Source organism: Cyclobacterium sediminis (genome assembly GCF_054781075.1).
This window is the reverse complement of sequence record NZ_BAAGVC010000042.1, coordinates 115,343-173,013: the sequence shown is the minus strand read 5'-3', so window position 1 is coordinate 173,013 and position 57,671 is coordinate 115,343. Positions and strand designations below refer to the sequence as shown.

The window sequence follows — 57,671 nt, the reverse complement described above, 5'->3', positions numbered from 1 at the left end:
GAAGAGAACCCCACTTTAAAAAACTAAACAAAAAAGACTATGAGGATAGGTATAGAAGCACAACGTATTTTTAGAAAAAAAAAGCATGGCATGGACATGGTGGCCCTTGCCCTAATCAAAAACTTGCAGCAACTAGACACTGACAATGACTATTTTATTTTTGTAAATGATACAGAAGACCCATCAGCAATAAAGGAAACTAAAAACTTTAAAATTGTCCCCCTCACTCCCGCACCCTACCCAATCTGGGAACAAAAACACTTAGCTAAAGCAGTTAAAACTTATCAATTAGATATGCTTCACTGCACCAGTAATACGGCTCCTGTTTCATGTCCCATTCCGCTTTTAATTATCCTTCACGACATTATCTACTTAGAAAAAATCAATCTTAAAGAAGGAACTTGGTATCAAAGACTTGGAAATATCTACAGAAGGTGGAATGTACCAAAAGTGGTAAAAAAAGCAGCCATGATATTTACAGTCTCTCAATATGAGCAAAAAAGGATTGTCCAGCATTTCAATATGAAAGAGGATGCCATTCAAGTGGTCTATAATGGGGTGGCTAATCATTTTAAAGTAGAGAAACCTGAAATACAGGAGGTTATTCGAAAAAAATACCATTTACCCAAATCATTTATTCTTTTTTTAGGCAATACAGACCCAAAGAAAAACCTTAAAGGGGTGTTAAAAAGTCTAGCCATTCTTGAAAAGAACAAAGTCGAATATCCTGACATTGTAATGCCTGACTTTGGAAAAGAGGTTTTGGTGAATATGTTAAATGAAATGAAAGCACCACAATTGCTTTCAAAAATTCACCTTACAGGTTATATTCCTAACGAAGACTTGCCTGCCATATACAGTCAAGCCAAAGTTTTTTTATATCCTTCCTTAAGAGAGAGTTTTGGGCTACCGATCTTGGAAGCCATGGCATGCGGCTGCCCTGTCATCACCGCAGATACCTCCTCCATGCCTGAAGTTGCAGGTGATGCCGCCATTATCGTTGATCCTTTTGATCCTTCGGCTATTAGCGAGGGCATAAAGAATATATTGGCAGACGATACGCTCAGAGAAGAACTTATCAATAAAGGCTTTAGGAGACCTCCATTATTTGATTATAAGAAAGGAGCCTTAGACACACTCTCTGCCTACAAAAAAATTTATGCAAAACAATGACAGATAAGAAATATTGGCTAACCGGTGGTTTTTTTACCATGATGCACCGAGGGGTAGATTTTTTACTCGGTTTTATCGGTTTTATGCTACTTGTGAGGGTTTTTAGTCCTGAGGAATTTGGAATCTGGGTATTGCTTATCACCATTGTTTCCATAATTGATATGGCAAGAAATGGCTTTATCCAAAATGGAATGATCAAATTTCTGGTAGGAAAGGAAAAAGCGATTCAAGCAAAAATTCAAACCGCATCACTTTGGTTAAATACAGCCTTGACGCTAATTATGGTGCTCTTATTGTGGATATTGGCGGTACCTTTGGAAAATCTATTGAACGCCAATGGTTTGGCTGACCTCATTAAAATTCATTCTTTGGTTCTCCCTGTACTGATTTTTCATACCCACAATATGGTATTGATGCAAGCCAAATACGATTTTAAAGCTTATTTTTTGGCAGGAATCAGTAAAAGTCTACCCTTCTTTTTGGTGATTTTATCCGGTTATCTTCTGGATATTAAGCTAAGCCTGATTGAACTGGCATGGTACCAAAATCTGGCATTTTTATTGGCAACCCTTATGTCTGTATATCAAGTCAAAAACTATTTCAATATTCGTTTAAAGGCACAAAATTATTGGTTGAATAGAATTTTTCATTTTGGTAAATATGTATTCGGAACCAATTTAGTGTCTATGCTAACCAATAGTTTAGACAAATTTTTATTGGGAGCTCTTTTGTCTCCAGTTCAGGTGGCAATGGCCAATACGGCAGGTAGGGTTATGAATATGGTGGAAATACCTGTAAATTCCATTGCTTCTATTAGTTATCCTAAAGCCGCTGAAGCGCATGATAAAAAGCAAAGCAAATTGGTAGGTGAAATTTATGAAAAAACTTTGGGAATGATGCTAAGCCTAACCACTCCTTTTTGGTTATTTTGTTTGCTTTTCGCACATTATATTGTCTTGCTAATAGCGGGAGAAGCTTACTTGGAAGCAGTTCCTTTTTTAAGGGTCATGGCATTTATGGCACTGATCAAACCTTTTGATAGACAGTCCGGAGTTTTTTTAGATGCCATTGGTAAACCATTTTTTAATATGATTATGGTATTTGGCACTTTTCTCTATGGTGCCCTGTTCAGTTATCTTTTCATCCAATGGCTTGGGTTAATGGGAGCTGCCTATGGCTTAGTTCTTGCTCTTTTCACCACATCAATCATCAAATACCTTATCTTAAATAAATACATTGACATACGCATCGGCCAATGTTGGATAAAAGCTTTCGAAAATTATCCAATAATGCTCAAAACTCTTCTAGATAAAGTAAAAAAGTAAATGGAAACGCTTTTACTTCCAATCATTCTTAAGGTGTTTAAATTCATGTTTGCGTTGCTTCCATAAATCATTAATTTCTGCAATTTCATTATGGCTTGTGGCCATAAAATCTTTACTAGCTTTTCGAATATTAAGCATTCCCGAAATTTGTCCCAATACAAATAAGGGTATTTTCGGAATAGCTTGTAATACTTTCTGAGGTGTTTTATTTAAGAGCAGTAAAAGTAAAAACCCAAGTGCAAATAATATCAAACTTCCCGTCAGTAGGAAAAAATAAATCCAGTTGATCAATAAGGCAACAACAGCTAAGAGGCCACTAAGACCAACCAATACTACCATTGGAGGCATGGCAGTCATAATCGCAAAATAAATACGGTTCCAATCCATTTTGATCAGCCCTTTACCTATTAATTTTAGATTTTCCGGAAGTTGCCCAAAATAACTGTTGAGCCATCTTCCTCTTTGCCTTCCAATTTGTTCTGCCCCTGTTATTTTTTCATCAAAAATTATGGCGGCTCCTGCGTAGGCTATAATATGTCCTTGATCTACCAGTTCAGATTGCAAGGACTTATCCTCAGCCACAACCACACCATGTTTTTCCAAGGTTAATAACTCTTTGTCAATATTTTCACGATACAAATTCTTCTCGATTGACATACCGGAACCTGCTATTGTTGAGGAAGAGCCCAATTGAAAAGGAAGATTTCTGACTGCAAAGTCATAATAATACTCTCCAAGTGCATCTAATGCAGCATAGGTACCTTCTATATTTTTAGCAATTCTTTTTCCTTGCACAGCCTTGAACCCATTGGCATGAAACTTACTGATTACTCGTAAAAAATGGGAAGGCACAAGATTATCAGGATCGAAAACAACCACATGGCTATGTTTTTCTTCCATCTCTTTTAATACTAAACCTAAAGAGGCAACTTTACTATTTAAAAATGGCTTGGGTTGATAAATGGTGAGTTTCTCATGTTCCATTAAATCCATCTTTTCCTCAATTCCATCTGCCACCAAATAAATATGATAATTGGAATAATCCTGCGCAAGAAGCGCCCTTACCAAAGGCCAGGCTATGTCTTTTTCCTTATAAACTGTGATCACGCAAGCAAAGTCTGCTGTTAACTCCACTTCCTTTAATTTAAATGTACTCACTAAAAATGATACAAAGGTACTTAATAAAGGAAACAAAAGATAAAAACTGCAAATACACGAAATAATAATAAATAAGATCAAAGCTCCAAAAATTAAAGATTGTTATAAACCTAAATTTAAGCTTTCCAATGCGGAAAACATTGATTATTTTAGAAAAAAAACAGCTTTTTATGGAGGATTTTTCAAATCTTACGCTTGATAAGGTTACCATAGTCATGACCAGTATGTCCAGGTGGGACGGTGAGTTTTCATCTGCTTCTTGGTCTCTTGCCAAAACTTTTGCCCAGAGTCAAAAAGTAATTTATGTGGATTACCCCTTTACCTTGCTTGATTATATAAAGGAACGAAAAAAACCTTCCGTGATGGCTAGGAAAAAAGCCTTGATTAAAGGGAAAGAAAGCCTAAAACCACTTACTCAATTTAGCCCTTTTCTGTATACCCTTTGTCCGCCATTAATGCTTCCGATTAATTGGCTTCCACCTGGCTTTCTGTATAATTCTCTTTCCAAATGGAATGACAGAAGATTGGCAAAATCGATTAGAAAAGCCATCAAAGAACTTGGTGAAGAGAACTTTATCTTTTTCAATTCATTTAACCCCCTCTATTTGGATAGATTGCCAAGTAAATTAAAACCTTTGGCCTTTGTTTACCAATCAAGGGATAACATTAGGGCTTTAGAACCTTACTTAAGGAAACATGGAGCAGGAAAGGAAATAGAGGCTGTAAAAAATGCAGACCTTAGTTTGGTGACTTCTCGTATGCTCCAAAAAGATTTAGAAAGCCTATCGGGAAAAAAGGTGGCCTACTTTCCAAATGCTGCAGATTTCGATTTGTTCAAAACAGCCTATAATGAACAAGTGCCTCCGCCAAAGGACCTGAAAGACATCCCTCGCCCAATTATTGGCTATACGGGTAATATTTGCCACCGCTTGGACTATGATTTGATAGAAAGTATATGCAAGGCAAACCCCGATAAAAGCCTGGTAATGGTAGGTCCCAGAAATCATCAGGGACATACCAATATAGACTTAGATTTAATTCCGAACCTATATTTTACGGGTCCAAAGAAAATTGAACAACTCCCTCAATATTTGGCGCATTTTCAGTTATTAATATTGCCTTTTCTATGCAATGAGGTTACTAAAAGTATTTACCCCCTTAAGATCAATGAATACCTTGCCTCCGGCAAACCAATAGTCGCCACTCCTTTTTCGGAAGACATAAAATCATTTCATCCCCTAATTAGCCTTGAAACAACAGCTAAGAAGTTCAACGAAGCCATAAAGAGAGAATTGGATACGGATTCTGATCAAAAAGCCAAATCCAGGTACGTTGAAGCTTCAAATAATACTTGGAAGGGCCGCGTAAAGTTATTTTGGGAATTACTCACCGGTAGTAAAACGGCTTTAGCTAAAAAGGAATAGAAAAGGTAACCTTTAGGTCAAACTGCATTTACAAACGATCATAGTCAAAAGTTTGCAAGCAAATAAATAAAAGAAACATCAATTACTAATAGGGTATTTTTAAGCACTAACTAAACATTTTCGCTTTGAAACAATGCGGGAATAGTTCTTAATAGTATTTTAATATCAAACCAAATACTAAAGTTTTTAACATAGTCATTATCAAGACTCAAGCGCTCTTCTTCAGACATGGCACCCCGTCCTCTTTTTTCAACTTGCCAAAGCCCTGTTATACCTGCAGGCCCAAGAAATCTCAGGGCATATTTATCAGTAGTGATTTTTTCCGCCTCATATAAAGGCAGTGGTCTGTTTCCTACAAGTGACATATCACCTCTCAAGACATTCCATAATTGAGGTAGCTCATCAATACTGGTATTTCTAATAAATTTACCAATCTTGGTTACGCGAGGGTCATCTTTAATTTTAATAAATGCTGCATCTTTATTGCTGTCCTTTTTGGCCATCAGAATTTTTTCACAAACCATATTATTGTCATCATACATAGGCTGAAGACAACCGCCACCTGCTTGTTCACAAAACTCACAAAGTTCTTTAACCTCGTTAATTAGCACCTTGGTCTCAACCTCTTTCTCTTCAACGACCTCTTCTTCTTCTTCATTGTTGTATTGATTCAGGTGCTTTAGCTGTTGCAGCTTTGCATCTGCATCTGGATCCATCGATCTAAATTTATAAAATTTAAAAATATTATAACCTGTACCAACTCTATATGAATAATAAAATACAGGACCTCTTGACTCCAGCTTTATTAATATAGCCACAATCAAAAACAAAGGAATCAAAGCAATTAATATTAAACCTGAAACAACAATATCAAAAACTCTTTTGACAAAGGGGGTCTTGGACTCTTTGAGCGTAGAATATTCCTGTGCTTTCTTCTTGATTGTAGGATGCTTCAATTGAAATTCCAGCCTAGACCTCAACGATTTAGCTCTAATAGGTTTTAGAATAAAATCAGTAACCCCTGAAGAGATAGCATAAACGATATCCTCAGGCGTAGCATTATCAACGATCATAAAAAAAGGAAGATTTCCAAATCCCAATTTTTCGATGGTATTTTTTAGGGATATTCCATGCACATCCATCAATGAGGAGTCGCTAAGTATCATACAATACCCTTCCGGTGAACTAGAAAGTTGATTGTAAAAAATTATTCCATTAGAAAATACATTGATGTCAAAAATTTCTCCTACAGCACTTTTAATCGCATCAATAACTTCTTGATCTTTTGAAATCAAGGCAATTTTTTTGTTTTCTTTATTCATTTATAGAATCGATTGCAAATTTCCCTGTCCTTCTTAAAATTGAATTTATTCGTGCTTCAAGCTCCTTGGGGTTAAATGGCTTAACCATAAAATCATCTGCCCCCATGTTCAAAATGTCTATTTTCTTTTCTGAAGAATCTGTGGCAGAAAGAACAATTAATGGGATCGAAGAGAAAAATCCACTTGATCGCACCATTTCAACAAATTCGGCTCCGCTAATTTCAGGCATGTTTAAGTCACAAATAATTATATCAGGAAGATCTCCTTCTTGCATATTTGCTATGGCATCCGCAGGTTTGTCAAATACCTTGACATCAAATTTACTTTTAAAATAATGCTGTATGATTAAAAGAACTGAAGGTTCGTCATCTATACCAAAAATTTTATACCTATTTCTCATAGTTGCAAAAGTTCATAATACTAATTTAAATACTAATAAAGGTAAAAACGAACCTGCAAATAAAAAAAGGATTTAATATTTAATTTCCCTATTAAATAAAATGAAATCAATAAAAAATAATTTAAAATTTTAACATAAGTATAAATTACAAAATTAAGTATTTAAAAAACTTATTTATGTATTTTAAATAACCATTTTATTTTAACAAAAAAGCATTGCCCTTTATTCAAGAACAATGCTGTAAGGTATCAAATAGTCTTTTGTCAATCACTAAACATTATCTTCCTTTAGGATAAGATCAAAATATTTAATGGTTTCAACCAAGCCCTCTTTTAATTGAACTTTTGGTTCCCAACCCAATTCTTTTTTTGCCAAATCAATGATTGGCTTTCTCTGCATGGGATCATCCTGTGGGAGTGGCAAGTATTTAAGCTTGCTTTTTGAACCTGTAAGTTCCAAAACGTTTTCAGCCAATTCCAACATGGTAAATTCTACAGGATTACCAATATTAATAGGTCCAATAACATCATTAGAACTATTCATCAATTTATACATCCCCGAAATTAAATCACTTACATATCCAAAACTCCTGGTTTGCATTCCATCTCCAAAAATGGTAATGTCTTCTCCTTTCAATGCCTGAACAATAAAATTACTCACCACACGTCCGTCCGATGGGTGCATTCTTGGCCCATAAGTATTAAAAATACGCATCACCTTGATATTTAAATTGTGCTGCCTATGATAATCAAAAAACAATGTTTCTGCACATCTCTTTCCTTCATCATAACAAGCTCTAGGGCCGGTAACACTGACACTTCCCTTATAGGATTCAGGTTGTGGATGTATTTCCGGATCACCATAAACCTCACTGGTACTTGCCTGTAAAATTTTAATTTTAAGCCTTTTCGCAAGACCCAACATATTTATGGCCCCTATCACACTTGTTTTAGTAGTCTGAACAGGGTCAAATTGATAATGAACCGGGCTAGCAGGACATGCAAGGTTATAAATTTCATCCACCTCTACATACAAAGGAAGCGTAACATCATGCCTTAAAAATTCAAAATTTTTATTCTCCAATAAATGGTGAATATTTCTTCTTCTGCCAGTAAAAAGGTTATCGGCACATATTACTTCATTGCCCTCCTCTAAAAGTTTGTCACAAAGGTGACTGCCCAAAAATCCAGCTCCACCAGTTACTAAAATCCTTTTCATTTTATAAAATAATTAGTTAAAAACTTAAATTCTAAAATTGCTGTTGTCTAAAATTCAAAAATAATAATATATTTCCCATTCAAATAACTTTTTCTTAATGATCCCAATAATATACTTAAATTTATCTGTCAATTACTTAATTTAACCAATAAATCCAATAAAATCATAAACAATATGAAATCCAATTCATGTCCCTTTAAGTTTTTTCCGTTATTATTCCTTCTTATAATAAGTTCCCTAACGCTTATGGCCCAAGATGGAAAAAAAGACTTGTATGAGTTAAGGGTATATCATTTAGAAAACCTTAAACAAGGGGAAATAACTGAAAACTATCTAGAAAAAGCTTTTATCCCGGCTGCCCACAGGGCTGGGGTTAAAAATGTTGGTGTTTTCAAACCATTACCTTCAGAACCTGATGCAGGGAAAAAAATCTACGTTTTTCTCCCCTTTACTAATTCAAAAGATTATTTCAGATTTCAAAGAAAATTAAAATCTGATCCAACACACCAAGAAGAGGGTAAAGCATATATTCAAGCAGCTTATGATAACCCTACCTTTAGTAGGATAGAAACCTCTTTAATGCAAGCATTTGAAACAAGGCCCAGAATGGCACTTCCAAAACTAAGTTCTCCGAAAAGTGAAAGAATTTACGAATTAAGAAGTTATGAATCTGCCACAGAACGACTCTATCACAAAAAAGTTAAAATGTTTAACGAAGGTGAAATTGATATCTTCGATGAATTGAATTTTAACGGCATTTTTTATGGAGAGCCATTGGCTGGAGCTAATATGCCTAACTTAGTGTACATGACAGCCTTTGAAAATTTAGAAGACAGGGATGCGCATTGGGATACTTTCAGTGATTATCCTGCTTGGTTATCACTTAAGGCCAATAGTGAATACGACAATACCGTGTCTAAAAACGATAAAAGATTATTGCGACCCACTTCCTACTCAGACTTTTAAAACTGCTTCCAAAAAACCAAATAAACCGGTCATATAAAAAATGACCGGTTTATTATTGTCTAAACACTATTTCTTATCAATTTATTTGCCACAAGATCAATCCGGTGGATAGACGAATTTAAATTTAAAAACGAAAATCAAAATTTTGGATGATTTCAGTAATTCTCATTTTTTCTTCAATAAGCCCTAAAGCCATTAAAACATCCAATGTATTGGTGATCTCTTGACTAGATAACCCCGGATCTATTGCCCATGTCGTTTGTCGGATCCAATCCCTAACATCCTTCACATCTAGTGAATATGCTTGACTTATTGGCAGCACAAAATTTTCTTTGTCTTCTAAAATTTTCTTATTGACCCTGTAAATTTCTTTTTGAATTTTTTGAAGCAAACCAGACTTATGCTTTAACATGTTCTCCGAGGCTACAATAACAAAACAAGGCCAGGGAGTGGGAATTTCCCCTACCCTTTTAAAAAGTCCTTGGTCTACCAATGGTTTGGTTGTATATTTTTCCCAAAGAAAAGCTTTAACCTTATTATCTTTGAATGATGCAATGGCACCATCCAAATTATTTATAATTTCAAAATTGAGATCTTTAGGGTTCCAGCCTTCTCTTCGGGCAAGTAAAAAAGACATTAGATGAGAGCCTGATCCCATTCTACTTATAAGAAAAGGGGACATTTTCAGGTCATTCAGGAGTTCTACTCCGGCATTTGCAGGCACATGAATACCCCAAACCAAAGGCGACTTAACATGGTACCCAATGATTTTACCCGGGTTTCCATCTATTTTGTCTTTTAAAAAACTTTCTGTAAGCACAATGGCCAAATCAGTCGAACCATTTCTAATGGCTTTATTCATTGCACCGGATCCTCTGGGTTCATCTTCCCATACCAAACTCACCTTATCTTTTAAAAAAGGTTGTTCTTTAACTAATAGTTGCCAAGGAAAATTGAAATGCTCTGGTACCCCTGTAATCCTTATTTGTTCCATAAAACAAATATATAAAGGAAATTTTATAGTTTCCAACCCTAAATTATGCCAAGAAAATTAATGAAATATTCGGTAAAAAAGTTTTTTTCAATCAAATCATAAGGTAATTGTTCCACACTATTTATATCTTTGAATTCCTAATCAATTACTTTGGTGGATTGATGCGGATCAAATTTAATACAACCATAAATTATTTAATATGAAATTCAAACCTGGAGTAAAGTACGGCGAAGAGCTTAAAGACCTATTGGCCTATGCCAAAGAAAGTGAATTTGCAATGCCAGCAGTAAACTGTATCAACAGTAATACTGTGAACGCTGTTTTAGAAACCGCAAAAAGGGTCAACTCCCCGGTAATGATTCAGTTTTCAAATGGTGGTGCTCAGTTTTATGCTGGTAAAGGTCTGCCAAATGACAAGCAACAAGCATCTGTGGCAGGTGGTGTTTCCGGTGCCCTGCATGTACATAAAATGGCTCAAGTATATGGTGTCCCTGTTGTTTTACACACAGATCACGCAGCAAAAAAATTACTTCCTTGGATAGATGGCTTACTTGAAGAAGGGAAAGCTTATTATGAGGCTTACAAAAGACCTCTTTTCAGCTCCCATATGTTGGATTTATCTGAAGAGTCTATTGAAGAGAATATCGAAACATCTGTAAAATATTTCAAGGAGTTTGCCAAAATTAAAATGGCCATTGAAATCGAACTTGGAGTAACAGGTGGAGAAGAAGATGGAGTAGACAATACAGAAATCGATAGCTCTAAACTATATACACAACCGGAAGAAGTAGCTTATGCTTATGAAGAGTTGAAAAAAGTGGACGACTTGTTTACTGTTGCTGCTGCTTTTGGAAACGTACATGGAGTTTATAAGCCGGGTAATGTATCATTGAAACCTATAATTTTGAAAAACTCTCAAGATTATATCAATGAGAAATTTGGAACTACCGGCAAACCTGTAAATTTCGTATTCCATGGTGGATCAGGATCTACAGTAGAAGAAATAAGAGAAGCTAATGGTTACGGTTCTGTAAAAATGAATATAGATACAGACCTTCAGTGGGCATTTTGGGAAGGGGTATTGAAATACTACCACAGCAAAGAAGGATATCTTCAAACCCAATTGGGAAATCCTGAAGGCGCCGATAATCCTAATAAAAAGTCCTATGACCCAAGGGTATGGCTTAGAAAAGGTGAAGAGAACTTCGGTAAAAGATTAGAACTTGCCTTTGATATGCTCAATGCATTGGATAGAAATTAAGTTTAAAAATTTCAATTTGATTGTTAAAGCTGCCCTAATGGGGCAGCTTTTTTGTTATACGTTTATTGGAATCCCTTCAAAAGAAGTCACCTTATTGTTTGTAAGTTTTACAATTGATACTAAAGGGGTACTAAGCTAATCAATCTGTTTCATTCACCTTCTTATATTATGATCGATTAAAGAAAAAGCACCGAGCAAAGACCCGATGCTTTATCTCTGTATTTATGATTTCAGGCCGAATATATTTCTGAAATTAACCAAAACCCTAACCTAAGGATTAAGCCATTTTGTCAAATAAGCTTTTCTATCGGTGCCATTTTTTACAGAAAGGGCTTTGATTTTTTCTTCTCCACCACGTTCAGGTAATAGCGAGTGCTCTTTTTTTAACGCTGATGAATTTTCATGAAGAACCAATGGTTTGGTTAGGGTCAAATTCTCCAATAAGTCCGGCAAGTCATAATGCTTCAATGCTCCGGCTACTGAGTAATTGATTTCACTGGTATTGTACTTAAAGGACTCCACAATCCCTCTGTAAGAACTCATTGGATCTATCAATGCTATTGAAGATATCGCAGGGTTGAAATTTGCTGCATGGAGCAATACTGATGACATTTCTCCCTTAGCAAGGCCTTTTACCTCTCTCGCACCTTCTTTCTCCTGTAAAACAGCAACCAAACGATTGGCATCGCCAGCATGCAATCCTACAATACTTCTCCCAATAAGGATACTCTCAAACCAGAGGTTGTATGAATTGCCGTCAAAATTGGCATCACCTCTAAAATTGCCATTTCCCATTTCTCCGGTATTTAAAAGATCCGGAGCAAGTACCATGGCTCCTGCTTTCACCAAAGCCTCCATGTCTCCACCAACACCGGCATCAACAGCTTTACCTGACGGATCTAAGTACAGTACCGCTTTATCTGTAGCATGGTCAGGTTTCATCAATAGGTAGGGTAACCAGTAGTCTCCTTCTCCTTTCATCAGGTGTTGCTCGATGGTATACCCATCTCGCTGATACCTTCCTACCATCATGGTCTCGGACAAGGTTTCCGGCTTTTGATAACCTGAAAGCTTCTTAGCCCAGGCTACTTTTTCTTGCAAGGATCCATTCAACTCTTGTAATTGCCCCTTATTTAGGTCATAAGTTGCTTTGCCATTGTAACTGGTTATTACCTGTCCTGTTGGAGAGACCTGCAAAACGTCCATGGAAAGCGTATCGATATCTTCATCTTCTACTCCACCCGGTAAATCAAGGTGCTTTCTAAAGAATGCATACATGCGCTCTCTATTCTTTTTTGTAGAAGTATGGCCTTCATCATCTTCGATTTTTAGAAAATTCTCTGAAGCCCCGTAGGCATCATATACCCTTTGAATTTGCCGACTTGTTTCACGCACCCCTTCTATATTAAACATATCCCTGGTAGTAGAGATAAGCAAATTGGGTTTAGGAGCTCTAACAATCATCAGGTCGGGATGGTCCAAGCCTTCCGAAATGGCATGGTAAAAATTTTGTTCTGCATCCTGAGGACCATGGGTAAGCATCAATCGTTTAAAATTGGTGATGTAATTTTCCGGAGCCGAAGCATTTATTCTTTCATCAAAAGCTGCGATATAGGAAGATTGTGTGCCCCCTCCAGACCTTCCCGTGATTCCTATTCTAGTCGGGTCAACTTCTTTTCTGGTCATCAGGTAATCTACAGCCCTAATTCCATCCCAAATCATATGCCTGGCCTGTGAAGACCCTGCGATAAATGCTTGAGCTCCCGGATAAGAATGTTGCTTGGTGGCTCCTCCCACTTGATCTTCATTGGTCTTATGGTCAAAATATTCCAATCTTTCTCCTTGACCCAAAGGATCAAAACCGAAAACTATAAAGCCCTTCTTGACAAGGTTTAAAATTACGTGCTGATAAGTAGGGGCTCTATAAGCAAGAGGTGTATGTCCTGAGCAATAAATAATAGCAGGTGTTTTTCCTTTAGCTCCATCTGGTATAAAAAGGGTGCCGCTTACATATAAGCCCGGTTGAGATTCAAAGACAATGTTTTCCAATCTAAACCCATTTCCTTTGTGCTTCCCGGTAATTTTAGGATTTAAAGGTGTTTTATCAGGAAATGGGCCTACCACCTTCATCAACTTGTTTTTGGCCTTGGCTTGCCATGCTTTCCATTCATTTAGAGAAGAAATAGAAGCAATTGCCTCATCTCTTTCGCCAAGCATTTCTATTGCTTGTTGACTTTGATGTTTGTAGAGTGCATTGGGACCATCAGTAAAATTTACCCAGTGTGATTTGATCACGTTTAAGTCTTCTTGACCAAAACCATTAAAGGTCATGCCAATAAATAGAAGTAAGATTAGTGGTATGTTTTTCATTTAAAATATAATTGTAATTAAAGGGCACAACAGCTTAATGATTAATATGTTGCTGATTATAAAAATAATTTAATTAATGGGTTTTTGAGCATTCACAATTAAACCGGTTTTTCACAGAGAAAAATTTTACCATAGTAGGCTTACCTTTAATCCACCCAAAATTATTATAAATGCTTCTATATCTTCAAACCTATAGCTCCTTCAGGTACTTATCAAAAGTCTTTTTCTGTGCTATCATGGAAGCCAATTTATCAGCAGGATCACTATGGGATTCTATTAATATCCATCCATTGTACTCGGCTTGATGCAATAATTGAAGCAAGGCCTGGAAAGGGTAATCATTTTCATCGAAAGCCCTAATATGGGTGGTATCACCTATCCATTTTTTCACCATATTAAAGTTCCCCACTAATCCCGGCTCCATAAGATCAGTATTATTGCTGTTCCAGCAAATTTTCACATTGGATGAGGTTACTTGATCGAATATGGCTTTCATTACCGGAAGTTGTTGGGTAACTTTCCCATGCACTTCCACACGCACCAATTGCCCATAGTCTTTTGCGTATTCTCCAACCTCACTAAAGGATTTGGCTATTTGGGCAATGGTTTTTTCTCTTGGCACTTCTTCCGGTAGTCGATTGGGTTTTACTTTAATTCCGGAAGCGCCAATATCATGGCATAATTGGATGTATTCTTTGGTATGGTTAATATTGGCTGCAAGTTCCGCCGGATCGGGGCTATGGTATTCGTAATTACTTCCATAACCTACACAGGTAACAGGACTATTTTTGAACCTGTTTTTTACCTCTTTACGTTCTTTTTTACTAAGACTGGTTTCCACCCCGTGGGCATGCTGTGTGCGAAGTTCTAAACCTTCATAGCCTGCTTTCTCACAATTGCTAATAAGTTCGGGCAAAGTCCAATCCTTACCCCATAAGTAAGTTACCAGTCCCAATTTCATGGATGCTGCCTTAGGGGAAATGGGTTGTGCCCAAGAGGACCCTAAACTGCTCAATGCAATGCCGGACAGAAGGCTTTTTTTAAGAAAATCTCTTCGATTATTTTGATCGTTGTTCATCGTCTTGGGTTTACCATTTAATATTATCTATGGAAGTCAATCCATAATTAGGGAAAGGACTCTTTTCTGTGAATGGATATAGTGTCTTTTGATCCTCTATCACCACTGCTTCTTCCTTCAATCGACCATCTTCATACATTGCCTTAGATAGATCTAAGTCTAAATGTTTGGCCAAAAACGGATAGACTGCTTGTCTTTTCTTTTCGTCATATCCGTGATTATCTTCCGGAATATGTTTATTCTCAACCCTTTCAGGATGACCTTTTAATCCATATATGTATTGAAGGTGTGGAAATTCCACTTCGGGAGTATTTTTGGTCCAATCTCCTCCAACTGAGGTCAGCAATAGGGGCTTAGGTGCAAATACTCCAGCAATTTCCACATTGTTTGTTTGGTAATTTTTAGCTTTATGGATGGGCATTCCGCTTTCACATGTACAGCCACCAAAAAAATGTGCTGAAACCATAACTACAGGAGCAGCTACATCAATGCGATCATCAACTGCTGCCAATAAAAAGGATTGGGTTGCACCACCTGAAGCACCAGTAACGGCTAATTTTTCAGGGTCAGCCCCAAGGGAAAGCATAAAATCTACACTCCTAATACTGTTCCATAATTGTAATTTAAGCACCTCCCCTTCTCTATGTTCCCAACCAATTTCTTCCATCTGCCCATAGCCTACTGCATCATATGCCCAAACAATGGCACCCATCCTGGCCATGGATGCAAATCGTTTTTGGGCATTAGGTCTGTACCTTCCCACTTCTCCGGGTTTAGTCCAGTGCCCGTGAGGACTTATGATTCCAGGAATTTTACCCGGGTTTTCAGAGGGCATATATAGACTTCCGGTTACAAACACTCCTGGTAAACTTTCAAAAGCTACATTTTGAACCACATAACCATCATATTTCCTAATTTCTCCCAAAACAGGCTTTAAAGGCGTTTTTTTAGGCATCTTATTTAACCCTGTTCCTTTTAGAATTTGCTTTCTAATTGCATTGGCTCTTTTGTCCCAAGCTTTTTCTGTTTTGTATTTTTCTTTTTCCATTTGAAGAAAGGAAGCACCTTCTTCTTCCGTCCAATGGTCCCCAACACAAAGCATGTCTGAATTCACACTTTGTGCAAATACCATCATCGAGCTTGATATTAAAAAAACGAGAATAGCCAATAAATACTTATTTGATTTCATAAGGAAGGTTTTAAATAAGAAATGAAATATTTAATTTTTTAACCACTTGTCCCACCAATCAAAAGCTTCTGCTTGCATGGCTTTATCAAATTTATGAAGACCCGGATAATAAGATGCCCTGTATTTATCTGAAGCACCGGCTTTATCAAAAACAGATGCCAAAATTTTGTCTGCTTTTTGCATTTCTGGCAAAGTGTACAATTGGTCCTCTCGATCATTGAGTACTAAGGTGGGCAATGGCACGCGTAGTCCTAAAATTTCAGGGAAATCCAGCTCATTGGGGAGTCTAGGAATATAGGCCATCCAAGTATGGGTGTAAGCCCTGTTTAGTAGAAAATCTGTCCAAGTACTCATAAATCCTACACATACAGCACATTTGACCCTATGATCCAAACCTCCCATCATTACTGTCCGCAATCCACCTCCGGATAATCCTCCACAGCCCACATTGTTTGAATCTACATCTTTTCTGGCCAAAAGAATTTCTAATGCCATTTGATCTTCAGCAAAGAACACTGCAGGCCAGCTAGTGCCACCACAAAATAAAGACTTGGCCATCACATGCTCATGATCAGCGGCCCAATTATTGTAAGCCTCGATGTTTTCTTCTTTTTCAGGATTTTCATCCGTCAAACCGGCCCGTCGATTCTCCGGAACTTCTTCTAGCAACACCCTACGACTGGCAAAGGTAAAGGAGTCGGGAACCATAACCACATATCCTCTTTTCGCAATTTCATTGGCCCAAGCTTTTCCTTCATAATAATGCTCCTGATGAGCTATCATCATTGGATGCTGATCTTTACCTGTTTTGGTAATCTTTCTTAAACCAAAATATTTATTGCCTCCATGGTCATGAAACGCAAGAATTGCAGGAAGCTCACCAACCGCACCATCGGGTTTAATCACCAAAGCCTTGGTGCGATTACCATAAGGCAATTGCCAACTGACCTCTTCAAACACTAAACCATCATCTACATAGGTATCGTGCACCGTCACCTCGGGAATAGGCCCTAAGTCAGGAATCCCCATGCGCTCTTTGACAGTAGCCATGGCATCCTTTTTCCAAGGTTCAATCGCTGTGAAACGTTGATTTCTGTAAGAAAGTGAGGGCAATTGATCATTGATCAGCCCATTGGCCCAAGGGCCATAAGGGCCAATGATACTTAGGTCAGATTTGGTCATACCTGATTTTTTAGAATCAGATGAAAAAGCAAAACTTTGAGGTGTCAAAATACCTCCTGCCAATCCAAAGCTTGTTAAACCTGCAGTTTTGATAAAGTCTCTCCTTTGCTTTTTCATCTGTTTTAAATAGTTTAAAATAGAAATTTTATTTGGCTAACTCTAAGGCTTGGGTAGTAACATAATACTTGGCCAGCATATTTGGAACTTCCCAATCAGGTAATTCACCTTGTTCCAAATAGTCGATATAGGTTTCAGTAACTTCTCTGAAATGATCTTCATGGCCATGACGGTAAGCTTCAGGAATCTGAACTCTCCAAGAATTTTTACCCTCTACTTTTACAACATCCAAACCTTCGAAAGTACCGGCAAGCTCTTTTACATGTTGGGTTACACTGGCTTCAAAGGCAGTGATATCCTCACCTTCTACCGGCTCTATATACAATTCAGGCTTATAGTTTTCTTCTGCATCTTGTCTGATAACCAAATTCGCTTTGGATCCTCTCATGATTGAGTAATGGGTATCAGCAGAGCCCTCAGGAGCCTTATAATTCCATATAACGGAAACCTTTGCATGAATACCGTTAATTTTATAGTTGATTTCTCCATTGCCGTATACCTTCAAAAGACCATCAGAAACAACTGATTGAAGGTAGTCTGGAAATTCTTCAAGACCTGTAGACAAGGTAAACTCTTCTTGCGTAAGGTCAGTAGTCCACCTTTTGGCGTTGATCATTTCAATATCTGTCTTATAATCGATGATCTTATTAGGAAAACTCTCCCATTGTACCAAATCAACCAAATGAGTGGTAACATCCACGATACCATTACCTTGTTGGGTGACATCGTAAAACCATCCCGGTCTAATCAAGGTTTTTCCGGATACTTGCTTATAAAAGTGATGGATGCTTTCTTTTGTGATGGCAGGATTTTCCAATGTGCCTTTTTCCATTTCTCCAAACACCTCAGGGATCAAGGAAAACTCTCGCTGAAGTATGGTAGTTATTTCAAACCTTTCAGTCATGATATCAAACAATAGGACATCATTTTTCTCAGCAAGTTCAAAGGCCTCTTTTAAGGTTTCAAAACCCTGTGCATCAATGGCCATAGGTTTGTCCGCCAAAACATTGATACCAGCTTCAATGGTAGCCTTAATATTAGCTGTTTTCTTCTTATTATTACCCGCTGTAAGCATTACATTGCCCTTTTTCTCACTGAGCATTTTCTGAAGGTAATCATCTCCTTTATATACTTCTAATTCCCAACTCGTAGGGTCTTCTTCTCGGGTATTATAGCTTTCAATTGATTTCAAATAGGAGTTCAATTCCGGTCCATCGGGTGCATATACATATACTTTGGGATCCACTTCCTCGTACATGGATTTTTTCACAAGATGAGCATGAAAGTGGCCGGGATCAAGAGTAAGTAATTTAATTTCGTTTTTTTCTCCGGTAAAGGTAGTCTTCACTTCTTCTTCTACATTTTTTTCATTGGAACATGATAAAAGCAAAATTGAGGCAGCAATAGGTGACCAAAATTTACTATTAAATTTCATAAGATTTGATTTTGGTAATTGGTTTAAATTAAGTAATTATTACTTTGGGATAACCCTGTGGCTTAATGCATGAAAATTAGCTCTTTGCCTTAACCTTAGGAAAAGCACGGTCTTGCATCAAGGGAATAAATATAAACAATAATAAAGGAGAATAAAACATATAGTAACGTTACCGATTACAATTGATGCATATTTTCAAGAATAATGGTTACAATAAATAAAAGGCTGGCATCCTTGTGAGCTTGATTTCAGCCACGGCTTAATTCTAACCCTAAGCCCCTTCATTTTTTACGGTAAAAATAACCCCACCCTCTTTTGGTTGGTATGAATTTTGACCTTTTATTTAAAAGAATTACTTAAATTAAAACTTTCGATTTCACGAATGAATCTACATCATTGACGGTTAATAAAACGATTTAATGAATACAAAATGGGTGAGTTATTGCATTTAAAACCCATTACAATTCTTACAGGCACTACCTTTTAAACTAGACTATTGAATTTATGAATTCCTTTAGCCTATAATAAATACTAAGGGAAGTTTAAGAAGCAATTCCTCGAATTTTTTAAAAAAAACAAATACTTTAATTCAATATTTAACCAGTAATTAAGACATTGTAGCATCTTAAAAAATAATAAGCTCAAAACGTAAAAATTTCTTTTGTTTAGGACAAAGAAAACAACCTAAAATTTTAATATATACAAACATGAAACTATTAAATAGACAAAATATCCCTTCAACTTCTACTCGCCCTATCAGCATTCTCCAATTTGGTACAGGTAATTTTTTGAGAGGATTTGCTGATTGGATGATTGATATCCTAAATGAGAAGACCTCATTTAATGGAGATATCCAAATGGTTCAAGTACATAGTAAAAAACCAGCCCATGGCATTAATTCACAAGAAGGTCTATATCATGTGCTTACCAAAGGGGTTAGTAAAGGTCAAACCATAGAAGAAAGTAGGTTAATTCAATCGGTAAGAGGAGCAATTAATCCATTTCTAGATTATAGGGCTTATTTGGAATTGGCAAAAATTCCTGAATTAAGATTTGTTATTTCAAATACCACAGAAGCAGGCATATACTTTGACGAAAAAGACAAGGATTGGGCGACTACTCCAGCGTCTTTTCCAGGGAAATTAACGGCTTTGCTTTATCAACGTTTCCAACATTTTAATGGGGATTCTGAAAAAGGTTTGGTGATCATTCCTTGTGAATTGATAGAAGACAATGGTAAAAAGCTTAAAGAAAATATCAAGAGGTACATCGATTTATGGGACCTTTCAGGCGATTTTGAGGACTGGGTGGTCAAGCATAATTTTTTCTGCAACACACTGGTAGACCGAATTGTACCGGGATTCCCATTGGGAAGTGGCAATGAAATTCAGGCCCAATTAGGCTTTAAAGATGAACAAATGGTGATGACAGAGCCATTTTATTTCTGGGCCATCGATGGACCGGATTGGCTTAAAAATGAATTACCTTTAGATAAAGCAGGATTTGATGTACTTTTCGTAAAAGACATCAGTCCATATAGAACCAGAAAAGTACGAATTCTTAATGGGGCTCACACTTGTTTGGTACCAGTAGCCTATCTCAAAGGAATCAGGTTGGTAAAAGATGCCATGGAGAATGAAGCCACTAGTTCATATCTCCAAAAAGTAATCTTTACTGAAATAATTCCTGCCATGGATCAACCGGAGGAAAACTTAACTCCCTTTGCAGAAGATGTGCTGGATCGATTCAGAAACCCTTTTATAAAGCACAAAATAAGTGATATCGCATTGAATTCCATTGCAAAATGGAAAGTTAGGGTTTTGCCAACATTACTGGACTATATCAATAAAAAGGATCAAATACCTACAGGAATGGTACAGGCTTTTGCTGCCATGATTGTGTATTATAGAGGTCACTATAATGGGGAAGCTACTCCCATCAAAGACAAGTCAGAAGTGGTTAAGTATTTTGATCAGATCTGGAAAATTAAAACACCCGAGGCAGTGGTTGAAAGTGTGTTGGCTAAAGTGGATTATTGGGATCAAGACCTAAACTTGATTTATGGTCTGAGTGAGGCCTTGATTAAAGAAGTAAAAATCCTATTGGCTCAAGAAGAGGGATAATTATTGATAAATTGAATTTAAAAAAAAAAGCGGCTTAAATATTTAAGCCGCTTTTTTTTTATGTTTTGTAACTTAGATAAACTGATTCAGTATATTCTCATACATTTCTTGCTTACCACTTGTCATCTTCGGCTCCCCGATTTCCAGGGCATGGCTTCTTAAGGCTTCCAAGTCAAGCTTTCCGGTTTCAAATGCTTCCCCTTTTCCGCCATCAAAAGAAGCATATCGATTCTTTCTCAAAGTTTGATAATCTGAATGCTCCATGATATCATTGGCAATAACTAAACTCCTTGCAAAAGCGTCCATACTTCCAACATGAGCATGAAAAAGATCGTCTAGGTCTGTAGAGTTTCTTCTTATTTTTGCGTCGAAATTCACTCCACCTGTGGTAAACCCAGGTCCTTGCAAAAGTACCAGCATGGCCTCCGTCAATTCCTGAAGGTTGATTGCAAATTGATCTGTATCCCAACCATTTTGATAGTCTCCTCTATTGGCATCTATACTCCCTAAAAGCCCGGCATCCATGGCTACTTGCAATTCATGTTGGAAGGTATGTCCTGCCAGGGTGGCATGATTCACTTCCAAATTTAGTTTGAAGTCTTTGTCTAAACCAAAATGTCTAAGGAACCCTATTACCGTAGCCGCATCATAATCATATTGATGCTTGGTTGGCTCCATTGGTTTTGGTTCAATAAGGAATGTACCTTCAAAGCCTTGTTTTCTTCCATAATCTCTGGCCATGGTTAAAAACTGGGCCAAATGCTCTGTTTCACGTTTCATGTCGGTGTTCAACAACGACATATAACCTTCTCTGCCACCCCAAAACACATAATTTTCACCTCCTAGCTCGATGGTAGCATCAATTGCATTTTTCACCTGAGTAGCTGCTCTACTTACCACATCAAAATCCGGATTGGTGGCTGCTCCATTCATATACCTTGGATGGCTAAAAACATTAGCTGTTCCCCAAAGTAATTTTATACCTGTTTCTTTTTGCTTTTGCTTGGCATAATCTACTATTGCCCCCATATGCTTCTCATAGGTCGCAATGCTGTCCCCCTCATCGATCAGGTCAATGTCATGAAAACAATAAAAAGGAGCTCCAATTTTCCCGATAAATTCAAAGGCCGCATCCATTTTGTCTTTTGCTCTTTGAATGGGATCATTGGATTGATCCCATTTATGAACCATAGTCCCAGGCCCGAAGGGATCATTTCCAGTGGCACAGAAGGAATGCCAATAGGCTATTGCAAAACGGAAATGCTCTTTCATTGTCTTCCCGGCAATTACTCGGTTCTCATCGTAATATTTGAAAGCCAATGGATTTTTTGAATCCTTTCCTTCAAACTTAATCTTATCAATCTCAGGAAAAAACATATCTGACATAATTCAATTCTTTTTAGGTATTAGATAAGTATATTAATTTATTTCACTTGGTTTAAGCAATTTTCCCACTGCTGATAAACCGCTCCATAGGCTTCTATTTTTTGTGCATCAGGTTCAAAGTCCTGGATTTTCACCAAACCTTGAAAGGCTTCTTTAGAACCTGAATAGATCCCTGCACCAATTCCTGCTCCTCGGGCAGCTCCCTGTGCACCATCCGTATCATACAATTCGAGGGATACATTATTCATGTTAACAAAAGCTTCTCTGAAAATGGGACTGAGAAACATGTTGGCTTTCCCTGCTTTAACGGTTTTCAGGTTTAGCCCCATGTTTTTCATGATTTTGAAGCCATAGGTCAATGCAGATACAATGCCTTCTTGGCCGGCACGGAACACATGCCTTTTGTCATGTTTCAAAAGGTTTAATTGGGATAAGTGTGCACCAACATGCTTATTTTCCATGATTCGTTCTACTCCATTTCCAAATGGTAAAAAACTCAAACCTTCAGCACCTATAGGCACTTCAGCGGCCAATTCATTCATCCCTTCATAGTCCAGTGCTTGATCTCCAAAAGAGCGTTTTAACCAACTATTTAGAATCCCTGTACCATTGATACAAAGTAACACGCCGTATCTTGGACTATTTTTTTTGTGGTTAACATGGACGAAGGTATTAACCCTAGACAAAGGGTCATAAACGGGTTTGGTGCTAACTCCAAAAACAGTACCTGAAGTACCTGCGGTAGTGGCCAACTCCCCTTCTTCTAGCACATTCAAAGAAAATGCATTATTAGGTTGGTCTCCGGCCCTGTAAGTTACGGGAATACCGGCATCTAATCCGAGTTCTTGAGCTACCTGAGGAAGTACCTTGCCTTGATCACCAAATGAAGGAACAGCTTTTGGAAGTAATTTAGCATCTATTCCATAGTGGTTCAGTAGCTTGTCGGCAATATTATTTTCAAGGAAATCCCAAAATACGCCTTCAGACAACCCTGTCTCTGAGGTAAGGATTTCGCCCGTAAGCTTCATGGCTATATAATCACCGGGAAGCATGATTTTATGGGCTTTCTCATATTTTTCAGGCTCATTTTCCTTTACCCATTTGAGTTTTGAAGCTGTAAAGTTACCCGGAGAATTAAGGAGGTGACTCAGGCAATATTCGCTTCCTAAACCGGTAAATGCCTGGTTACCTATGCCTACAGCCCTGCTATCGCACCATATGATCGCTGGTCTTATCACTGACCTATCTTTGTCAACCATTACCAAGCCATGCATTTGGTAAGAAATACCAATTCCTTTTATCTCACCGGGTTTAACCAGGCCTTTCGCGATTATTTCTTTGGTTGTAGCTTTGATGTATTTCCACCACAATTCAGGGTCTTGTTCTGCCCAATCTTTTTGTGGAGAATCAATGTTCATTTCTATTTCCGGAAGTCCCTTTGCTGCCACCACTTTACCTGAGTCTGCATCTAAGAGAGTAGCTTTCACTGAAGAACTACCTATATCATATCCAATAAGGAGTTGTCTCATTTTAAAATCAATAATTTTATTCTACCAAAATACGATGTATAAGGCTGCGATTATACCGGAAATCAAAATTGCGCCAATTTTAAACTGAGTACTTGTTTTGAAAAGGTCTTTGCTAATTTCTATTCCTTTAGGATGGTCCTTGCCTTTGCCTTCAAACAAACTTATGGCAATAATTAACCCTGAAATGATCAAAAATACCAGCCCCATTCTATCTATAAAAGGTAAGTTAGGGGTCAAAAATTTAAATGTAGCAGACAAAGGTATGGTAAGCGCTGCTGCAGTTAAGGCAGCATTTGAGGTTGTTTTTTTCCAAAAGAACCCAAATACAAAAATAGCAAAAACACCAGGAGACACGAAACCGGTATATTCCTGAATGTATTGAAACGCCTGATCCAGCTCCCGTAAGGCCGGAGCAACGATGGCTGCCACAATAAAGGCAACGATGGCTGTAATTCTACCTACCCTTACTTGTTTTTTCTCTGAAGCATTTTCATCAAAGAAGTTTTTGTAGACATCTAAGGTGAAAATGGTGGAAGTACTGTTGGCCATAGAAGCTAAAGAAGAAACGATGGCGGCTGTTAATGCTGCAAAGGCCAATCCTTTCAAGCCGGATGGCAGCAGTTGTAATAATGTTGGATAAGCCCTGTCTGACTTAATAATTCCAGTTACCGGATCAGTCATAGATTCCGCAAAGGAAGGATCTATTCCCTGATTTACAATCACATAAGCAGCAATCCCCGGAATAACCACTATCAGCGGCATAAGAAGTTTTAGAAAACCAGCGAAAACCATTCCTTTTTGGGCCTCATTCAATGATTTTGCGGCCAATGCCCTTTGTGTAATGTATTGATTAAAGCCCCAATAGCTTAAATTAACCACCCACATACCACCGATCAAGACCGATAACCCGGGTAAATCCATGTAGGCATCTCTTTCTCCTCCGGCTCCATCAGGAATCATCATTTCTCCTTTTTCAATAATCATATTGAAATGACTTGACGCCTCTGTCAAAAGAGTAGAGAAACCTTGGAATACGTTTCCGGAACCAACGATAGACAAAGCGAGGTAGGTGGTGGCAAGCCCCCCCAAAACTAAAAAGAACACCTGAACTACATCTGTCCATGCGACAGCTTTTAACCCTCCATAAATGGAATACAACATCGCAAATACAGCTAGTCCGGCAATTCCATACACCATGGGTACACCTAATATTGTTTCAAGGCTTAAAGCTCCTAAATAGAGTACCGAAGTTAAGTTGACAAATACGTAAACCAATAACCAGAACACAGCCATCACTGTTCTAACTCGACTATCATATCGCTTAAGTAAAAATTGAGGCATGGTACTGATACCTTCTTTTAGGTAAACCGGCAAAAAGAAAATGGCCACAATCAATAATGTAGCCGCTGCCATCCATTCGTAAGTAGATATTGCCAGCCCCAGGGCAAAGCCCGAACCTGACATACCGATAAATTGTTCTGCAGAAATGTTGGATGCAATCAATGAAGCTCCTACAGCCCACCAAGGTAAGGCTTTGCTTGCCAGGAAGTAATCATTGGAATCTTTAACGTGTCCCTCTTTCTCTCTTGATACAAAGTATCCCATTAAAATGATAAGGATACAATAACCAATAAAAATGGCGAGGTCTAAAGTGGTAAAATTCATGAACTTTGGATTAATGGGTTTGATGTTTTGTCAATTCGATTCTGTATTAGGTGTCAAAAATTAATGTGCAATATAATCAATTAAGGTTTCGATAAAATAAAATACCTTAGAAAGTCAACTACTCTTTTCAAATGGCCATAAAGGATTTTAATTGGGTACAGTCATTTAATTTTTATTTTATGAGCTGTTATTAAATTATCCCCTTAGCCAATTTCAGCTAAAATAAATGTTATAAGTCATAGAAAACCAGCATGAAATAATGGTAAATGAATAATTCTTTAGACTTGTTGCTTCAATTAGAAATACTAACTTTGATATACTTTTTGATTAATAACCGGAACCTCAACACTATGGCTCAATATGAAAAATCGAACATATAATTCTTCACTAATCTGCCTGGGTATTTGTTGGCTAATTTTAGGCGGCTGTCAATCAAAACCCAAAGAAGTCTCGACGCTTGAGGCAAAGACTGTTACAATCCCGAAAGTGGTCATTGCAGACATTGAAAAAGGGATTAAAGCTTATATTTCCAATAAAGCGTCAGCAAATAAGGGCTTTTTTTTGGTCAGAGATGAGGAGAAATTATTAAGACTAAAATTGGTGAGGGTACATACTGAATACCTTTCTAATTTAGGACCAAATAAGCATTTCGCTTGTGTAGACCTTGCAGATACCAAAGGGGATGTTTACGACGTGGATTTTTTTATGGAGGGAGAGCCTGGCGGAATGGAAGTTACCGAAACCAGTGTACACAAATTAAATGGTAAACCTTTTTATTTCTGGAAACAACAGCCGGACAAAACTTGGAACCGAATTCCTATTGCTGAATCAAGTAATAAACTTCTAGGAGTTATTGAAGGGGAAGATCAATTCCTGTTTAACTACAATATCACTTTGCCGGTGATTTCTGACTCTGCCAAAATATGGATTCCCCTTGCAGCATCTGATGACTACCAAGAAATAGGCCTTGTGAAAAAGGAGATTCCGGGCAAGCACAAAATAATAAAAGATAAAACCAACCAAAATACGGCTTTACTCGTAACCCTCTCTCCAAATGATAGTGAAAAACCTATAACAATTACCTATAAGGTAAAAAGAATAGAAAAAGGTCCTTATCAGGACAGCCTTAAAATCGATCCCCGATACCTCCAATCAAGTACGCTTATGCCTGTTGGTAGAAGGTTTAGAGAATTGGCCCAAGAGGCCATTGGAGAAAAGAAAGGGCAAAGCCAACTAATGAAGGCCAGGGCCATTTATGACTATATTATCGATCATATGAAATACATGAAGTATGGCGATTATGGCAGAGGGGATGCAATTTATGCTTGCGACACCAAAACGGGAAATTGTACCGAATTTCATTCGTTATTTATCTCTATGGCCAGATCAGTAGGCATTCCCGCAAGATTTTCAATTGGCGCAGCAATTCCATCAGACCGGGATGATGGTGGAATTGATGGGTACCACTGTTGGGCAGAGTTTTATGCCGAAGGTAAATGGTGGCCTATAGATATTAGCGAAGGAAATAAATACACTGCGCTGTCGACTTATTATTTTGGTCGACACCCGGCCAATCGAATTGAATTAAGTCGTGGTAGAGACCTAGCGTTTACTCCTAGTCCTGTATCTGGCCCTATCAATTTTATGGCTTATCCGATTTTAGAAATTGGAGGAAAACCCGCAGTTGCCAAAACAACATTTACTTTTATTAGAAACAATACCTATTAATAACACATCATAACGAATAACTATTCGACAAAGTACTATTCCTTTGTTGGGTGCTCATCGTCACCTGATGGGTGTTCATCACCTCCTGATGGATGCTCTTTTTCGGCAGCCGGATGCTCTTCTGTCTGTTCTACTTTGTCCGTTTTTTTGTTTCCGCAAGAAGATATTGTGAAAGAAAACAGCAAAGCCACCAGTAATAGCATGGCGAATGGTTTTATACTTTTTAAAATTCTCATATTCTTTTATTTTCTACACCTAACAAAGTAACTTTTATTTTTGTTATTTCAAAATTTACAAAAGATTATACTTTTAACTTTCACCCCTATAGCTCAATTGATAAGTCGCCAAAAATTATATCTTGAAATGAAAAATCTGGCAACCTTTTTGCCCCTTAACTTAAAAAATTAAAAGCATTATGGAAAAAATAAACTTTAAAAAAAGAGTAATGGAAGAAGCCGTCAGGCGCCAAGAAAGCATTGTTTCAGACTTTAGGCAAAGGATAAAGGAGATTAGAGAAGGAGAGCAGCAGCCCCAAGATGAGCCAGTTGAATATGATCAGCAAGGACAAGAAGATGAAAGCGCTCTCGTGATTAACAGAATCGGTCGGGAGCTTGACTTTGTGATCGATGAACTGGATTTCTTAAAACAAATGAGAACTGCAGATAATATTTTAGATGAAGTCACCCTCGGAGCAATTGTAAAAACAGACAGCATGACCTTTTTCCCAAGTGTAAGTTTGGAGGAATTTGAAGTGGATGGTCAGAAATTATTTGGTATTTCAAAAAATGCTCCGATTTACAAGGAAATGAAGGGAAAGAAAAAAGGAGATACTTTTGGGTTAAATGGTAAAACCTATGAAATCATAGACTTATATTGAAATCGGTATTTGGCAGAAGTAAATCTTTAAATAGTTGTAAGTTTATACAAAGAAGTTAATTTTTAACCCTGAAATAAAAAATCACACATTTTGTTTATCTTTCACTAGCTTAGTCATAAAAAGCTAAAAATCAATAGGAAAAGGAACTTCGGATTAATTTTCAAGTTCCTTTTCTACAAACTCATTTTGAAAGGTAAATTAAAGAGCAACTTTACTAAATCAACAACAAAGTTGATTTGATAAGTTTTAAAAATTTAAATACCAACCAAATTTAAACCAGGTCCTGTGTCTCAGGTCAGGGTCAAAAAAACGATCAGTTCTGTAGTCGATACCTGCTTGAAATTTCTGTTTCGCCTTGGAGAGGTGTCCCAGGGATGCCACAATCCTGTTCTCCAATCCACTTACACGAGACTGATAACTGTAGAGCAATTCATCACTAAACACCAAATAAAACTCTCCAGGATCTAATCTTTTCCCTTCTATTGGGACTTCAAAAGACACCCTATACCTAAGCCGGTATTCATTTTTCTCAAAAGGTAAATAGGTTTGGTCAAAACGGATTCTGTGACCAATTTTATAATTTCTGGGCAACTGTAGTATGGATATTTGCTGTATTGTACGGTGGCTATTGTCACCTCTGCTATCCACACGGTATTGATACCCTGCAGCAATATCAATAAATGGATTAACCTTTGTTCCTAAAAACCCTTGAAAATCAGTTAGATTATGGAAATAGCCGGCATCAAGATCTTCTCCCCCGAATTTTTCAGCCATCCCATGTTGACTCTCTATTTTACCAATAACTTTTAATTTTTCTGTAGCTTTAAAACCCACTTGAAATTCAGGAAAAAACCCAAATAACCTAACAGTTCCTTGAGCCATTATTTGTATAGGTAATAAAAGAAATATAACAAGTATTAATTTACGCATTAAAAGAATAGATTATTAGAAGGTGTCAGGATGATTTCTCTTTTCATTAGAAGTTCGCCCTCCTTATCAAATAATCCTTCCCATAATTTTTTTGTGCTTGATGTTTTACCATAAAATTCCACCTCATATTTAATTATAATATCATCGGATTTATTAGTATCTATCCAATTTTTTAAGTTTTCGCTTTTCCCAGTATACTGAATTTGAATCTTCCGTATATTAGTTTTTAAGAAGTTGTCCGAAAAATATTTCGAAATATTTTGCTTAACTTTTTTAGGCAATCTCCTCCAATGTACTAATACTTCAATATCCTCTAAGGTACCATCCATACTAAACTCCACACTGAACTTTTTTTTCTTATGGTAAAATTTAGCTTCATAGCTTTTGCTTTCCCCTGAAGTTTCAAAAAACCAATTCATCCTATTTTTCTGATCAAAAACCTCCTCTACCCAAGAAACCGCATTGGAGGGAACATCACTACGCATCACCTTGCTTTCCTTTTCAATTTTCACCTGAGCATTGGCAACCATTGAAAGCGTATACATGAACCAAAAAACAAAACTAATTTTAACCATTTTTCCGGGATTTACTTAATTCAGACTTTTCTTATAGTTTTTACCTAAAGTAAAAACCCGATTTTTTTAAATAGAGACCAGTCAGTAAGATGATCAAATTGTTAAATAATCATTACGCAATATTCATTTAACTAGAATACATTTAAGAAATATTTTGGTGTTACAAGAAATGTAACGCAAATATAAATGGAAGAAGAAGACCAAACTAAATTGTTATCCAATAAAATGGCCTGATTCTAGGTAAATACAATAGAATCAGGCCACTTATTACAAAAACCAACTAATACATAATAACTTTAAGCCGCTTTTTGTCCAAAAGTTTAAAAAAACATGTAGGATTACTAAAATTCATGAGATAAAGGGACTAACCTTGCACTTAAATCAGGCGTTTCCATATCCTTATCAAATGGAAACATCGGTCGGTTGATGCGTTTAAACTCCAAACGCTCCAGATCCTGATCAACACCTCCCGGAGTAAGGGCCATGATCCAGTCTGCCCTCATATCGTACAGTTCAGGTACAAGATAGCCAATTTTTACAACGACTATATCCGTTTCTTTTGGATTAAGACCAAGGTTGGTAAAATCCTTTTCCCTATGATAGGGCTTTCTTTTTTTTGTAACAATTACATGAACACTGCCAACTTTTACAACCACCTCTACTTCTGCATTTCTATCCCCCTTTTCAATAGCTGTCACTGTACCGGTTAGTAGTATAGGTGGTGCAAATCGGTCATCTACCGCAGCTCCTGCCTTGGCAGACACCTCCCCACCTACACCTGCATCCAAAGCAGCTTCTACCAATTCGGGGCCTGGGATAGAAGCATAAATTAGGGAAGGGCCTGAACCTGATTTAAACTCAGGTCTTTCAAGTATTTCTTTAAGTGTCCAGGTCACATCTCCAGCGCCTCCTGCAGTTGGATTGTCTCCCATATCACTGATCATAAATGGTACTTTATCACTAGCAATGGCCATATCTAAACTCTCCTTAAGACTAGCAGTAGGTGCAATAAATTCAAATTTGTCCCGTCTTTCCCAAAAACTGAAGGCAAGCTCCTCTGCTGTTTGGGTGACTTTTTCCTTATCATCCCCGGTAACCATTACTACAGCGTGGTTTCGCGGCTCGTCCGCCCAAGCATAGCCTACCCAAATTGCGGCATCTACTACCCCCTCCTGTTGAGTAGCCGGGTTTACAGCTGCATATAAGCTTTTTCCCGGCTCTACACGGGTACTGGTTTTTTCTCCCGGAAGTAATATGGGAACTGGAATCCATGCTTTATAAGCAGGCTTTCCTTTTCCCGATTCCAAACGTTCTAATAAGTTATCAACAGCACGTTTTTTGGATTCCAATGCATCTTCATGGGGAGCCATTCGGTAACAAGTAATTAAATCAGAATTACCCGCCAGCCGCCAAGAAACATTTCCATGCAAATCCATTGAAGTAGAAATGATAGTCTCTTTTCCTACAACTTCCCTAATCCTTTCAATAAAGTCCCCTTCAGGATCATCTAGGCCAACCACGCTCATGGCGCCATGAATATCAAAAAACAATCCATCATAAGGTAAATTTTCTTTCAATCTCTCCAAAGTCTCTCCCACCAGTGACTCGTATGCCTCCCTTGAAACGATACCTCCAGGAATGGCATGACCTCTTAAAGTAGGAAACCATTTGGCTCTTGATCTATTAATTGAGTCTGGCCTCATAAAAGGGTAATAATCAAATACCTCCTCTCCTCTCCGGGCAAGAAAGGCATCTTCTTCCGATACCGCAGGTGAAAAAGTACTAGATTCTATGGCCAATCCCGCAATTGCCACCCGAGGAAGGTCAGCATTCTCTTCAGCACTTTCCGATGTTTTGCCTCCACAATAACTAAAAAACAACAAGGTACTGAGTAAGCACAAATAGGAATAGGTAGATTTTTCTTTTAACATAGTAGCAATATTAAATGATAATAAAGACTTAGATTCGACAAAAAATGATCGAATAATCTAAAATAAGGTAATTTTTAACACATATTCTACACAAATCAATAATTTAATTGAAACACACCTTCATTTTTAAGGCTCCCCATAAATTTAAATTCATTCTAGACCGATCCAAATATTGTGAGAAGTAATGGAATTGAAGTAAAGTATGGACGCAATCAAAAAATAATATCACTCTGTTGTTACTCTACCTTTAATTGTTTGCTAACCTTCACAATGAATTTGCCATTATAAGGTTTATTTTAGTATCTTTCCCTTTTAATCCTAAACATCAATTTATGTTTTCTACCGACAGGAAATCCACCATTTTTACTGCCTGGCATAAAGCGTTTGATCAGTTTTCTACCAAGAAAAAGTTAACAGGACTTGTTCTTAGTATTTTTAAGGAAAGCACGGAACCCATTTTATGGTCTGATTCCACAAAGGATATTTCATTGGATCAGCCCTATTTCATCACAGAACTCGGAAATATCCACCTACTGGCTATAATTATAAAACTAAAGATAAGAGGCTTACTGACACTTGATCAATCCATCACAGACATTCTTCCAGAAAAAGAATTCGCAGGATTAATCAAGCTAAGAGGAAAGGATTATACACATGAAGTTACCATTTCTCAATTACTGACCCATAGGTCCGGTATTCCGGATTTTCTGAATGATTCTTCAAAAAATGTACAGTCCATAAAATCCCACCTTTATTCTGGAGAAGACCTATCTTTGGAGTTAATAGATATCTTGAACAAAAGCAAGGGTCAGAAAGGAATTTTTAAACCCGGAAAATCTTCAAAAAGTCATTATTCTGCCACCAATGATATCCTTCTAGGGAAGGTCATTGAGAAGATTACCGGTGAATCTTTAGAAAAGGCCCTGAATGATTTTCACTTTTCAAGGCTATCAATGAACCAAACCTATGTTTATAAGGACGCCAATGATAGAACTCCTTCTCTATTTTCTTATAAAAACAGACCTTTGAATCTACCCCTTGCAATGCGTTCACTAGGAGGGGCAGGAGGTATTGTAAGTACAGCTAGAGACAGCCTTACTTTCCTGAAGGCATTTTTTCACGGACATCTTTTCCCAGTTTCCGAATTGGACGATATCATGGACTGGTTACCTGTAAAGCAAGGCGTCAGCCAAGGAATTGGAATATCACGCTACCAAAGAGCTCGAATTCTACCATTGGCTTCAAAAGATCCTGAGTTCATTGGGTGTAGCGGACATACTTCCGGAGCTTTTAGTCTATATGCTCCGGAATTTCAAATATTCTTTACGGGAACCACCAATCAGGCTGACGATCCATTGCTGCCCTATAAGTTAGCCACTGCCATGTTAAAAGAATTGAATTAATTTTTGAAAGTCAGCTTTTAATCCAATCCGGCTTGGTTGTTTTAATATTTGCTTGAATTTGGTTAAGTAAATTATACAGTCCAAAATAAGTTCTATTGATGTATAAACCATGTCTAGAACCTCTGGCTTGTTTGGATTTCCTAAACATCTTGTCATTTGAGATTTTATCTCCTAGAGCAAAAATCATTTGAAAGTAGTTGTCATCAGCGAAATCAAAGGTATCCACATGAAACGGTTTCCCCAGAAGGGAAATCATCTCTTTAAAGGTGTTTTTAAAATAAACTTTTTCCTCGGCAGAATCCCTTTCAGAAATAAACTCAAGGTCATAGAAAATTTGATCCAGTTCTTCCTCTTTGATCAAAAGGTCTTTCTTTATTAGAGAAAAATAACCGGAATAAAACTCTTCAGGAATCACTTTCACACATCCAAAATCAATAACAGCCAATTTATTCCCTTTCTGTATAATAAAATTGCCGGGATGTGGATCTGCATGCACTTGTTTTAGCTGATGAACTTGATGGTCATAAAAGTCCCACATGGTTTGGCCTACTTTGTTTCTGGCCTCCTGACTGGGATTCGTTGCTAGCCATTCCTTTAGATGTTTGCCTTCCATCCAGTCCATGGTGATCACACGGGCACTACTCATTTCTTCATAGTACTTCGGGAAATTTAGCCCTTTAATGTGACTACAGGCTTCCGATATTTCCTTACTTCTTATGACTTCCAGCTGGTAATCGGTTTCTTCAAGTAACTTTTCTTCAACCTCTTCCATATAATTATCCAACTCCCTTTCATTCATGTTCAATAAACGAAGTGCAAATGGCTTGACTAGCTTTAAGTCTGATTTCACACTTGACCCTACACCCGGATACTGTATTTTCACTGCAAAAACCTTATCTCCTTTGGTAGCTTTGTGCACCTGACCTATGGAAGCGGCATTGGCTGCTGAAGTGGTGAAGGTATCAAAAAGGTTTTCAGGCCCTTTCTTAAAATATTGATTAAAAGTCTTTACCACCAATGGATAAGACAGAGGTGGGGCACTGTATTGTGCCATTGTGAATTTATCCTGATAAGCACCCGGTAACATATTCTTATCCATTGCCATCATTTGAGCCACTTTTAAGGCACTCCCTTTCAGTTCACTTAGTGAATCATAAATATCTGAGGCATTGTTTTTATGAAGCTCATCTTTGGTCATTGCAGGATTGACCACTTTTTTTGCATAATGCTTCATATAATTCCCCCCTACCTTAGCCCCGGTACTAATAAACTTTGCAGCTCTTTGCACTTTGGAGACAGGTATACTTTGTTGCTCATTTAATTTGTTTGTCATGGCTATTTGGATTGAAAAAGGAATTTTGCAAAATCTACGAAACTATCAATGGCAGACCTACCCATCAGGTCAAAGGCTAAATTCACAGATTTTTCTATGGCAGCATCTGTTTTTTCAAAAGCCGGCGAATCATCTTTCAACCAAAACCTAAAAACAAACATTACCTGAAGCCAAATGGCCTCGTGGTATTTATCTGTTAAATATGGCCGCTCTGCAATTTCCTCTGTTTCTTTCCCTTCATTGACTATACCACTTGCAAAATCTTTAAACTTTGATTTAAAGCCTTTTAATTCTGAAGGGTAACTTTGATTTTTTATTGACACATTTCCATACACTGCTAGCAAGTAGGATCTTCTGTTTTTCAATTCTTCAATCCAGGTAAATAAAAAGCCCAAGAGCTTTTCTCTGGATGTATATGATTGGTAAACCTCCTGACTTTCTAAGGCTTGAATAGTATTGTCAAAAATCAATTCCCAAACCGCTTTCTTTACCGCACCAAAAGAAGAAAAATACTCATAAAACACGGTCTCTTTCATTTTCATGTCCTTGGTGAACTTGAAAACAGAAACCGGCTCACTCCCGGTTTCCAAAATATGAGAGATATACCCATCAATTATTTTATTTTTTTCCGTTTGGCTATTCTTTATTTTTTCTGTCATTTTACCCATTATTTATTCTTAATTGTTTAACTAAATAAAGGGCTATCTGGTTTGTTAATTCTCATTAAATTTTCTGTAAAAAAAATTAAATCTATTTGAGAATGAGTAAATTCAGGGCTCAAGAAATACGATTTGCACATCTATTTTTCACTTGTTTTCGTTAATTACGATACAGACTAACGATGATTTAACAATGCTTAGAGCCAAGTTTATTCTTTATTATGCCGTCTTGACGGCTTCAATTTTCGTTTCATCTTGTAATAAAAACGTCGAAGAAGCTCCCCAAGACCCTAACCTTGTAAAAAATGCAATCTTAGAAACAATGCAAGAATGGTACTACTGGAATGATCAATTGCCTACGGTAGTAAATATTGACAGTTATGGTAGCAATGAGGAGCTATTGTATAACCTTATGTACTTGCAATACGACAGGTGGTCTTACCTCACTACAAAAGATGATTTTGAAAAAGCATTTACGGGTCAAAATGCCGGACATGGGGTTGGATTTGGTTTAAATGCCTCCAATGAATTGTTTATTTCTTTTGTTTATAAGGAATCACCTGCAGGGCAAGATGGCTGGAAGAGGGGTTGGCAGATTTTAGAAATCAATGGGCAACCAATTTCTTCTTATAAAACTAATGGTGGTTATAACTTTGATTTAGGCGAAAACAGAGCTGGCATATCCAATTCTTTTACTTTCAAACTACCTGATGGAAGTACCACTACTAGAACCAGCATTAAAGATAATTACCAGGCAAATTCAGTCCTCCATAAGGAAATTATCGAACAAAGGGATAAAAAAATAGGGTACTGGGTTTACAATAGTTTCAAAGCAACTCCTAACTTAAGCCCTACAAGAAGTGTGGAAGTTGAAGAAACTTTAAAGTACTTTGAAGAAGGGAGTATCAATGAATTAATTATTGATTTAAGGTACAATGGTGGAGGGTCCGTAGATGTGGCAGAACAAATAATGAATGCATTGGTACCTGCAGCTGCTAATGGTAAATTAATGTATACCAATGATTTTAATCCTGTCAAAGAAAGTCTTAACGATTCCTATAACTTTGAACGAACCAATAACCTGACTTTGGATAAATTGGTAGTCATTACTTCAAGGGGTTCTGCCTCTTCCAGTGAATTGTTAATAAACTGCTTGAAACCCTATATGGAAGTTACCTTAGTGGGTGAACAAACCTATGGGAAACCTGTAGGGTCATTCCCACTGTCATCCTTTAATAATGTATTGGATCAAAACAATGTAGAATTAGTCCCTATCACATTTGCGATTGCAAATGCTACTGGGCAAGCAGCGTATTATGATGGGTTTCCTGCAGATATTTTGGCTGCTGATGACCCTTCCGTTAATTGGGGAAACCAGGAGGATGAAAGACTATCCGCAGCTATTTCTTATCTGCTCTATGGTAGTCTAGGTACTACTAGCCGTACAAAGCCTTTCAAGTCCAATTGGCAAATGATTGATGGGTTCTCTGGTTTACAGCAAGAATTTCCGGTTTATTAACATGTATAATAACCGGCTAAATTGGTATACTATTACGAAAAGTAGATCAATTTTTGATTCAGGAGCAGACAAAAAAATTGAAAGGCAATAAAAGTTAAAAAAGGTGGTAGGAAATCCTACCACCTTTTTTATGAAATAACAATTAGTAACCTGGGTTTTGAGGGGCCAGGTTCGGATTTACATCCAGCTCAATCCTTGGTAGCGGCATCAAATAATCCTTTGAAGCATCAAAGTTATCGTGAGGTTCTAGGCTATTTGCACCTTTAAATACTTCATCACCCAATTGCCTTCTCTTAATATCATACCATCTTTTATACTCGAAAGAAAGTTCAATTCTTCTTTCTTCAAGGATTAAATCAATGAATGCATCTTTATCCATTCCAGACTGTACATCTTCCGGAAAACTATTCATTTGTCCTGCTGCATTTCTCGCCCGCTCTCTTATCTCATTTACTAGAGATACGGCTTCTGCAGTAGGTCCATTATTAACTTCAGTAGCAGCTTCAGCAGCGATCAACAAAACTTCTGCATAACGCATGGCTGAGTAATTATTGTCTGAATATCTCCCGTCCGAATTACTGTTACCCGGAAACCTTCTGTATTTAGCAATATGAGGTCTTTGGGTATTTTGAAATTCAGTAAATGGAACCATCACTCCACCTACTAGGGCTTCATCCTCAAAACTTACAGACTTTCTGTAGTCTCTATCATCCCAAGTATTGTAAACAGCCATGGAAGGCACACAAACACTCCATCCCAAATTATCTGCACCTCTAATTCCCGTCATTGGCGGCATGATATCATCATTGGCTCCACCACCACCATTTTGTTGACCTAGAAAATCAACCGAGAAAATCGGTTCTTTAATGTTATCTGCCATTTCAGCTCGGTACAAGTTTTGATAATCTGCCTCCAACTCATAACCAAACCTGTCTTTGTTATCAATTACCCATTTGGCCTCGTCATAGGCTTTTTGGTAATCCCCTAATGTAAGATTGACTGAGGCCAAGTAAGCAGCAGCTGTACCTTTGGTAGGTCTCGACCTCACATTATTGGGTTGATTATCCGGCAGATGTTCTTTGGCGAATGCAAAATCTGCCAAGATACCTTGGTATACATCTGTTGCAGAGGTTTTGGAAATATCTTTTACTGCCTCAGGGTCTGTAATAAAAAAATCAATATAAGGAATATCTCCAAACACCCGAACCAAATGGTAATAACTGAAAGCTCTAACAAACCTAGCTTCTGCAATTAATTGATTACTTACATTTTCATCCAATTCAAGGCTTTCTGCTCCTGCAATGGCAGCATTGGCTGCACTGACAACCTGGTACCAATATGGCCAATAAGCCCTAACCATACCATTGTTATCATCCATATTAAAGTCATTGACTTGTTGCCTTTCAGCCGGGGTTCCTCTATCTCCAATATCCACCATATCCCCTCTTAACATGATGGAAGTAACAAACTGTCTTCCATACAGTCTTTCACTTGCAATCCACCCATAGGCTCCAAAAATTGCTGTTTCCACATCTTTTTCAGAGTTAAATAAACTCTCAGGTGCCAATAAGCCTACAGGCTTTTCTTCCAAGTCTGCGCAGCCTGCAAACAAGCAGGTAGCGGCCAATACCAAAGATTTATATATATTCGTTTTCATGGTTATTTCTTTTTTGGTTGCTTAAAATCCTACATTCAGACCTATAGTATAACTCTTTGCATTTGGATAACTACCATAATCAAGCCCCAGATTTCGGTTGCCATCCGTGGCTCCATTAGAACGGTAATTAACCTCTGGATCATACCCTTCATAAGAAGTAAATGTTAATATGTTCTGTGCACTAACATAAAGTCTAAGTTTGGAAAGGCCCAAACGGTCTACAACAGTTGAAGGGAAATTATACCCCAAAGAAAGGTTTTTTAACCTTGTGTAAGTTCCATCAAAAATCCACCTCGTCGATACCCTTCTGGTCCTGCCGTTAAATGCCCTAGGCACATCTGTCTGAGTATTTGTAGGCGTCCATCTGTCCAATGCTTCTGTCGTAGCATTGTTGATTCCGGACATTAAGTTGAGTTCCATCAAGGTATAGCTAAGAATATCATTCCCTACCGATCCTTGGAAGAACACATTCAGATCAAAGTTTTTGTATCTGAAATCATGGTTCCATCCCCAAAAGAAGTCAGGGTGAGGATTACCAATTATTTGTCTGTCATCACTGTTAAGTACCCCATCGTCATTTAAATCCCTGAATTTCTCTCCTCCGGCTTCTTGCTCAAATCCACCTCCGGGAAGAAATTCATCACCTTCTTGGTATACTCCATCATAGACCCAACCATAAAAGCTACCTACAGAATTGCCTTCTTTTAATAGTTGAGTGGTACCTAAGCCTACCATATGCCCTGGGCCTGATCCATACTGAATATCAGTTCCTTCGGGTAAAGAAAGCACAGTGTTACGGTTTCTAGAAAAGTTTATATCCATATCCCACTGAAAAGCGCCTACTAAATTTCTAGATCCTATGGTAAGTTCTACACCTTTATTCTCAACTTGGCCAATATTTCTTAATTGGGTGGTATAGCCTGAATATTGAGGCAATTGGACGGCAAACAGCAAATCAGAGGTTACCATTCGGTAGTACTCAGCCGATAATGTAACCCTATCGTCCCAAAAACCAATGTCTGTACCTATATTTAGTTGTGCGGTAGTTTCCCAAGTTAAATTATCGTTGGCCACGGTGGTAGGTCTAACAGCATTTACAGGTACCCCGTCGATAATTGAAAATACCGGTGAGAATCTAGCTAAGGTTTGGTAAGGTGAGATGGCCTGGTTTCCTGTAATCCCATAACTACCTCTCCATTTCCAAAAACTTATTAAATCAGATGTTTGAAGAAATTCTTCATTTTTCATATTCCAAGCAATTGCTCCTGATGGGAAAAATGCCCATTTATTATTTTTAGAAAATGTGGATGAGCCATCATATCTTGCATTAAAAGTAAACAAGAACTTGTCTGCTAATGAATAATTTAATCGCCCATAATATGAAGAAATTTGCCAATCTGTCAAGGAGGAGTTAGGTGCCTGCCAAACAGCCGAAGATCCTAGGTTCCAGAATGAAAAGGCATCTGTAATAAATGAAGTACCTCTTGCCCCATAGCTTTCGCTTTCTGAAGACTGGAAAGAGTATCCCCCCATCGCTGAAAAGGTATGGTCATTTGCAAAAGTCTTTGAATAGGTAAGGTAATTCTCATTCAATACCAAGGTGTTTCTGAACGCATTAATAGATGCATCTCCACCAACATTTCTTCCTTCCGTAACGGTGGTAGGTGCGTAGGTACCAGTTCTGGAGGAATTTGCAGTAGCGCCGAAGGTAGTTTTAAATTTCAGTCCTTCGATTATGTCGTATTCAGCAAAGAAATTCCCTTGAAACCGGTCATTAACATTTTCATTTTGCAATTGAGTGGCCACTGCATAAGGGTTGTCATGCGGATCGTTAAGTCTGGCAACAGTAAAAGACCCATCTTCATTATAAATTGGTTGATCAGGCTCGAATTTAAAAGCAGAAGCAACCACTCCTGGAGTTAATCCTCCTGAATTTTCTTGGGTCCTAACACCATCGCTGCTACTTCTCCTTGCGAATAGATTTAATCCAATTTTGAGTCTTTCAGTAGCTTGAATATCTAAATTACTGGTAATGCTGAACCTATTAAAGTCAGAATTAATGATCACTCCTTTTTGATCAAAATAAGACCCTGAAACATAATAGTTTACATTGTCTGTTCCTCCGGATATAGATAGTTGGTAATTTTGGATACCACCGGTTCTGAAAATCTGATCTTGCCAATCGGTATCTCCACCGGCAGGCTGAATATTAGGTCGTGCATCAGATATATAGTCATTGAATTGAGAAGCGTTCAATAAATCAAGTCGATTAATTTCATTTTGCATACTGTAAGAGGTATTGAAATCAATCTTTGCTGCTCCTGACTTTCCTCTTTTTGTGGTTACCATGATTACACCATTAGCTCCCCTTGATCCATATATTGCAGTAGCAGATGCATCTTTCAAGACCTCCATAGAGGCTATATCTTCAGGTGGTGGCATGGCTGCTCCGATAAATCCATCCACAACGAAGATTGGATCACTACTCGCGTTGATAGAAGTTCCACCTCTAACCCTTACTTTCATGCTTGCTCCTGGAGCACCATTATTGGATTGAATCTGAACGCCGGCTGCCCTACCTTGGAGCGCTTGCACAGCATCAATAGCCGGATAGGCGGTTAATTCTTCAGCTTTTACGGAAGACACTGCTCCCGTAAGGTCACTCCTCTTTTGGGTTCCATAGCCTACCACGATCACCTCTTCCAAAGAAGATGCATCCATTTCCATGGTCACATCTATTACCGATTGATTGCCAATCGAAATCGTCTGGGCCTCATATCCTATATAAGAAAATACCAAAACAGCGCCATCAGGGACTGTTAAGGAATAGCTACCATCTAAATCAGAGACAGTTCCTGTGGTGGTGCCTTGAACAGAAATTGTAGCTCCTGGTAAAGGCTGTCCTTCTTCATCTTTAATTACACCTTTTATCGTTCTATCTACTTCAGCAGCTACAGGTGCAGGTTCAGTTTTTACAAGCCTTATATCAATTTGATCATTAACTTGGCGAAAGCCTAAAGTAGTCTGAGAGGCAACTTCTTTTAGTATTGATTCTACGCTAGCATTGCCTTTGGAAAGCACTAGAGAGATATTTTCATTTACATCCTTTTTATCGAATGAAAAAGTGAAAGGAGTTTGCTTTTCAACCTTTTGCAGAAAACGACCTAAGGTCATTTCTCTTTCATTTATACTCACTTTTACTTCATCTATTGATTGGTATTGATCCTTTACGCTAAGGGCCAAAACAAAATTAAAGAGAAGTAGCTGAAGAGTGAATCCATACAAGAAGTAACGGGACAATAAGTAGATTGTCTTATGCAGTTTAAATTTCATAGTTTTTAGGTTTATTTTTTCAGTTATTGACTTTAGACAATTAAAAGAAACTATCCAATGGAGGGGTTTTATACCTCAGTTTTTAATCTTATTTATCATGCATCATATTGTTAAAATTTTAAGTGAATTTTTTTTCCATTTATTTCATATTTGAAATTCTCTATGAAAGACATTCTGTTTAACACCAAATCAAGGGTTTGATTGAAATACTTTCCACTCAAAGCCCATGGCTTTTGGGGTTTTCCGGTGACCTGAATTTCCACTCCATACCATCTTTCGAGTACGGCAACCACCTTATCAAATGCTGCATTTTCGAAAACAAGTAAACCTTCTTTCCAACCTATTGCAGCGGCGTCAGAAAACTCAGAAATGTTAAAATGATTTTCGGCCTGTCTATATTGCAGCTGTTCTCCGGGATCCAGTAAATAACTATTGTTAGCAGATTCAGACTGAATTTCGACCTTTCCTGTAAGCAGGGAAACAAAAACTTCATTGGGGTCAAAAAAATTAATATTAAATGAGGTCCCCAAAGCTATAGTTTCAATATTCCCTGATACCACCTTAAAAACACTTGAAGAATCTTTTTTCACCTCAAAATACCCCTCACCTGATAAAAAAACTTTCCTTTCTAGGGAATCAAATGTTACAGGAAAAATCAATTGACTACCTGAATTCAGCCAGACACTAGATCCATCTGGAAGTTTAAAATTAAGCTTCTCTCCAAAATGAGTGGTTTTGGTAAGCATTACAGGCTTTTTTACCGATGCTTCCACTTCTTGTCGCTCTTTTGGCTCCAATTGACTAAGTAGATAGCCGGTAAAGCTTGTCAAAATTAAAATTACGGCAACTTTATACCATTGCTTTATGGACAGCCAGGAATGGGGGTTTTGATGAACTTGAATATCAATTTCATTGGCTTGTTCATGTGCTAAAATATTTTGTAGCACCCTAGATTTACCTTCCTTAGAAACACTATGGGGCTGTGTTTTAAGACCAAGCACTATTTCCCTGGCCTTTTTCACTTCCACCACTTTCCCGGGATGGGCCTGCATCCAATTGTTCCAATAGATATCCAACTCTTCATTGGGCTCCTTAATCCACTTTACAAATTCGGGGTTAGTAAGCAAAAGTAGCGTTATGTCATCCTTTTTGTCCATTTTTTTTATCCTTCATCACCATAAGGGAAAAAAGGTCAAAATGACATCAGCTTTTTGACAAAAAATTAAAATATTTTTTTTGAAAGTTAAAAATGGACATTATCAGATCTCAAGAATTTGAGCCAGGAGAATTACTACATAGCAGATTTCAAGGCTGAAAGGCCCTTGTACACCAGATTTCGGGCTGACTTCACATGATCAAAACCCAACAAATCACTAATCTGGGAATAGTTTAAATTTTGAAAATAGAAATAATAAATAGCTTCTCTTTGTTTACCCGGAAGAAGGCTCAGGGCTTTATTTAATTTTTCAGAATTTTCTTGCTGAATCTGTTGATCGATGAGGATATCCTCGTGGGAAAATGTGATCTGAAATCCATCATGGTGGGCCATTAAAAAAGGTTTTTTTGAAGTTTTAACATCTTCAATAAGTTTTCGCTTCATACATTTCATTAGATAGAAGCGTATGCAATCTGTGGGGCCCAAAGATTTTCTTTTTTGCCTTAGATATATAAATACATCTTGAATACAATCCTCAATAAGCTCTTGATTTTTTGAGAATTGAAAGCCATAGTTTAACAAGATTTCAAAATTATCATTGTAAATCTTGATAAATGCCCCTTCGCTTCCCTCCTTAAATTCTTGCCAAAGCCTGGCATCATCAATTATCGGCAAGTCATTTCGCTTAGACTGCAAATCCAATTTATGGGAATAATATTTGGTATTTTGGCTGGGTTTATTCATTGAGTCCTTAAATGTATAACAATCTTTTCGGTAATTAAAAAGAAGGCCCGTTGGGCAAAAAAAAAGGTATATTCCAAGCAGATAATATGAATAAAATCACCTTTTATAAAAAATAAGGTACGGATTGCTTATTTAACAAAGAAAGGATTTAATTTTGTAGGGTATATCAAATTTTATCAAAAGTGATTCTAATAATTATCTTTCTATTACACTGGTATTTCTCTCTATTTTGCCAAAGCTTTTTCCTGCACAGGTATGCAGCACATCAAATGTTTGTCATGAACAAATATTGGGAGAAATTTTTTTACATTTTCACATGGGTTTGCCAAGGCAGTTCTTACCTTTCTCCTAGAGCATATGCTATCCTACACAGGATGCATCATGCCTATAGCGATACGCCATTAGACCCCCATAGTCCACACCATACAGAAAACCTTTTTACCATGATGTGGAAGACAAAAAAGATTTACAATGAACATTTCACTTTTAGAGCCAAGCCTGAAGAAAGGTTTATTAAAGACGTTCCAGACTGGAATAGATTTGACAAATTTGCAGATACCATGGGAATCAGAATCGGCTGGGTTTTAGTATATGTATTGATATATGTTCTTAGCATTAGTGTTTTTGAACTAGCAGGAACCCACTGGTGGATGTATTTTCTTTTACCTATTCACTTTATGATGGGACCGGTACATGGTGCCATAGTCAATTGGAGTGGTCATAAATACGGATATGCTAATTTTGATAACAATGACAAATCAAAAAATTCATTGATTTTGGACTTTTTGATGTTAGGTGAGCTATTCCAAAACAACCACCATAGACTACCTAAAAGGGTAAATTTTGCAGTCAAATGGTATGAATTTGATCCCACCTATCCAATTGTTAAACTGCTGCATGCCACAGGAATTATAAAATTAAAACCCTCCAATTGATCTCTTAAAGTAATAGATACACCTACCTATAAAAGCCCTTCAGAATGAAGCAATTTCTCTTCATTCTGAAGGGCTTTTATTTTAATAAATCAAAACAAAATAAGAATGAATAAACAATGCTAAAAAAATAGTTAGTTACCAACAACAAATCAAAGAGAGTTCAAAAAATTCAATTGGTTTGTTGGCTTAAATGTATAGATCAGGTTAAAATTTAACCTTAAAGCATAAAAAATGTTATGTTTTTATAAAAAAAATTGCATTTATAAAACTAAATGGTTAAGTTGATCCAAAATCACCTACTTTAAAACAGATATGAGAGAACTAACACGAGCAGAAGAGCAAATTATGCAAATCCTATGGGACATTGAGAAAGGCTTTGTCAAAGATGTCTTGGAAAAAATGACAGCTCCAAAACCAGCGTATAACACTGTTTCAACAATCATACGTATTTTGGAAAGAAAAGGCTTTGTTAAGCACAAAGCTTATGGCAAATCTCATGAATACTACCCTATTGTTTCCAAAGATGAGTACCGTAGCTTTACTATTAAAAATTTGTTAACAGGTTATTTCAGCGGATCTTTTGCGAATTTAGCTTCATTTTTTGCCAAAGATGAAAAACTAGATGTTAAAGCTTTGGAAAAAATAATGGACGAAGTGAAAGATGATGTAAAAGATTAATAATCTTTGATTAATTCAATGGTTATCCTTTGACCTGATGAGAACTCCTTAATGGGACCAGTCATTAAGCTTAGGACACAACTTCATTTGAAATACATAAGTGGTCCTTAATCGTTGGAAGTTTTAAGCGGAGTCCCCTCAACTTAGAATTGACAAAGGCTTTTAATCAATCAAATTACTTTTTGTTTATTAATGAAAAAAAAGGTGAACGAATGAACGTTCACCTTTTTTATTTTCTCTCCTGTAGATTTTAACTTTACTTTAGCGAATAAAAGCTAAAATTAAAATAGACTTAATTAATTATCATCAGCTGTACCGATAGCGTGTACTTTAAAACCAATGTCTCTGAGAGCCTTCGTATCCATAATATTACGTCCATCAAAAACATGTGCTGGCTTTAACATATTGTCATAAATTTTTTGCCAGTCATAAGTTTTAAACTCATCCCATTCAGTAAGTACGGCCACAGCATGTGCCCCTTTACAAACTTCATAAGGGTCATTTACCACTTTGAGCGATTCTTTGTTTTCTTCAGGGGTTCTACTTCCCAAATAATCTAAGTCAGTATATATTTGTTGTTCTGTTACTTTAGGATCGTAAACAGAAACATTGGATTGCTCATTTAATAAATGATCTGCAACGTAAATGGCGGCAGATTCACGGGTATCATTGGTATCCTTCTTAAATGCCCAACCCAAAAACGCTATTTTCTTCCCACTTACTGTATTGTATAAATTTTTAATGATCTTTTTGGAGAAACGTTTTTTCTGGTAATCATTCATAATGATCACTTGTTCCCAGTAATCTGCAACTTCATTTAGTCCATATGAGCGCGAAATATAAACCAGATTAAGAATATCTTTTTGGAAACATGAGCCTCCAAAACCTACAGATGCTTTAAGAAATTTAGGTCCAATCCTAGAGTCAGTTCCTATAGCCCTGGAAACCTCATTTACATCAGCTTCGGTATGTTCACAAAGTTCTGAAAGAGAATTGATAGAAGATACTCGTTGTGCTAAAAATGCATTTGCAGTCAATTTTGATAATTCAGAAGACCACACATTGGTAGTAAGTATTCGCTCTCTAGGCACCCATCTGGCATAAACGTTTACCAAGGCATCAATTGCTTTTAATCCTTCTTCTGTTTGGTCTCCACCAATCAATACTCTATCAGGTGCCATCAGATCTTCAACTGCCGTTCCCTCTGCTAAAAACTCTGGATTGGAAAGAATCTGGAAATTCATGCCATTCCCAGTGTGTTTTAATATGTCTTTAAGTGTACTTGCCGTCCTAACAGGAAGCGTAGATTTTTCGACAACAATTTTATCACCTTTGGCCACTCTTGCAATTTGCCTTGCACAAAGCTCTATCCATTTCAAATCAGCAGCCTGTCCTTTACCTTCTCCGTAGGTCTTGGTAGGTGTATTAACAGAAATAAAAATCATTTCTGCTTCGTCAATCGCTTTGTCTACATCGGTTGAAAAAAATAAATTTCTACCTCTGGCTTCAGCTACTACTTCTGAAAGCCCCGGCTCATAAACAGGAATCTTGGAAACGTCTTCGTCATTCCAAGCTGCAATTCTAGCCTCATTGAGATCGACAACAGTAACTTTAATATCAGGACATTTTTTTGCAATCACAGCCATAGTTGGACCTCCAACATAACCAGCACCAATACAACAAATACTTTGGATCTTCATTTCTTATAGTTTAAAACATTTTATAAAATAAGGGTAAACCTCACCTTACCCTATTACTCCATTGATTAAAAATTAAACAAAAATACTAAATATTAAACATTAATCACTTAACCTTCGGTTTGGTTTTTAATTTACCTTAAAACTTCAATCAATTTGGCAATAGCATTAAGGCTTAAATAATTTAGCAGCGTTTCACAATTCAGGCCTATAGCATGGCATCGCTATTTACGCAATACCATTCATCAGCGCTTTGACCGATTTAGTTTAAATTGGAAACTTAGGTTATTATCGAGTATTCAAAATAAGAATTACTATCGTTAAAATAATAAAACGATAAAAGCAGATTGAAAAAACATAAGAACCTGCAAATTGGATATGGGTTTAAAATATTTCAGTTTTAACTTTTTAATCGCCAAGATTGAAGTGCAATTCAAACATGGTAATCATTAGGTAGTAACCAATATCTCACGTGATATTTTCCAATTGATGCTTTTATCAAGTTAAGGAATATAAACCGCAACTGCAGACAAATATATTACTAATTACAGTAATTATTCTTAAAAAAAAGAAAAAAATGGAAGGCTTAAATTCACATATACGAAAAGCCATTTTAGGAGGTAAAAACTGAATTATAAACCATTATGATTGAAAGCAAAAACCCATAATTTATCATTTCAATGATCATTTTGAGAAAAACTATGAACTAAGGCCAAAAAAATTTTCGGAATTAATAAGCAAGAAAAGCCGATCTTGTGTAGGCTTCCTCCGCTTCTGTGAGCCTATTTAATGATTATAAGATCCATAAAAAGTAAACTAATAGAAGGAATTTGAAATAGATGCACATTGAATATTAAAGAGTAGGTCTCAATGCCTTTTAATTCCTTCTATGTTTGGGTTTGATCAAGAAGCTATAAACCAAGGGTTCAATAGATTTTCCTTATTGTATACAAGAGGTTCGTCAATATCTACTTTTTTTATTTCATAGCCCAAGGCTTTTAATATCCCATGGGCCGCAGCAGTATCCCATTCCATAGTGGGTGCAAATCTGGGGTATAGTTGGGCCTTCCCTTCAGCTAAAAGCATAAACTTCAAAGACGACCCCATACTGACCACATCTGCATCTGGATATTGATCTATAATACCCTGTGTTTCATGGCTTAAATGAGACCTAGAAGCCACAATCGTTTCTACCAAACCACCCTTCTTCTTTTGAAGGGCTACCGCTGATTTCATTCCGGTAATTTTCCATCCTCCCTGACTATTTCCCCAAAACAACCAATCCAACACGGGAGCGTAAACCACCCCAATAATTGGTATTCCTTTATGAATAAGGGCTATGTTTACAGTAAACTCACCGTTCCTTTTTACAAATTCTTTGGTACCATCCAAGGGGTCTATCAACCAAAAATAATCCCACTGCTTCCTTTCCTTATAAGCAATATTTTCCCCTTCTTCTGAGAGAATCGGTAAATTAGTTTTGGATAGAAAATCACAAATAACTTTATGGGCTGCCAAATCTGCTTTGGTAAGTGGTGAATCATCTGCCTTATATTCAACTTCTAAATGGGCACTATTATATATTTTTAGAATTTCCAGGCCTGCGGCTTTAGCTCCCTCTTTGGCAATTTCGGTAAACGATTTCTCATTGATTTCCATATCATCAGTTTTAAAAGTTGATAGATTGTAAACTTATTGATTAATTCATAAACATTTGCTGGGAATCAAAAAAAATAGCCAAACTGGATCAGTTTGACTATTCTATATTCGCATTTGTTAAATCTTAATAGTTTAGATTCATATTACCATACCTGCAGCTACAGTCTCATTTGTATTAGGGTCAATTAAAATAATGGAGCCTGTTTGTCGGTTTCTTCTATAAGCATCAAAAAACAAAGGTTTTGCAGCTCTGACTTTAATTCTAGCGATATCATTCATCCCTATCTGGTCAACTCCCTCTTCACGGTGCAAGGTGTTTACATTTACTTTGTAGAGAATTTCCTTTACCATTACTTGGCACTCTTGCGTAGTATGTTTTAGCATTAGCTTGGTTCTTCCTTTCAACGAACTGTTACTCATCCAGCATACCATTACATCTAGGTCTTGTCCAACATTAGGTACGTTATTGGGCCTTACCAGCATATCCCCTCTACTTATATCTAATTCATCTTCAAGTGTCATGGTAACAGACATTGGAGAAAATGCTTCCTCAATCGGGTTTCCGTCTAATTCAATACTTTTAATTTTTGAGGTGAAACCTGTGGGTAATACTTTCACTTCATCCCCGGGCTTGAATATTCCACCCTCAATTCTCCCTGCATAACCTCTAAAATCTTGATGCTCATGGGTATGAGGTCTAATAACCATTTGTACAGGAAACCTGCAATCGATATGATTAAAGTCTGAGGCAATGTGGACATTTTCTAACAAATACAGCAAGGTTGGTCCTTCATACCATTTCATATTGGTGGATCTATCCACCACGTTGTCACCATTGAGTGCAGAAATAGGAACAAAATGCACATCTTTGATTTCCATCTTGCTTGCAAAGTCCTTATAGCTATTTACAATTTTTTGATAAACTTCTTCATCATAATCTACCAAATCCATTTTATTGACGCATACAATTACATGAGGTATTTTCAACAAGGAGGCAATAAAGCTATGCCTAAAAGTTTGTTCCAATAATCCTTTTCTAGCATCTATTAGAATGATGGCAAGGTTGGCAGTAGATGCCCCAGTCACCATATTTCTGGTATATTGAATATGTCCGGGAGTATCGGCAATGATAAATTTCCGCTTAGGGGTAGCGAAATACCTGTAGGCCACATCAATAGTGATTCCTTGTTCTCTTTCAGATTTGAGCCCGTCTGTAAGCAAAGAAAGGTCTACATAGTCAAATCCTTTCTTTTCACTGGAAGTTTTTACTGCCTCAATCTGGTCTTCAAAAATTGATTTCGAATCATAAAGCAATCTACCTATCAAGGTACTTTTTCCATCATCAACAGATCCCGCGGTGGTAAATCTTAACAATTGATTGGTTTCCTGTATGCTCATATTGTATGTATACTATTTCACTTGAATTTTTATAAATCAACTTTTTGCCGCAACTTTTGACAATTGTACAATTCAATTTAAAACTGATTGGTAAAATCATCGAAGGCTTATCCCATCCTCGGCAGGGATATATTAAGGTCCTTATGGCCTAAAAATAACCACTTTTTTTCCTGTCTTCCATGGCAGTCTCTCCCCTTTTATCATCAGCTCTCGTACCTCTTTCAGTAGTCCTCGTTGTGGCCACTTCAGCGATAATTTTATCTAAATCATCTGCATCAGACTCCACCGCTCCGGTAATGGGCATATCACCACAGGTTCTGTATCTTACGGTTAGATTCTTGATTTCCTCATCGGGTTTCAATTGAATAAAGTCAGATTTGGCCAAAATAACCCCATCTCTAACCACACAATCTCTTTGATGTGAAAAATACAAAGAAGGTAAGGCTATGTTTTGGTGTTGGATGTATTGCCAAACATCCATCTCTGTCCAGTTGGATATTGGAAAAACCCTGAAATGTTCTCCCATGTGTTTTTTTCCATTGAAAAGGTTCCATAATTCAGGCCTTTGGTTTTTAGGATCCCATTGACCAAATTCATCCCTATGCGAGAAAAACCGCTCTTTTGCACGAGCTTTTTCTTCATCTCTTCTGGCACCACCCATGGCTGCATCAATCTTATTTTCTTCCAGGGTATCAAGTAACGTAACGGTCTGCAAAGCATTCCTACTGGCATTTGCTCCTGTTTCCTCTCTGACTTTCCCTTCATCTATACTTTTCTGAACTGAACCAACGATGAGTTGTACACCCAGGTCTTTTACTAGTTGGTCTCTAAAAGCTATTGTTTCCGGAAAGTTATGCCCCGTATCAATATGGATCAATGGAAACGGAATTCTGGATGGATAAAAAGCTTTTTTGGATAAATGAGCCAAAACGATGCTATCCTTTCCTCCTGAAAATAACAAGGCTGGTTTTTCAAATTGTGAAACAACTTCTCTTATTACAAAAATTGCCTCTGCCTCTAACTCTTCCAGATGGGATAAATAGTATTGTGCCATATTATATTATTATTTTTTTATTTATTTTCTTTACCAATCTTGCTACTGCATCTTCCAATTTTTCTTCTGCCGTATGTACAACATCAAATGGGGCCGAAGGTGGCTCATAGGGAGAATCAATTCCAGTAAGATCCTTAATCAAACCTTTCCTGGCTTTTTTGTATAACCCTTTAACGTCTCTTTCTTCACAAATCTTTAATGGGCAATCCAAATAAATTTCCAAGAAATTCTCCTCTCCTACCAAATCCCGTATGACTTCCCTGTCTGAAATAAAGGGAGAAATAAATGCCGAGATGACAATTAATCCTGCATCTAACATTAAATTGGCTACCTCTCCTATCCTCCGTATGTTTTCTTCCCTATCCTTATCTGAAAACGTCAAATCTTTATTTAATCCTGTTCTAACATTGTCTCCATCCAATAAATACGTATGAAATCCCAATCTATATAAGGCATCTTCAGTTGCATTCGCTAAGGTAGATTTACCTGATCCGGATAGCCCTGTGAACCAAATTAACTTTGGCCGTTGCCCTAGCGCCTTGATCCGGTGTTCATTGGTCACCTTAAATACAGATGGATGAATGTTCTCACGCATTTGATAATGAAATTAATGCAACACTATTAATATTTCAATTACAGGTAATACCAATTGATAAACAACAATACCACAACAGCATAGATTATAGTAAGTGGAAACCCAATTACGAAATAATCTCTAAACTTATAATTCCCTGGCCCCATCACCATCAAATTGGTTTGGTAACCAATAGGTGTCATAAAATCCCCCGATGCTGCAAACGCAATAGCAACGAAAAAAGGAGTCAATGGCTGACCTAATTGACTTCCAAGTTCCAGTGCAATCGGGAACATTATAGATACTGCTGCTGCATTTGTAATCAAACTCGTTAAAACCAAGGTCATTACAAACAACAAGATTAAACCCAACATGGGGTCTGCCCCCTCGGTTAATTGAATTAATAAATTAACCAACACCCCGGCCGCGCCGGAACTATTTAATGCCAATCCTAAAGAAAGCGAACATACAAGGATCAATAAAAGATCCAAATCAACAGCTTTCTTTAAAGTCTGCAAATTTAACACTTTAAATAGATACAAAATAAGGATTCCTGCAAAAGCTGCTATAAAAAGATCTATCCACCCAATAATTCCTGTAAACAATACCGACAAAGCTATTAATGAGGGAAGCCTTTTTAAATTCCCTCTGTCTGCACTTATCTCCCCTCTAAGGGTAACAATTATTAAATCTTTATAATAATCATTCCGATTGTGGTCTTTACCGGTTAACATTAAAAACAAGTCTCCTGCATAAACCCTCGTCTCACCAATATTCCCCTTTAATTGGGTACCATTTCTGTGGATCGATATAATAGAACCTTGGTACTTGTTTCTAAAATCGCTGTCTTTAACCTTAAGCCCAATTAATGATGAGGATGCCGGGACCACAGCTTCGGTTAATTGAAAAAAACCATAATTGGAAACATGCCCATCTTCGGGTAAACTTAGCCCCTTCTCTTCTTGAATAAGCTTTAATATGGCTTCGGAGTTACCTGCAAAAAACAACTTATCTCCCTCTTGTAAAATTTCATTGGGTCCAACAGGTGATATTTCTTTCTTTCCTCTTCTAATCTCAGCAAGGAATATTTCTTTCAGCTGCCTTAGCCCGGCTTCTTTTACTGTTTTGTCGTGCATTGAGGAGCCTATGGGGATATAAGTCTCAACCAGGTACTCATTGAGGTGATCGATAACCTCACTTTTATTTTCTTCTCTAGAGGGAAGTAAGTAATGAGATGCTATACTTAAGTACACCATTCCTATAGCAGCCACCAAGACCCCTAAATACAAAAAATCCTCAAAACCCAATAAGGGGTAATCAAATTCACTGATTAATCCATTTAACACTAAATTTGTGGAAGTTCCAACCACAGTTATCATCCCCCCTAAAATAGTGGAATAAGATAGTGGAATAAGAAATTTTGACGCAGGAAATTTGTTGGTTTTGGTCCACTCTTTTACGTATGGTATCATAAAAGCGACCACCGGAGTATTGTTTAAAATTGCAGAAAGACTACTCACCAAAAGCATGAGTCTAAGTCTAAATGTACCCGGTTTTAACTTTTGACTGAAAATCTTAAAAAAAAATCCTGTCCCTATATTTTGCTGAATCCCTGAAGTTAAACCAATCAAGAGAAAAATAACAATGATTTGCTTATTTGCCAGCCCTTTTAAAAAATCTTCAGGAGTAATGATTTGTAAGACTAACAACAAAAATACAGCTCCCAAAAATGCAAAAGACGGTCTTAAAAGATCCCTGTACAGCACAAAAATCAGGATGATGACTATCGATATGGTTATCAGCCCTGATAAAGACATAAAAATATAAATTTATTGATCATAATTTGGCCTGAACGGCATTGTATATTTATTAAGTAGCGGTCAAAAATAAAATTTATTAGTGACTTTTTGGGTTTAAAGATCGCTTATTACTTAAAGCCATCTTTTTGGCTTGCCAAAGGTAGTGAATTTGTATTTTCTGAAAACAAAATCCACTGAATCATCTTAATTTTCACATTTAAAAATGGTGAATTTTGGATTAATTTTAAATTTTTCGAGGTGAAAACTAAATCTAGAGTAGTAATTCTATAATTAGGATTACAATTAAAAACCTCCTTCACCCTTATCCCCCTCTTTTGGTGTTCCGTTGATTCGAAAACTTTTATTTGCCCAGGTAGACGTTTTTGATAGAAAAACAGTATATCAATATAAGAAGTAATTATAATTTTTACCGATAATCATGAATAAGCATTGCTTCAACAAAATAACTTAACCTTCCAATGCTACCTTAGCTCAATATACATTTATATAATTATCTTTCTACCATGAAAACAAATGGCCTTTTTCTCTTTTTATTATTATCATCTACCTTATTAGATTCATGCAACCATGAGAACAGTGATTCTTTTCGATTCATGGCTATCGGAGACCTGCCCTACCACATTCCTGAAGATTTTGTGAGGTTTGAACGCATGATCAAACAAATAAATGATGCAGATCCTGCTTTCACCTTACATGTAGGAGACATAAAATCCGGAAGCATTCCTTGTTCAGATGAATATTATGAAAAAATAAAAAACTATTTTGACACTTTTGATAAGGCTTTAATCTACACCCCGGGAGATAACGAGTGGACAGATTGCGATAGAGAGGCATGTGGGAGTTATGATCCTGAAGAAAGGTTAGACAAATTAAGACAATTGTTTTTTTCTGACAGTATTAGTCAAGGAAAGCAGCCTTTAACACTGGACAGACAGAACAGGGCGGCAGGATTTGAAAAATTCCCAGAAAACTCAACTTGGGAAAAATCAGGTGTAACCTTCGGTACTTTACATGTAATTGGTTCCAATAATAATTTTGATACCGGGGCTGAAGCCCTAAATGATGAATTTTATGAAAGAGAGCTGGCGAATAATTTTTGGCTAAAATCACTGTTCGATGCAGCTAAAGAAAACAATAGTAAAGGCTTGGTGCTAGTATTGCATGCAGGGTTAAATTACAACAATAAAGACGAGAAAAATGGACATGCTAGTTTTGTTACTTTACTAAGACAACAAGTGCAGGCATTTGACAAGCCGGTGTTGCTACTATATGGTGACCAGCACCGCTTTTTGGTATCCAAACCTTTGAGAGACAATAAAGGAAAAACCATGACTAATTTCACGGCAGTTCAGGTATTTGGTGACCATGACATTCACTCCGTAGAAATCAAGGTGAATCCTGAAAATTCTAACCTTTTTGAAATAAATCCTTTCTATATTAAAGGCAATTAAAATGTTTGGAACCCCGCCCAATCCTGGTTTAATACGACCGATAACGTAATATTTTATAAAATCAGATTAAGGTTAAGTAATTTTTTTGATAAACTTCTTTATATTTATCTAAAATAAAAGTTTATCAAAAAAATCATCATGAATAAAGTCCTAACTTTAGCCTGCCTTTTATTCTTTTTGAATGCAGCTAACCTTAAAGCCCAAAACCTAAATATCATCCCATTACCCGAGTCCATTGAAATGGGCGAAGGAAATTTGGTGTTAAAAAAAGGAACTGTAATTGCAGCCAAAACAGGAAACAGTAGAAAGTCGGCTGCCATCTTCAATGAGATGTTGGAAGCCAAAACTGGCTTTAATCTCCCCATACAAATTGCTCCTCAAAAAAGTGATGCCTCAATCGTCTTAGAGGAAATCCAAGACGCACAAAATGAAGAAGGTTACACTTTAAATATTGACGCAAACAGAGTACATATCAAAGGATCTTCAAAGGGTATTTTCTATGGATTGCAATCCTTGTATCAGCTGGTTGAAATTAATGAAGGACAAGCAGTTGTCCCTCAATTAAATATAAAAGACGCTCCAGCTTTTGGCTACAGAGGGATAATGCTTGATGTATCACGACACTTTATTGGTGCTGATCAGGTTAAAAAAATACTTGATTTAATGGCCCAATTGAAATTGAACACCTTACACTGGCACTTAACAGACGATCAAGGATGGCGATTGGAGATAAAAAAATACCCGAAACTTACCCAAGAAAGTGCCTGGAGAGACTCAACCATCATTGGTCAGTACTATGATTTCAAGCCATTTGTATACGATGGAAAACCTCATGGAGGGTATTATACCCAAGAAGAAGCCAAGGAAATAGTTAAATATGCCGCAGATAGAAAAATCACAGTAATTCCGGAAATTGAACTTCCCGGTCACAGTTCAGCAGTATTGGCTGCTTACCCTGAACTAGGCAGCTTTGATTCTTTTCAAGGAATTGGAACAGGCACCATTGCCGCTGTCAATGAAAATGGAAAAGAATACGATAACGATATCAATCAAGAAGTTCCCGGCTATTGGGGAGTGCATTATAACATCTATGGGCCAACGCCAAAAGCTTTTGCTTTTTTAGAAGATGTACTTACGGAAGTTATGGAAATTTTCCCAAGCGAATACATTCATATTGGTGGAGATGAAGTCCCTAAAGACCATTGGAAAACTTCAGAGATCGCACAAAAGGTTATCGAAAAAGAAAAACTAGCAGATGAACATGAATTGCAAAGTCATTTCATTCAGCAAATTGAAATGTTTCTCAACAAAAACAACAGGAAACTCATAGGATGGGATGAAATACTAGAAGGTGGATTAGCTCCAAACGCCACGGTAATGAGTTGGCGAGGTGAAAAGGGAGGGATTCAGGCTGCTAAAATGGGTCATGATGTAATCATGACACCCAATAGCCATATGTACTTTGACCACTACCAAGGAGAGGACAAAACTACAGAACCTTTGGCTATAGGAGGTTTTCTTCCCTTAGAAAAGGTTTACAGCTACTCTCCTATTCCCAGTGAATTAAATGAAGAGGAATCCCATCATGTATTGGGCGTTCAAGCCAATTTATGGACAGAATATATCCCTACCTATAATAAACTGGAATATTTCCTATTTCCAAGGGCTTTTGCCTTGGCTGAAGTGGCTTGGAAAAAGAAAGAAAACAAAGATTATCACTCCTTTAGTCTTGAAAGATTACCTGAAAGGTTACGTCAACTGGAAGAAGACCATGTGTTTTTCAGAATTCCGGAGGCCAATGTAGAATTGAGTAAAGATGAAATAAGTGGAAGATACTTGGTTGAAATTCATCCATTAGTGGCCAATGCTACCATCTACTATACTTTTGATGGACACAAAGCTGACCAAACGGCTTTACTATACACAGGGCCGGTATTGGCACCAATTGTGGGAGAGGAGCAAGACCCAATAACCCTCCGTTATGTTACCATCAGCCCGGCCGGTAGAAGTAGTAATGAATTCAGTGTGACTCTTGAGTAAATCGAATCGGTTTGATTAAACAACCGATATTCCACCTACCAAGGTCCAAAGATATCATTAGCACGTACAATTAAAATTGTACGTGCTTTTTTTATGAAAGCCAAGGTATTTAAGCTAGTGAATCAACCTTTATTCGATTTTGCTTATGCACTTTTTAAGGCTCTTTTTTCAATCAACTGAAATAGCAAAATAGCATCAAAAATAGTATGGGCTATAATGGCCGACAAAATCCCAGCCGTTTGGTATAAATACCCTAAAGCTGCTATAAAGCCAATCATTACAACTCCATAGATGCTAATCTTCCAGTTCAAAGGATTTAAGTAACCATGAATAAGGACAAAAAGGACTGAGGTGATCCACAATCCCAAAAATGGCTGTAGCCCTGCCCTGAATAGCAATTCCTCTCCAACGCCCGCGCAAACGGAAATAAAGACAATCCCTAACTCGGTCCATGACCACTTATTGAGTAGGCTATGGTATTTTTTCTTTTCATCTTTAAAAAATGAGGCATTGATCAAAATAATGGCTACACCTGCTCCAATCACACCGGTCAAAGTTCCTACCAAAAGCTGTTGCCCTAAAGCCCATTGTCCCATCAATAATTCAAGCAATGTTATCGGTTGAAAAAAATAAACCAATGCAAGTCCTATAAAACCAAAACCTAAGAGAGTAACCCAACCCAGAATTAGCAATCTTTTACTCATATTTTAAATGCGTTATTTTTCTCTGCTAAATCACTTATATTGTTAAATATTATTCTTCTTTGGCAAAAAAAGAAAAAGTACCAAAATCCATTTTGGTACTTTTTATCCATTGAGGCAAATTCCTCATTTATTTAAACTATTTGCCTGAACATAATTAAAACCTATTCATTAAAAGTAATATTCAATGAAATAGGAATTGAGCTTAATGCTTTGCTAATTGGGCAACCTTCCTTTGCCGCGTTAGCCAATTCAACAAACTGTTCTTCTTTCATTCCGGGAACTTTCCCAGTCAGGTTCAAAACTATTCCGGTAATGGCAAATCCTGCATCTCCTTTTTCTATACTTACTGTGGCTGTAGTATCTAGTTCTTCTGCCTCCATATCTTTTCCGGCAATCTGAAAGCTAAGGGCCATATTAAAACACCCAGCATGAGCGGCAGCAATCATTTCTTCGGGATTAGTACCCTTAGAGCCATCTTCGTTTTCAAATCTGGTTTTAAAG

At 37.2% G+C, this 57,671-nt stretch carries 46 protein-coding genes (2 of these 46 running past the window's edge); 15 read left to right on the top strand and 31 right to left on the bottom strand.

Translation table 11 applies throughout. The features are described from left to right. The 3 genes in view from ACYVHJ_RS20675 to ACYVHJ_RS20665 are tightly spaced (at most 12 nt apart) and all read left to right on the top strand, a layout consistent with a single transcriptional unit that may run on beyond the window. Positions 1–27, top strand: partial view of a glycosyltransferase family 2 protein gene (locus ACYVHJ_RS20675; protein WP_460518730.1) — the 3' end only. It extends 882 nt beyond the left edge of the window; the window shows 27 of its 909 coding nt (coding positions 883–909); its start codon lies off the left edge, out of view; its stop codon occupies positions 25–27. A gap of 12 nt (positions 28–39) precedes the next feature. Then, positions 40–1,173: a glycosyltransferase family 4 protein gene (locus ACYVHJ_RS20670; protein WP_460518727.1), complete on the top strand. Its 1,134-nt coding sequence runs from the start codon at positions 40–42 to the stop codon at positions 1,171–1,173. Further along, a complete protein-coding gene (locus ACYVHJ_RS20665) occupies positions 1,170–2,498 on the top strand; it encodes an oligosaccharide flippase family protein (protein ID WP_339902431.1) in 1,329 nt (442 codons plus the stop codon). The genes ACYVHJ_RS20670 and ACYVHJ_RS20665 overlap by 4 nt, the downstream gene beginning before the upstream one ends. 12 nt (positions 2,499–2,510) lie before the next feature. Here the strand turns inward: ACYVHJ_RS20665 and ACYVHJ_RS20660 are convergent, their stop codons facing one another. After that, a complete protein-coding gene (locus tag ACYVHJ_RS20660; protein ID WP_460518722.1) occupies positions 2,511–3,656 on the bottom strand; it encodes a glycosyltransferase in 1,146 nt (381 codons plus the stop codon). A 128-nt stretch (positions 3,657–3,784) separates the two neighbouring features. Between ACYVHJ_RS20660 and ACYVHJ_RS20655 the strand changes: the two genes are divergently transcribed. Further along, positions 3,785–5,080, top strand: coding sequence for a glycosyltransferase family protein (locus tag ACYVHJ_RS20655; protein WP_460518719.1), 1,296 nt, complete (start codon positions 3,785–3,787; stop codon positions 5,078–5,080). Positions 5,081–5,190: 110 nt separating this feature from the next. Here the strand turns inward: ACYVHJ_RS20655 and ACYVHJ_RS20650 are convergent, their stop codons facing one another. The 3 genes from ACYVHJ_RS20650 to ACYVHJ_RS20640 all read right to left on the bottom strand — a co-directional run bounded on the left by ACYVHJ_RS20650 (position 5,191) and on the right by ACYVHJ_RS20640 (position 8,020). Then, positions 5,191–6,402, bottom strand: coding sequence for a sugar transferase (locus ACYVHJ_RS20650; RefSeq protein ID WP_339905891.1), 1,212 nt, complete (start codon positions 6,400–6,402; stop codon positions 5,191–5,193). Continuing rightward, positions 6,395–6,802: a response regulator transcription factor gene (locus ACYVHJ_RS20645; RefSeq protein ID WP_460518716.1), complete on the bottom strand. Its 408-nt coding sequence runs from the start codon at positions 6,800–6,802 to the stop codon at positions 6,395–6,397. Before ACYVHJ_RS20645 ends, ACYVHJ_RS20650 begins: the two co-directional genes overlap by 8 nt. 270 nt (positions 6,803–7,072) lie before the next feature. Then, on the bottom strand, positions 7,073–8,020 hold the full coding sequence (locus tag ACYVHJ_RS20640; protein WP_339905113.1) for a UDP-glucuronic acid decarboxylase family protein: 948 nt from the start codon (positions 8,018–8,020) through the stop codon (positions 7,073–7,075). Positions 8,021–8,194: 174 nt separating this feature from the next. On the opposite strand from ACYVHJ_RS20640, the gene ACYVHJ_RS20635 reads away from it, so the two are divergent. After that, the gene (locus ACYVHJ_RS20635) at positions 8,195–8,986 is read left to right on the top strand and encodes an NIPSNAP family protein (protein ID WP_460518713.1); all 792 of its coding nucleotides are present in this window, start codon (positions 8,195–8,197) and stop codon (positions 8,984–8,986) included. A gap of 124 nt (positions 8,987–9,110) precedes the next feature. Here the strand turns inward: ACYVHJ_RS20635 and ACYVHJ_RS20630 are convergent, their stop codons facing one another. Continuing rightward, positions 9,111–9,980: a substrate-binding domain-containing protein gene (locus ACYVHJ_RS20630; protein ID WP_460518710.1), complete on the bottom strand. Its 870-nt coding sequence runs from the start codon at positions 9,978–9,980 to the stop codon at positions 9,111–9,113. Between the two features lie 199 nt (positions 9,981–10,179). On the opposite strand from ACYVHJ_RS20630, the gene fbaA reads away from it, so the two are divergent. Next, positions 10,180–11,241, top strand: coding sequence for a class II fructose-bisphosphate aldolase (gene fbaA / locus ACYVHJ_RS20625; protein WP_339905117.1), 1,062 nt, complete (start codon positions 10,180–10,182; stop codon positions 11,239–11,241). Between the two features lie 270 nt (positions 11,242–11,511). Here fbaA and ACYVHJ_RS20620 read toward each other — a convergent pair whose 3' ends face one another. The 5 genes from ACYVHJ_RS20620 to ACYVHJ_RS20600 form a co-directional block, all read right to left on the bottom strand. Then, complete coding sequence (locus ACYVHJ_RS20620) at positions 11,512–13,611, bottom strand: alpha/beta hydrolase family protein (RefSeq protein WP_460518706.1); 2,100 nt, start codon at positions 13,609–13,611, stop codon at positions 11,512–11,514. Between the two features lie 190 nt (positions 13,612–13,801). Then, positions 13,802–14,689, bottom strand: a complete 888-nt coding sequence (locus tag ACYVHJ_RS20615; protein ID WP_460518703.1) for a sugar phosphate isomerase/epimerase family protein — start codon at positions 14,687–14,689, stop codon at positions 13,802–13,804. Positions 14,690–14,699: 10 nt separating this feature from the next. Then, positions 14,700–15,878 carry an alpha/beta hydrolase family protein gene (locus tag ACYVHJ_RS20610; RefSeq protein ID WP_460518700.1) on the bottom strand — a complete coding sequence of 393 codons (1,179 nt, stop codon included), beginning with the start codon at positions 15,876–15,878 and terminating at the stop codon, positions 14,700–14,702. A 30-nt stretch (positions 15,879–15,908) separates the two neighbouring features. Next, positions 15,909–17,177 (bottom strand): dienelactone hydrolase family protein, encoded by a 1,269-nt coding sequence (locus ACYVHJ_RS20605; RefSeq protein WP_339903276.1) that lies wholly within the window; start codon positions 17,175–17,177, stop codon positions 15,909–15,911. A 28-nt stretch (positions 17,178–17,205) separates the two neighbouring features. Then, positions 17,206–18,612: a putative oxidoreductase C-terminal domain-containing protein gene (locus ACYVHJ_RS20600; protein ID WP_339903277.1), complete on the bottom strand. Its 1,407-nt coding sequence runs from the start codon at positions 18,610–18,612 to the stop codon at positions 17,206–17,208. A gap of 707 nt (positions 18,613–19,319) precedes the next feature. Between ACYVHJ_RS20600 and ACYVHJ_RS20595 the strand changes: the two genes are divergently transcribed. Then, the gene (locus tag ACYVHJ_RS20595) at positions 19,320–20,735 is read left to right on the top strand and encodes a tagaturonate reductase (protein ID WP_460518695.1); all 1,416 of its coding nucleotides are present in this window, start codon (positions 19,320–19,322) and stop codon (positions 20,733–20,735) included. Between the two features lie 72 nt (positions 20,736–20,807). Here the strand turns inward: ACYVHJ_RS20595 and xylA are convergent, their stop codons facing one another. Genes xylA through ACYVHJ_RS20580 form a run of 3 tightly spaced genes read right to left on the bottom strand, consistent with a single transcriptional unit; the run spans position 20,808 to position 25,315 of the window. Then, positions 20,808–22,121 (bottom strand): xylose isomerase, encoded by a 1,314-nt coding sequence (gene xylA, locus ACYVHJ_RS20590; protein WP_339903279.1) that lies wholly within the window; start codon positions 22,119–22,121, stop codon positions 20,808–20,810. Between the two features lie 38 nt (positions 22,122–22,159). Further along, positions 22,160–23,650 (bottom strand): xylulokinase, encoded by a 1,491-nt coding sequence (locus ACYVHJ_RS20585; protein WP_460518691.1) that lies wholly within the window; start codon positions 23,648–23,650, stop codon positions 22,160–22,162. A 21-nt stretch (positions 23,651–23,671) separates the two neighbouring features. Next, the gene (locus tag ACYVHJ_RS20580; protein ID WP_339905666.1) at positions 23,672–25,315 is read right to left on the bottom strand and encodes a sodium/sugar symporter; all 1,644 of its coding nucleotides are present in this window, start codon (positions 25,313–25,315) and stop codon (positions 23,672–23,674) included. 360 nt (positions 25,316–25,675) lie between these two features. Between ACYVHJ_RS20580 and ACYVHJ_RS20575 the strand changes: the two genes are divergently transcribed. Then, positions 25,676–27,043, top strand: a complete 1,368-nt coding sequence (locus tag ACYVHJ_RS20575; RefSeq protein ID WP_460518687.1) for a transglutaminase-like domain-containing protein — start codon at positions 25,676–25,678, stop codon at positions 27,041–27,043. 35 nt (positions 27,044–27,078) lie between these two features. On the opposite strand, the gene ACYVHJ_RS20570 is transcribed toward ACYVHJ_RS20575, so the two are convergent. Next, positions 27,079–27,246 (bottom strand): hypothetical protein, encoded by a 168-nt coding sequence (locus ACYVHJ_RS20570; protein ID WP_460518684.1) that lies wholly within the window; start codon positions 27,244–27,246, stop codon positions 27,079–27,081. Between the two features lie 212 nt (positions 27,247–27,458). Here ACYVHJ_RS20570 and ACYVHJ_RS20565 point away from each other — a divergent pair, with 212 nt between their 5' ends. Continuing rightward, complete coding sequence (locus tag ACYVHJ_RS20565; protein WP_339905133.1) at positions 27,459–27,920, top strand: hypothetical protein; 462 nt, start codon at positions 27,459–27,461, stop codon at positions 27,918–27,920. A 246-nt stretch (positions 27,921–28,166) separates the two neighbouring features. Here ACYVHJ_RS20565 and ACYVHJ_RS20560 read toward each other — a convergent pair whose 3' ends face one another. From ACYVHJ_RS20560 to ACYVHJ_RS20550, 3 genes are all read right to left on the bottom strand, one after another. Beyond that, on the bottom strand, positions 28,167–28,850 hold the full coding sequence (locus ACYVHJ_RS20560) for a DUF2490 domain-containing protein (RefSeq protein ID WP_460518681.1): 684 nt from the start codon (positions 28,848–28,850) through the stop codon (positions 28,167–28,169). Beyond that, positions 28,850–29,425, bottom strand: a complete 576-nt coding sequence (locus ACYVHJ_RS20555; RefSeq protein WP_460518678.1) for a hypothetical protein — start codon at positions 29,423–29,425, stop codon at positions 28,850–28,852. Before ACYVHJ_RS20555 ends, ACYVHJ_RS20560 begins: the two co-directional genes overlap by 1 nt. A 341-nt stretch (positions 29,426–29,766) precedes the next feature. Then, positions 29,767–31,356, bottom strand: a complete 1,590-nt coding sequence (locus tag ACYVHJ_RS20550) for a M81 family metallopeptidase (protein WP_460518675.1) — start codon at positions 31,354–31,356, stop codon at positions 29,767–29,769. 332 nt (positions 31,357–31,688) lie between these two features. On the opposite strand from ACYVHJ_RS20550, the gene ACYVHJ_RS20545 reads away from it, so the two are divergent. After that, complete coding sequence (locus tag ACYVHJ_RS20545) at positions 31,689–32,759, top strand: serine hydrolase domain-containing protein (protein ID WP_460518672.1); 1,071 nt, start codon at positions 31,689–31,691, stop codon at positions 32,757–32,759. A 10-nt stretch (positions 32,760–32,769) separates the two neighbouring features. On the opposite strand, the gene ACYVHJ_RS20540 is transcribed toward ACYVHJ_RS20545, so the two are convergent. Next, on the bottom strand, positions 32,770–34,092 hold the full coding sequence (locus tag ACYVHJ_RS20540) for an ABC1 kinase family protein (RefSeq protein ID WP_460518669.1): 1,323 nt from the start codon (positions 34,090–34,092) through the stop codon (positions 32,770–32,772). A gap of 2 nt (positions 34,093–34,094) precedes the next feature. Then, a complete protein-coding gene (locus tag ACYVHJ_RS20535; protein ID WP_460518666.1) occupies positions 34,095–34,751 on the bottom strand; it encodes a TetR/AcrR family transcriptional regulator in 657 nt (218 codons plus the stop codon). 193 nt (positions 34,752–34,944) lie between these two features. Between ACYVHJ_RS20535 and ACYVHJ_RS20530 the strand changes: the two genes are divergently transcribed. Then, positions 34,945–36,270 (top strand): S41 family peptidase, encoded by a 1,326-nt coding sequence (locus ACYVHJ_RS20530; RefSeq protein ID WP_460518663.1) that lies wholly within the window; start codon positions 34,945–34,947, stop codon positions 36,268–36,270. Positions 36,271–36,412: 142 nt separating this feature from the next. On the opposite strand, the gene ACYVHJ_RS20525 is transcribed toward ACYVHJ_RS20530, so the two are convergent. From ACYVHJ_RS20525 to ACYVHJ_RS20510, 4 genes are all read right to left on the bottom strand, one after another. Next, a complete protein-coding gene (locus ACYVHJ_RS20525) occupies positions 36,413–37,927 on the bottom strand; it encodes a RagB/SusD family nutrient uptake outer membrane protein (RefSeq protein ID WP_460518660.1) in 1,515 nt (504 codons plus the stop codon). 21 nt (positions 37,928–37,948) lie between these two features. Beyond that, a complete protein-coding gene (locus ACYVHJ_RS20520) occupies positions 37,949–41,260 on the bottom strand; it encodes a SusC/RagA family TonB-linked outer membrane protein (RefSeq protein WP_460518657.1) in 3,312 nt (1,103 codons plus the stop codon). 110 nt (positions 41,261–41,370) lie between these two features. Continuing rightward, positions 41,371–42,417, bottom strand: a complete 1,047-nt coding sequence (locus ACYVHJ_RS20515) for a FecR family protein (RefSeq protein ID WP_460518654.1) — start codon at positions 42,415–42,417, stop codon at positions 41,371–41,373. A 134-nt stretch (positions 42,418–42,551) separates the two neighbouring features. Further along, positions 42,552–43,160, bottom strand: coding sequence for an RNA polymerase sigma factor (locus ACYVHJ_RS20510; protein ID WP_460518651.1), 609 nt, complete (start codon positions 43,158–43,160; stop codon positions 42,552–42,554). A 182-nt stretch (positions 43,161–43,342) separates the two neighbouring features. Here ACYVHJ_RS20510 and ACYVHJ_RS20505 point away from each other — a divergent pair, with 182 nt between their 5' ends. Together ACYVHJ_RS20505 and ACYVHJ_RS20500 are read left to right on the top strand one after the other, a co-directional pair. Beyond that, the gene (locus ACYVHJ_RS20505; RefSeq protein ID WP_460518648.1) at positions 43,343–44,095 is read left to right on the top strand and encodes an acyl-CoA desaturase; all 753 of its coding nucleotides are present in this window, start codon (positions 43,343–43,345) and stop codon (positions 44,093–44,095) included. Between the two features lie 312 nt (positions 44,096–44,407). Beyond that, on the top strand, positions 44,408–44,773 hold the full coding sequence (locus ACYVHJ_RS20500) for a BlaI/MecI/CopY family transcriptional regulator (RefSeq protein WP_014023052.1): 366 nt from the start codon (positions 44,408–44,410) through the stop codon (positions 44,771–44,773). Positions 44,774–45,069: 296 nt separating this feature from the next. Here the strand turns inward: ACYVHJ_RS20500 and ACYVHJ_RS20495 are convergent, their stop codons facing one another. The 6 genes from ACYVHJ_RS20495 to ACYVHJ_RS20470 all read right to left on the bottom strand — a co-directional run bounded on the left by ACYVHJ_RS20495 (position 45,070) and on the right by ACYVHJ_RS20470 (position 52,972). After that, positions 45,070–46,473, bottom strand: coding sequence for a UDP-glucose 6-dehydrogenase (locus ACYVHJ_RS20495; protein WP_339904451.1), 1,404 nt, complete (start codon positions 46,471–46,473; stop codon positions 45,070–45,072). A gap of 900 nt (positions 46,474–47,373) precedes the next feature. Next, positions 47,374–48,129 (bottom strand): 3'(2'),5'-bisphosphate nucleotidase CysQ, encoded by a 756-nt coding sequence (gene cysQ / locus ACYVHJ_RS20490; RefSeq protein ID WP_339904453.1) that lies wholly within the window; start codon positions 48,127–48,129, stop codon positions 47,374–47,376. A 138-nt stretch (positions 48,130–48,267) separates the two neighbouring features. Next, positions 48,268–49,527: a sulfate adenylyltransferase subunit 1 gene (locus ACYVHJ_RS20485; protein ID WP_339904455.1), complete on the bottom strand. Its 1,260-nt coding sequence runs from the start codon at positions 49,525–49,527 to the stop codon at positions 48,268–48,270. Positions 49,528–49,675: 148 nt separating this feature from the next. Further along, on the bottom strand, positions 49,676–50,581 hold the full coding sequence (gene cysD, locus ACYVHJ_RS20480) for a sulfate adenylyltransferase subunit CysD (RefSeq protein WP_339903228.1): 906 nt from the start codon (positions 50,579–50,581) through the stop codon (positions 49,676–49,678). Position 50,582: 1 nt separating this feature from the next. After that, on the bottom strand, positions 50,583–51,176 hold the full coding sequence (gene cysC, locus ACYVHJ_RS20475) for an adenylyl-sulfate kinase (protein ID WP_339903229.1): 594 nt from the start codon (positions 51,174–51,176) through the stop codon (positions 50,583–50,585). A 38-nt stretch (positions 51,177–51,214) separates the two neighbouring features. Next, positions 51,215–52,972, bottom strand: a complete 1,758-nt coding sequence (locus ACYVHJ_RS20470) for an SLC13 family permease (RefSeq protein WP_339903230.1) — start codon at positions 52,970–52,972, stop codon at positions 51,215–51,217. A gap of 506 nt (positions 52,973–53,478) precedes the next feature. Between ACYVHJ_RS20470 and ACYVHJ_RS20465 the strand changes: the two genes are divergently transcribed. Both ACYVHJ_RS20465 and ACYVHJ_RS20460 read left to right on the top strand, forming a co-directional pair. Continuing rightward, a complete protein-coding gene (locus ACYVHJ_RS20465) occupies positions 53,479–54,426 on the top strand; it encodes a metallophosphoesterase (RefSeq protein ID WP_460518640.1) in 948 nt (315 codons plus the stop codon). A 138-nt stretch (positions 54,427–54,564) separates the two neighbouring features. Further along, entirely contained in the window at positions 54,565–56,466 is a 1,902-nt protein-coding gene (locus ACYVHJ_RS20460) for a family 20 glycosylhydrolase (protein WP_460518637.1), read from the top strand. A gap of 143 nt (positions 56,467–56,609) precedes the next feature. Here ACYVHJ_RS20460 and ACYVHJ_RS20455 read toward each other — a convergent pair whose 3' ends face one another. Together ACYVHJ_RS20455 and ACYVHJ_RS20450 are read right to left on the bottom strand one after the other, a co-directional pair. Further along, complete coding sequence (locus ACYVHJ_RS20455; protein ID WP_339903233.1) at positions 56,610–57,170, bottom strand: CPBP family intramembrane glutamic endopeptidase; 561 nt, start codon at positions 57,168–57,170, stop codon at positions 56,610–56,612. Positions 57,171–57,331: 161 nt separating this feature from the next. Then, positions 57,332–57,671, bottom strand: the 3' portion of a protein-coding gene (locus ACYVHJ_RS20450; protein ID WP_460518633.1) for an OsmC family protein. 98 nt of this gene lie beyond the right edge of the window; the window shows 340 of its 438 coding nt (coding positions 99–438); its start codon lies off the right edge, out of view; it ends in the stop codon at positions 57,332–57,334.

Coding starts and splice junctions, on each gene's coding strand:
- ACYVHJ_RS20595 (WP_460518695.1), top strand. CDS start 19,320: ATGAAACTATTAAATAGACAAAATATCCCTTCAACTTCTACTCGCCCT.
- ACYVHJ_RS20585 (WP_460518691.1), bottom strand. CDS start 23,650: ATGAGACAACTCCTTATTGGATATGATATAGGTAGTTCTTCAGTGAAA.
- ACYVHJ_RS20620 (WP_460518706.1), bottom strand. CDS start 13,611: ATGAAAAACATACCACTAATCTTACTTCTATTTATTGGCATGACCTTT.
- ACYVHJ_RS20485 (WP_339904455.1), bottom strand. CDS start 49,527: ATGAGCATACAGGAAACCAATCAATTGTTAAGATTTACCACCGCGGGA.
- ACYVHJ_RS20670 (WP_460518727.1), top strand. CDS start 40: ATGAGGATAGGTATAGAAGCACAACGTATTTTTAGAAAAAAAAAGCAT.
- ACYVHJ_RS20545 (WP_460518672.1), top strand. CDS start 31,689: ATGTTTTCTACCGACAGGAAATCCACCATTTTTACTGCCTGGCATAAA.
- ACYVHJ_RS20495 (WP_339904451.1), bottom strand. CDS start 46,473: ATGAAGATCCAAAGTATTTGTTGTATTGGTGCTGGTTATGTTGGAGGT.
- ACYVHJ_RS20555 (WP_460518678.1), bottom strand. CDS start 29,425: ATGGTTAAAATTAGTTTTGTTTTTTGGTTCATGTATACGCTTTCAATG.
- ACYVHJ_RS20605 (WP_339903276.1), bottom strand. CDS start 17,177: ATGAAAAAGCAAAGGAGAGACTTTATCAAAACTGCAGGTTTAACAAGC.
- ACYVHJ_RS20510 (WP_460518651.1), bottom strand. CDS start 43,160: ATGAATAAACCCAGCCAAAATACCAAATATTATTCCCATAAATTGGAT.
- xylA (WP_339903279.1), bottom strand. CDS start 22,121: ATGTCAGATATGTTTTTTCCTGAGATTGATAAGATTAAGTTTGAAGGA.
- ACYVHJ_RS20645 (WP_460518716.1), bottom strand. CDS start 6,802: ATGAGAAATAGGTATAAAATTTTTGGTATAGATGACGAACCTTCAGTT.
- ACYVHJ_RS20575 (WP_460518687.1), top strand. CDS start 25,676: ATGAAAAATCGAACATATAATTCTTCACTAATCTGCCTGGGTATTTGT.
- ACYVHJ_RS20580 (WP_339905666.1), bottom strand. CDS start 25,315: ATGAATTTTACCACTTTAGACCTCGCCATTTTTATTGGTTATTGTATC.
- cysC (WP_339903229.1), bottom strand. CDS start 51,176: ATGCGTGAGAACATTCATCCATCTGTATTTAAGGTGACCAATGAACAC.
- ACYVHJ_RS20455 (WP_339903233.1), bottom strand. CDS start 57,170: ATGAGTAAAAGATTGCTAATTCTGGGTTGGGTTACTCTCTTAGGTTTT.
- ACYVHJ_RS20610 (WP_460518700.1), bottom strand. CDS start 15,878: ATGAAATCAAATAAGTATTTATTGGCTATTCTCGTTTTTTTAATATCA.
- ACYVHJ_RS20665 (WP_339902431.1), top strand. CDS start 1,170: ATGACAGATAAGAAATATTGGCTAACCGGTGGTTTTTTTACCATGATG.
- cysD (WP_339903228.1), bottom strand. CDS start 50,581: ATGGCACAATACTATTTATCCCATCTGGAAGAGTTAGAGGCAGAGGCA.
- ACYVHJ_RS20520 (WP_460518657.1), bottom strand. CDS start 41,260: ATGAAATTTAAACTGCATAAGACAATCTACTTATTGTCCCGTTACTTC.
- cysQ (WP_339904453.1), bottom strand. CDS start 48,129: ATGGAAATCAATGAGAAATCGTTTACCGAAATTGCCAAAGAGGGAGCT.
- ACYVHJ_RS20470 (WP_339903230.1), bottom strand. CDS start 52,972: ATGTCTTTATCAGGGCTGATAACCATATCGATAGTCATCATCCTGATT.
- ACYVHJ_RS20630 (WP_460518710.1), bottom strand. CDS start 9,980: ATGGAACAAATAAGGATTACAGGGGTACCAGAGCATTTCAATTTTCCT.
- ACYVHJ_RS20615 (WP_460518703.1), bottom strand. CDS start 14,689: ATGAACAACGATCAAAATAATCGAAGAGATTTTCTTAAAAAAAGCCTT.
- ACYVHJ_RS20650 (WP_339905891.1), bottom strand. CDS start 6,402: ATGAATAAAGAAAACAAAAAAATTGCCTTGATTTCAAAAGATCAAGAA.
- ACYVHJ_RS20460 (WP_460518637.1), top strand. CDS start 54,565: ATGAATAAAGTCCTAACTTTAGCCTGCCTTTTATTCTTTTTGAATGCA.
- ACYVHJ_RS20655 (WP_460518719.1), top strand. CDS start 3,785: ATGCGGAAAACATTGATTATTTTAGAAAAAAAACAGCTTTTTATGGAG.
- ACYVHJ_RS20530 (WP_460518663.1), top strand. CDS start 34,945: ATGCTTAGAGCCAAGTTTATTCTTTATTATGCCGTCTTGACGGCTTCA.
- ACYVHJ_RS20600 (WP_339903277.1), bottom strand. CDS start 18,612: ATGAAATTTAATAGTAAATTTTGGTCACCTATTGCTGCCTCAATTTTG.
- ACYVHJ_RS20515 (WP_460518654.1), bottom strand. CDS start 42,417: ATGGACAAAAAGGATGACATAACGCTACTTTTGCTTACTAACCCCGAA.
- ACYVHJ_RS20560 (WP_460518681.1), bottom strand. CDS start 28,850: ATGCGTAAATTAATACTTGTTATATTTCTTTTATTACCTATACAAATA.
- fbaA (WP_339905117.1), top strand. CDS start 10,180: ATGAAATTCAAACCTGGAGTAAAGTACGGCGAAGAGCTTAAAGACCTA.
- ACYVHJ_RS20535 (WP_460518666.1), bottom strand. CDS start 34,751: ATGACAGAAAAAATAAAGAATAGCCAAACGGAAAAAAATAAAATAATT.
- ACYVHJ_RS20640 (WP_339905113.1), bottom strand. CDS start 8,020: ATGAAAAGGATTTTAGTAACTGGTGGAGCTGGATTTTTGGGCAGTCAC.
- ACYVHJ_RS20565 (WP_339905133.1), top strand. CDS start 27,459: ATGGAAAAAATAAACTTTAAAAAAAGAGTAATGGAAGAAGCCGTCAGG.
- ACYVHJ_RS20525 (WP_460518660.1), bottom strand. CDS start 37,927: ATGAAAACGAATATATATAAATCTTTGGTATTGGCCGCTACCTGCTTG.
- ACYVHJ_RS20465 (WP_460518640.1), top strand. CDS start 53,479: ATGAAAACAAATGGCCTTTTTCTCTTTTTATTATTATCATCTACCTTA.
- ACYVHJ_RS20635 (WP_460518713.1), top strand. CDS start 8,195: ATGAAATCCAATTCATGTCCCTTTAAGTTTTTTCCGTTATTATTCCTT.
- ACYVHJ_RS20550 (WP_460518675.1), bottom strand. CDS start 31,356: ATGTTAAAAGAAAAATCTACCTATTCCTATTTGTGCTTACTCAGTACC.
- ACYVHJ_RS20540 (WP_460518669.1), bottom strand. CDS start 34,092: ATGACAAACAAATTAAATGAGCAACAAAGTATACCTGTCTCCAAAGTG.
- ACYVHJ_RS20570 (WP_460518684.1), bottom strand. CDS start 27,246: ATGCTATTACTGGTGGCTTTGCTGTTTTCTTTCACAATATCTTCTTGC.
- ACYVHJ_RS20500 (WP_014023052.1), top strand. CDS start 44,408: ATGAGAGAACTAACACGAGCAGAAGAGCAAATTATGCAAATCCTATGG.